Annotated in this window: 50 protein-coding genes (1 of these 50 running past the window's edge); 35 read left to right on the top strand and 15 right to left on the bottom strand. The window is 42.4% G+C overall.

Annotated elements, in window-relative coordinates; genetic code table 11:
• Positions 1-761, bottom strand: the 5' portion of a protein-coding gene (locus AB4160_RS11545; protein WP_241903457.1) for a sodium:alanine symporter family protein. The gene continues 556 nt to the left of window position 1, outside the view; 761 of the gene's 1317 nt are visible here — the first part of the coding sequence; the start codon lies at positions 759-761; the stop codon falls past the left edge of the window.
• Between the two features lie 180 nt (positions 762-941).
• Between AB4160_RS11545 and mioC the strand changes: the two genes are divergently transcribed.
• The 23 genes from mioC to deoD all read left to right on the top strand — a co-directional run bounded on the left by mioC (position 942) and on the right by deoD (position 25958).
• Positions 942-1382 carry an FMN-binding protein MioC gene (mioC, locus tag AB4160_RS11540; protein ID WP_102520267.1) on the top strand — a complete coding sequence of 147 codons (441 nt, stop codon included), beginning with the start codon at positions 942-944 and terminating at the stop codon, positions 1380-1382.
• A gap of 490 nt (positions 1383-1872) precedes the next feature.
• Complete coding sequence (gene mnmG / locus AB4160_RS11535; RefSeq protein WP_372004698.1) at positions 1873-3762, top strand: tRNA uridine-5-carboxymethylaminomethyl(34) synthesis enzyme MnmG; 1890 nt, start codon at positions 1873-1875, stop codon at positions 3760-3762.
• Positions 3763-3883: 121 nt separating this feature from the next.
• Positions 3884-4507, top strand: a complete 624-nt coding sequence (rsmG, locus tag AB4160_RS11530; RefSeq protein ID WP_102436392.1) for a 16S rRNA (guanine(527)-N(7))-methyltransferase RsmG — start codon at positions 3884-3886, stop codon at positions 4505-4507.
• A 56-nt stretch (positions 4508-4563) separates the two neighbouring features.
• The gene (locus AB4160_RS11525; protein WP_076541796.1) at positions 4564-5346 is read left to right on the top strand and encodes a ParA family protein; all 783 of its coding nucleotides are present in this window, start codon (positions 4564-4566) and stop codon (positions 5344-5346) included.
• Between the two features lie 22 nt (positions 5347-5368).
• Positions 5369-6268 (top strand): ParB/RepB/Spo0J family partition protein, encoded by a 900-nt coding sequence (locus AB4160_RS11520; RefSeq protein ID WP_102520266.1) that lies wholly within the window; start codon positions 5369-5371, stop codon positions 6266-6268.
• Positions 6269-6494: 226 nt separating this feature from the next.
• Positions 6495-6878, top strand: coding sequence for an ATP synthase subunit I (locus AB4160_RS11515; protein WP_076541800.1), 384 nt, complete (start codon positions 6495-6497; stop codon positions 6876-6878).
• Positions 6879-6890: 12 nt separating this feature from the next.
• Positions 6891-7712, top strand: coding sequence for a F0F1 ATP synthase subunit A (atpB, locus tag AB4160_RS11510; RefSeq protein WP_076541877.1), 822 nt, complete (start codon positions 6891-6893; stop codon positions 7710-7712).
• A 32-nt stretch (positions 7713-7744) separates the two neighbouring features.
• Complete coding sequence (atpE, locus tag AB4160_RS11505) at positions 7745-8008, top strand: F0F1 ATP synthase subunit C (protein WP_076541802.1); 264 nt, start codon at positions 7745-7747, stop codon at positions 8006-8008.
• A gap of 28 nt (positions 8009-8036) precedes the next feature.
• Positions 8037-8507 carry a F0F1 ATP synthase subunit B gene (gene atpF / locus AB4160_RS11500; protein ID WP_076541804.1) on the top strand — a complete coding sequence of 157 codons (471 nt, stop codon included), beginning with the start codon at positions 8037-8039 and terminating at the stop codon, positions 8505-8507.
• Between the two features lie 16 nt (positions 8508-8523).
• On the top strand, positions 8524-9057 hold the full coding sequence (gene atpH, locus AB4160_RS11495) for a F0F1 ATP synthase subunit delta (RefSeq protein ID WP_102436386.1): 534 nt from the start codon (positions 8524-8526) through the stop codon (positions 9055-9057).
• 14 nt (positions 9058-9071) lie between these two features.
• A complete protein-coding gene (gene atpA / locus AB4160_RS11490) occupies positions 9072-10613 on the top strand; it encodes a F0F1 ATP synthase subunit alpha (RefSeq protein ID WP_102436384.1) in 1542 nt (513 codons plus the stop codon).
• A 49-nt stretch (positions 10614-10662) separates the two neighbouring features.
• The gene (gene atpG, locus AB4160_RS11485) at positions 10663-11523 is read left to right on the top strand and encodes a F0F1 ATP synthase subunit gamma (RefSeq protein WP_102436382.1); all 861 of its coding nucleotides are present in this window, start codon (positions 10663-10665) and stop codon (positions 11521-11523) included.
• A gap of 34 nt (positions 11524-11557) precedes the next feature.
• On the top strand, positions 11558-12949 hold the full coding sequence (gene atpD / locus AB4160_RS11480; RefSeq protein WP_102436380.1) for a F0F1 ATP synthase subunit beta: 1392 nt from the start codon (positions 11558-11560) through the stop codon (positions 12947-12949).
• 33 nt (positions 12950-12982) lie between these two features.
• Complete coding sequence (locus tag AB4160_RS11475) at positions 12983-13411, top strand: F0F1 ATP synthase subunit epsilon (protein ID WP_076541813.1); 429 nt, start codon at positions 12983-12985, stop codon at positions 13409-13411.
• A gap of 211 nt (positions 13412-13622) precedes the next feature.
• Positions 13623-14987, top strand: coding sequence for a bifunctional UDP-N-acetylglucosamine diphosphorylase/glucosamine-1-phosphate N-acetyltransferase GlmU (gene glmU, locus AB4160_RS11470; protein ID WP_303461160.1), 1365 nt, complete (start codon positions 13623-13625; stop codon positions 14985-14987).
• A 164-nt stretch (positions 14988-15151) separates the two neighbouring features.
• Entirely contained in the window at positions 15152-17272 is a 2121-nt protein-coding gene (locus tag AB4160_RS11465; RefSeq protein ID WP_372000589.1) for a TonB-dependent siderophore receptor, read from the top strand.
• 211 nt (positions 17273-17483) lie between these two features.
• Positions 17484-18254, top strand: coding sequence for a DeoR/GlpR family DNA-binding transcription regulator (locus AB4160_RS11460; RefSeq protein WP_102436374.1), 771 nt, complete (start codon positions 17484-17486; stop codon positions 18252-18254).
• Between the two features lie 39 nt (positions 18255-18293).
• Positions 18294-20123: a glutamine--fructose-6-phosphate transaminase (isomerizing) gene (gene glmS, locus AB4160_RS11455; RefSeq protein ID WP_372004694.1), complete on the top strand. Its 1830-nt coding sequence runs from the start codon at positions 18294-18296 to the stop codon at positions 20121-20123.
• Between the two features lie 174 nt (positions 20124-20297).
• Entirely contained in the window at positions 20298-21155 is an 858-nt protein-coding gene (locus AB4160_RS11450) for a metalloregulator ArsR/SmtB family transcription factor (protein WP_102520263.1), read from the top strand.
• A 65-nt stretch (positions 21156-21220) separates the two neighbouring features.
• Positions 21221-22243, top strand: a complete 1023-nt coding sequence (locus AB4160_RS11445) for an ArsJ-associated glyceraldehyde-3-phosphate dehydrogenase (protein WP_372004692.1) — start codon at positions 21221-21223, stop codon at positions 22241-22243.
• A gap of 17 nt (positions 22244-22260) precedes the next feature.
• Positions 22261-23490 (top strand): organoarsenical effux MFS transporter ArsJ, encoded by a 1230-nt coding sequence (arsJ, locus tag AB4160_RS11440; RefSeq protein ID WP_372004690.1) that lies wholly within the window; start codon positions 22261-22263, stop codon positions 23488-23490.
• A 474-nt stretch (positions 23491-23964) separates the two neighbouring features.
• Positions 23965-25191 (top strand): NupC/NupG family nucleoside CNT transporter, encoded by a 1227-nt coding sequence (locus AB4160_RS11435; RefSeq protein WP_372004687.1) that lies wholly within the window; start codon positions 23965-23967, stop codon positions 25189-25191.
• Between the two features lie 56 nt (positions 25192-25247).
• Complete coding sequence (deoD, locus tag AB4160_RS11430; protein ID WP_102436360.1) at positions 25248-25958, top strand: purine-nucleoside phosphorylase; 711 nt, start codon at positions 25248-25250, stop codon at positions 25956-25958.
• A gap of 174 nt (positions 25959-26132) precedes the next feature.
• Here the strand turns inward: deoD and AB4160_RS11425 are convergent, their stop codons facing one another.
• The gene (locus AB4160_RS11425) at positions 26133-26384 is read right to left on the bottom strand and encodes a hypothetical protein (protein WP_102475883.1); all 252 of its coding nucleotides are present in this window, start codon (positions 26382-26384) and stop codon (positions 26133-26135) included.
• Positions 26385-26929: 545 nt separating this feature from the next.
• Here AB4160_RS11425 and AB4160_RS11420 point away from each other — a divergent pair.
• Positions 26930-28708, top strand: a complete 1779-nt coding sequence (locus AB4160_RS11420) for a sodium:solute symporter family transporter (protein WP_102436358.1) — start codon at positions 26930-26932, stop codon at positions 28706-28708.
• 299 nt (positions 28709-29007) lie between these two features.
• The gene (locus AB4160_RS11415; protein ID WP_372004685.1) at positions 29008-29442 is read left to right on the top strand and encodes a hypothetical protein; all 435 of its coding nucleotides are present in this window, start codon (positions 29008-29010) and stop codon (positions 29440-29442) included.
• Positions 29443-29612: 170 nt separating this feature from the next.
• On the opposite strand, the gene AB4160_RS11410 is transcribed toward AB4160_RS11415, so the two are convergent.
• From AB4160_RS11410 to AB4160_RS11400, 3 genes are all read right to left on the bottom strand, one after another.
• Positions 29613-30683 carry a polysaccharide lyase family 7 protein gene (locus AB4160_RS11410; RefSeq protein WP_102530672.1) on the bottom strand — a complete coding sequence of 357 codons (1071 nt, stop codon included), beginning with the start codon at positions 30681-30683 and terminating at the stop codon, positions 29613-29615.
• Positions 30684-30757: 74 nt separating this feature from the next.
• Positions 30758-32008 carry an alginate lyase family protein gene (locus AB4160_RS11405; RefSeq protein ID WP_102475882.1) on the bottom strand — a complete coding sequence of 417 codons (1251 nt, stop codon included), beginning with the start codon at positions 32006-32008 and terminating at the stop codon, positions 30758-30760.
• Positions 32009-32353: 345 nt separating this feature from the next.
• Positions 32354-33295 (bottom strand): polysaccharide lyase family 7 protein, encoded by a 942-nt coding sequence (locus tag AB4160_RS11400; protein WP_102475851.1) that lies wholly within the window; start codon positions 33293-33295, stop codon positions 32354-32356.
• Positions 33296-33578: 283 nt separating this feature from the next.
• On the opposite strand from AB4160_RS11400, the gene AB4160_RS11395 reads away from it, so the two are divergent.
• The 6 genes from AB4160_RS11395 to AB4160_RS11370 all read left to right on the top strand — a co-directional run bounded on the left by AB4160_RS11395 (position 33579) and on the right by AB4160_RS11370 (position 41782).
• Complete coding sequence (locus tag AB4160_RS11395) at positions 33579-35138, top strand: polysaccharide lyase 6 family protein (protein WP_102436350.1); 1560 nt, start codon at positions 33579-33581, stop codon at positions 35136-35138.
• A 50-nt stretch (positions 35139-35188) separates the two neighbouring features.
• Positions 35189-36808, top strand: a complete 1620-nt coding sequence (locus tag AB4160_RS11390) for a chondroitinase-B domain-containing protein (RefSeq protein WP_102475848.1) — start codon at positions 35189-35191, stop codon at positions 36806-36808.
• Positions 36809-36858: 50 nt separating this feature from the next.
• Positions 36859-37683 (top strand): hypothetical protein, encoded by an 825-nt coding sequence (locus AB4160_RS11385; RefSeq protein WP_102475847.1) that lies wholly within the window; start codon positions 36859-36861, stop codon positions 37681-37683.
• Between the two features lie 601 nt (positions 37684-38284).
• A complete protein-coding gene (locus AB4160_RS11380; protein ID WP_076541842.1) occupies positions 38285-39001 on the top strand; it encodes a FadR/GntR family transcriptional regulator in 717 nt (238 codons plus the stop codon).
• A 204-nt stretch (positions 39002-39205) separates the two neighbouring features.
• A complete protein-coding gene (locus AB4160_RS11375; RefSeq protein ID WP_372004683.1) occupies positions 39206-41071 on the top strand; it encodes a DUF294 nucleotidyltransferase-like domain-containing protein in 1866 nt (621 codons plus the stop codon).
• On the top strand, positions 41072-41782 hold the full coding sequence (locus AB4160_RS11370) for a 3'-5' exonuclease (protein ID WP_102437249.1): 711 nt from the start codon (positions 41072-41074) through the stop codon (positions 41780-41782).
• A gap of 256 nt (positions 41783-42038) precedes the next feature.
• Here AB4160_RS11370 and AB4160_RS11365 read toward each other — a convergent pair whose 3' ends face one another.
• From AB4160_RS11365 to AB4160_RS11355, 3 genes are all read right to left on the bottom strand, one after another.
• On the bottom strand, positions 42039-42662 hold the full coding sequence (locus AB4160_RS11365; protein WP_102437247.1) for a bifunctional 4-hydroxy-2-oxoglutarate aldolase/2-dehydro-3-deoxy-phosphogluconate aldolase: 624 nt from the start codon (positions 42660-42662) through the stop codon (positions 42039-42041).
• A gap of 78 nt (positions 42663-42740) precedes the next feature.
• The gene (locus AB4160_RS11360) at positions 42741-43682 is read right to left on the bottom strand and encodes a sugar kinase (protein ID WP_102437245.1); all 942 of its coding nucleotides are present in this window, start codon (positions 43680-43682) and stop codon (positions 42741-42743) included.
• 18 nt (positions 43683-43700) lie between these two features.
• Positions 43701-44033, bottom strand: coding sequence for a cupin domain-containing protein (locus tag AB4160_RS11355; protein WP_102437243.1), 333 nt, complete (start codon positions 44031-44033; stop codon positions 43701-43703).
• A 436-nt stretch (positions 44034-44469) separates the two neighbouring features.
• On the opposite strand from AB4160_RS11355, the gene AB4160_RS11350 reads away from it, so the two are divergent.
• Positions 44470-46605: a heparinase II/III family protein gene (locus tag AB4160_RS11350; protein WP_102439905.1), complete on the top strand. Its 2136-nt coding sequence runs from the start codon at positions 44470-44472 to the stop codon at positions 46603-46605.
• A 4-nt stretch (positions 46606-46609) separates the two neighbouring features.
• The gene (locus AB4160_RS11345; protein ID WP_102475843.1) at positions 46610-48760 is read left to right on the top strand and encodes a heparinase II/III family protein; all 2151 of its coding nucleotides are present in this window, start codon (positions 46610-46612) and stop codon (positions 48758-48760) included.
• A 135-nt stretch (positions 48761-48895) separates the two neighbouring features.
• On the opposite strand, the gene pstB is transcribed toward AB4160_RS11345, so the two are convergent.
• The 4 genes from pstB to AB4160_RS11325 all read right to left on the bottom strand — a co-directional run bounded on the left by pstB (position 48896) and on the right by AB4160_RS11325 (position 52316).
• Entirely contained in the window at positions 48896-49645 is a 750-nt protein-coding gene (pstB, locus tag AB4160_RS11340; RefSeq protein ID WP_372004681.1) for a phosphate ABC transporter ATP-binding protein PstB, read from the bottom strand.
• A 12-nt stretch (positions 49646-49657) separates the two neighbouring features.
• Positions 49658-50521, bottom strand: coding sequence for a phosphate ABC transporter permease PstA (gene pstA, locus AB4160_RS11335; RefSeq protein ID WP_372004679.1), 864 nt, complete (start codon positions 50519-50521; stop codon positions 49658-49660).
• Complete coding sequence (pstC, locus tag AB4160_RS11330; RefSeq protein WP_076541861.1) at positions 50521-51432, bottom strand: phosphate ABC transporter permease subunit PstC; 912 nt, start codon at positions 51430-51432, stop codon at positions 50521-50523. Before pstC ends, pstA begins: the two co-directional genes overlap by 1 nt.
• Positions 51433-51506: 74 nt before the next feature.
• Positions 51507-52316, bottom strand: a complete 810-nt coding sequence (locus AB4160_RS11325) for a phosphate ABC transporter substrate-binding protein (protein WP_102475840.1) — start codon at positions 52314-52316, stop codon at positions 51507-51509.
• Between the two features lie 641 nt (positions 52317-52957).
• Here AB4160_RS11325 and AB4160_RS11320 point away from each other — a divergent pair.
• Positions 52958-54163 (top strand): potassium/proton antiporter, encoded by a 1206-nt coding sequence (locus tag AB4160_RS11320; RefSeq protein WP_102475839.1) that lies wholly within the window; start codon positions 52958-52960, stop codon positions 54161-54163.
• A gap of 50 nt (positions 54164-54213) precedes the next feature.
• Here the strand turns inward: AB4160_RS11320 and AB4160_RS11315 are convergent, their stop codons facing one another.
• The 3 genes from AB4160_RS11315 to AB4160_RS11305 all read right to left on the bottom strand — a co-directional run bounded on the left by AB4160_RS11315 (position 54214) and on the right by AB4160_RS11305 (position 55961).
• Complete coding sequence (locus tag AB4160_RS11315; protein WP_102439900.1) at positions 54214-54423, bottom strand: DUF2061 domain-containing protein; 210 nt, start codon at positions 54421-54423, stop codon at positions 54214-54216.
• Positions 54424-54623: 200 nt separating this feature from the next.
• Positions 54624-55526: a 1,4-dihydroxy-2-naphthoyl-CoA synthase gene (locus AB4160_RS11310; RefSeq protein WP_102520252.1), complete on the bottom strand. Its 903-nt coding sequence runs from the start codon at positions 55524-55526 to the stop codon at positions 54624-54626.
• An 87-nt stretch (positions 55527-55613) separates the two neighbouring features.
• Positions 55614-55961 (bottom strand): hypothetical protein, encoded by a 348-nt coding sequence (locus AB4160_RS11305; protein WP_102475837.1) that lies wholly within the window; start codon positions 55959-55961, stop codon positions 55614-55616.
• 168 nt (positions 55962-56129) lie between these two features.
• Here AB4160_RS11305 and ccoG point away from each other — a divergent pair, with 168 nt between their 5' ends.
• Positions 56130-57557: a cytochrome c oxidase accessory protein CcoG gene (gene ccoG, locus AB4160_RS11300; protein WP_303502580.1), complete on the top strand. Its 1428-nt coding sequence runs from the start codon at positions 56130-56132 to the stop codon at positions 57555-57557.
• Positions 57558-57671 lie beyond the last annotated feature (114 nt).

Raw genomic sequence — 57671 nt, 5'->3', positions numbered from 1 at the left:
AACATGGTGCCCAATATGCCACCACCAACCGAATTAAGTGAAAATGCTTCAGTGATAATAAGCTTAAAATAACTCGGTATATCAGCAATATTGGCAGCAATAACATAAAAAGCGCAGCCCATATAAATGACGATCATTAACGGCACGACTTTAGTGGCCACCGAAGCAATGCGTTTAATCCCGCCTAATATCACGCTGGCAACGATCAGCATAACCACAATCCCTAAGCTTAAATCCACCCAAAAGGTGGATTGATCACTGGGAAAATAGCCAGGTTTAACAATTAACCACTCACGAATAATCTGTACTAATTGATTGGCATTAAACAACGGAAAATTACCAACAAGGCCAACAACACAAAAAAATACCGCTAAAAAGTGCCATTTTTTGCTTAAACCTTGAGTGATTATGTACATGGGCCCCCCCTGCACATCACCATTTTCATCCTTGCCGCGATACATAATAGCTAAGGTACAGGTGAAAAATTTAGTCGCCATTCCCACAATAGCGCTAATCCACATCCAAAAGATGGCCCCCGGTCCACCCACCATAATAGCCACTGCAACACTACCAATATTACCCATACCAACGGTGCCGGCCATGGCACTGGATAACGCCCCTGCGTGGCTAATATGCCCCACAGCGCCTTTATCAGGATATTTACCACGGACAATATTTATAGCGTGGCCAATGTAGCGAAAAGGAATAAAACGTGAATAAATCAGGAAGAAAAGCCCACCACCTACCAGTAAAACCAGCATGTGAGGCCCCCATGCTAAATCAGCCATTTGAGCCGTAATTGAAACCAGAGACATAATAAAAGTTAATTTTTTGTAAATTGTAATTATTGAAAATACGGATAAAAACCACTTTGTGCAATGCTAAATAGGCGTAAACTAACCCTATAAGTAGTGTTTAACAGTAATCATCTAGGATAAAACATGGCAAAAATAGATATTTTAGTGGGCTCAACTCAAGGCGGAACCGAATATGTGGCCGACGATATGGCGGCTCAGCTTAACGAAATAGGCCACCAAACCTGCATTCATTTAGCCGCAAACTTGGATGATCTTGACCCTAAATCACTGTGGATCATTGTCAGTTCAACTCATGGCGCAGGCGATCTTCCAGACAATTTAGCACCCTTTTATCAGCAATTATTGACCTCAAATAGCGATCTAAGCGAGTTAAAATTTGCTTTGTGCGCAATTGGCGACTCAAGTTACGACACTTTTTGTCTTGGGCCTGAAAAAATAATTTCAAGACTCGATCAGCTCGGTGCAAAACCGTTTGTGAATAAGATCCAAATTGATGTTCAAAAGGATCCTGTCCCAGAAGATCCGGCACTAGCTTGGCTTTCAGAGTGGCAATCCTCCATTTAGATCCCCAAAAAGCCAGAGAGCTTGGTTAACATCTTTATTTATACCCACAATAACAACCTATCTTATCCACAAAAAGCAAAATACGATCATAACTTTGTGGATAAGCTATTATTTTTACCGATCATAACGCTGTACAGATCTTAAGGTGATCTACTCGAAGATCACCCCTGTGGATAACTAGCCGATCTATCCCCAAGTTATATTGAGTTTGATCCTTCATTGATCACAGGATCGTTTTGTCGTTAACCTATGAAAATAAACAAATAAATGAGTTACCCACAGAAAAGTGCGATCCTAATAGTAATAGTAATAAAAAGATCTATTTAAAGATCTTAAGATCTATTAAGCGAAGCCCGTTAGATCGAAACTAGAAAATTGATCATTCCCGAAAAGCAAACCAAGTGCTAAAATACTCGGCTCAAGCAAGCCCTAGATTTGAAATCTAGTTAAATTTTGCAATATCGAATTTACTTTTATCCAAGGTCACAAAATGCATTTTCATGAACGGTTTGATGTAATTGTTGTTGGTGGTGGTCATGCCGGAACTGAAGCTGCCCTAGCAGCCGCAAGAATGGGGTCAAAAACATTATTGTTAACACATAACATTGATACTTTAGGTCAAATGTCTTGTAACCCTGCCATCGGTGGTATTGGAAAAGGTCATTTAGTTAAAGAAATTGATGCTCTTGGTGGTGCAATGGCTACTGCAACAGATTTTGCAGGTATCCAATTTCGAACATTAAATTCCAGTAAGGGCCCAGCAGTCAGAGCGACTCGAGCTCAAGCTGACAGAGCGCTTTACCGTCAAAAAATCCAACAGATTTTACAACACCAGCCTAATTTACGCATTTTCCAACAAGCGGTAGATGACTTAGTTGTTGAAAATAATACAGTAATTGGTGTAGTCACTCAGATGGGACTCGCTTTTGAAGCGCCAAGCGTAGTGTTAACTACAGGCACATTCCTTAGTGGTAAAATCCATATTGGTTTAGAAAACTACAGTGGTGGCCGAGCAGGTGATCCGCCAGCGATTGCCTTAGCAAATCGACTAAAAGAATTGCCAATTCGTGTTGGCCGCTTAAAAACCGGTACCCCACCACGAATTGACGCTTATAGCATTGATTTTTCCAAGATGGCTGAGCAAAAAGGTGATTCACCTTTGCCAGTTATGTCGTTTATTGGTGATGTTAGTCAACACCCTGAGCAAGTATCTTGTTATATCACTCATACCAATGAAAAAACTCACGATATTATTCGTGGAGGTATGGATCGTAGCCCAATGTATTCAGGGGTGATCGAAGGTATTGGACCACGTTATTGTCCATCGATCGAAGATAAAATAAATCGCTTTGCAGATAAATCATCGCATCAGATCTTTATTGAGCCTGAAGGCTTAACCACCAATGAGATCTATCCAAATGGGATCTCAACCAGTTTGCCATTTGATGTGCAATTGAATTTGGTGCGATCGATTCAAGGCATGGAAAATGCTGAAATCATTCGTCCTGGTTACGCTATTGAATATGATTATTTTGATCCAAGAGATTTAAAAAATTCACTTGAAACTAAAAATATCAATGGTTTGTTCTTTGCTGGACAAATTAACGGTACTACCGGTTATGAAGAAGCCGGTGCTCAAGGATTGCTAGCTGGTATGAATGCGTCATTGCAAGTTCAAGGCAAAGAGGCTTGGTGCCCACGCCGTGATCAAGCTTACCTAGGGGTGTTAGTTGATGACTTATCAACCTTAGGTACCAAAGAGCCATACCGTATGTTCACCAGTCGTGCTGAATATCGTTTGCTACTACGTGAAGACAATGCTGATTTGCGCTTGACAGAAAAAGGTCGTGAATTAGGTTTAGTTGATGATCATCGCTGGGCATTATTCAGTGAAAAAATGGAATCGATTGAAACTGAGTTGCAACGTTTACGTAGTAATTGGGTTCATAATAATTCACCTTTGCTTGATGTATTAAACCCAGAGCTTAATACCCCAATTTCTCGTGAAGCATCATTTGAAGATCTACTTCGTCGTCCAGAAATGGATTATAAGAAATTAATGAGTTTAGAAGGTTTTGGACCGGGGATTGAAGATCCACGTGCTGCAGAGCAAGTTCAAATTCAAGTGAAGTATTCTGGTTATATTCAAAGACAGCAAGGTGAAATTGATAAAGCGATTCGTAATGAAACCACAATCTTGCCGCTTGATCTTGATTATCAAGAAGTTCCAGGCCTTTCAAATGAAGTGATCGCTAAGATGAATGAGCATAAACCTGAAACCATTGGTCAAGCATCAAGAATTTCAGGAATGACGCCGGCAGCGATCTCAATCTTGCTGGTTCATCTTAAAAAGCGTGGTTTATTGCGTAAAAGCGCATAAATCCCAGCAAAAAGTTGTCTTTTGACCAATAAGGGAAGCTTTGAGGCTTCCCTTAGTCATTTTCGCCATTCATAATACCCGATGATTTTATTATTCCCATTGCTTTTCGAGGTCACCCAGCGTGCTAGCAACTCAACTTAAAACCTATTTAGCTGAAACAAATATTTCAGCCACAGATACACAGCAAAAACAACTGGTTGATTTTGTTGCCATGCTGAATAAGTGGAATAAAGCCTATAACTTGACCTCGGTTAGAGATCCTGAACAGATGTTAATCCGACATGTGATGGACAGTTTGGTGGTTTCTCCTTATCTTAAGGGGCAACGCTTTATTGATGTCGGAACTGGACCTGGTTTACCAGGGATCCCATTAGCCATTTTAAATCCGGATAAAGAGTTTGTATTACTCGATAGTTTAGGCAAACGGATCCGTTTTCAAAAACAGGTTCAATTTGAATTAAAAATAAATAACATCACTTCAATTGAAAGTCGTGTAGAAGCGTATGAGCCTGAGCAAAAATTTGATGGCGTCATCAGTCGCGCTTTTGCATCAATCGAAGATATGCTCAGCTGGTGCCATCACCTTCCTGCTGCAGATGGTATTTTTTACGCCCTAAAAGGTCAGCTTAGTGATACGGAGTTAGCGACAATTCCTCAGGGTTTTGAAATAGCAGAAACGATAGTGCTTAATGTGCCAAAGTTAGATGAACAAAGACATCTATTAAAGCTGGTTAATAAAAAATAACCATAGCTAATAATTTATATTATCGGACATCGTAAATCAGTCATTAGGGTGAACTTGTGGGTAAAGTAATTGCCGTTGCCAATCAAAAAGGTGGCGTAGGAAAAACAACAACTTGTGTAAATTTAGCAGCATCACTTGCAGCCACAAAGCGCAAAGTGTTGTTAATTGATCTTGATCCACAAGGTAATGCCACTATGGGCAGTGGCGTCGATAAATACGACGTTGAAAACACCGCTTATGAATTATTAGTCGAAGAAAAGCCCTTCGATGACATAGTGATCAAAAATACCTCAGGTAAATACGATCTGATCGCAGCCAATGGTGATGTTACTGCTGCCGAAATTAAATTAATGGAGTTTTTTGCCCGAGAAATTCGTTTAAAAAATGCCATTGCAGCTGTTAAAGATGATTACGATTACATTTTTATTGATTGCCCGCCTTCATTAAATATGTTGACCGTCAATGCTATGTCAGCTGCTGACTCGGTACTGGTACCAATGCAATGTGAGTATTATGCATTGGAAGGCTTGACCGCCTTAATTGATACCATCACTAAACTGGGGGCTATGGTTAATCCTAGCCTTAGCATCGAAGGGATTTTACGCACCATGTACGATCCGCGAAATCGTTTATCCAATGACGTGTCTGATCAATTAAAACAACATTTTGGTGAAAAAGTGTATCGCACCGTGATCCCCCGTAATATCCGTTTAGCTGAAGCGCCAAGTTTTGGGGCGCCAGCAATGTATTACGATAAATCCAGTGCAGGGGCGAAAGCTTATTTAGCACTGGCTGGTGAAATCATTCGCCGTGCTGAGCAACAAACAGAATCTAAGTAAGTATTAAGTGTAAGGGAATAAAATGACGTTAAAAAAACGCGGTTTAGGAAAAGGCTTAGATGCATTATTGAGTAACAGTAGTGCTGCGAGTCGCAAAGCTGAACTTACACAACCTAAAGCTGAAATCAGTGAGCCACAAGTGGTTACTGAAGACGGTTTACTGATGCTTGATCTCGACTTACTGCAATCAGGTAAATATCAACCTCGTAAAGATATGTCACCTGAAGCACTTGATGAACTGGCTGAGTCGATTCGCTCACAAGGGGTTATTCAACCGATTGTTGTGCGTAAGGTTGATGATACCAAGTATGAGATTATTGCCGGTGAACGCCGCTGGAGAGCCGCTCAAATTGCTCAATTAAACAAAGTACCTTGTATCGTTAAACAGGTTGCTGATGAAGCTGCCGTTGCCATCGCTTTGATTGAGAACATTCAACGTGAAGACTTAAATGCCATGGAAGAAGCCATTGCATTACAACGTTTACTCGAAGAGTTTGAACTGACTCATCAACAAACGGCTGATGCCGTCGGAAAGTCTAGAGCAAGTGTGTCTAATTTATTACGCTTAAACAGTTTAAATGAGCCTGTAAAACGTTTACTGGAATATGGTGATATTGATATGGGTCATGCCAGAGCCTTGCTTGCCATTGAAGGTGAGGAGCAAACTAGCTTAGCTAGATTGGTCGCATCTAAAGAAATGACAGTTCGTGAAACTGAACGATTAGTCAATAAAGCGCTAAATCCGGCTAAAGAGCCTGAAAAAGTAACTCAAGACCATGATGTAAGCCGCTTAGAGCAACAGTTAATTGAACGATTAGGCGCAAAAGTTGCCATTAATCATGGCAGTAAAGGCAAAGGTAAGATTGTAATAAACTACCAAGATCTTGCTGAATTAGATGGTATTCTCAGTAAAATTCACTAAATTCCTCAACAAAATCATTTCAAAGGTAACTTAGTAACAAGGCGTTATTTTAACTTTTAGAATATTTAACGTTAAATCTCGCCTTATATCACTGATTAACCTCTTATCAAAGTTGCAAACAAGGTGTGAAAAGGTATACTTTGCATGCTTTTTTTTCACAACGGATTTATTAATAAACACGTTAATAAATTAGTTGGAAATTAAGCGTTAATGCGGAGATAAAAAATTGAGTAAGGTTTTAGCGCGTCGTGGCCGTTGGTCAGCCTATCGGATAGTGTTGCTACAGGCGGCGATAGCTGGGGGAACTTCAATTTTCTTTTTCGCTCTGTGGGGAGCTCAGTACGGATTTTCTGCTTTAGCAGGAGGTCTCATTGCTGTACTCCCTAATTTTGTATTCGCAACCCTAGCTTTCTCTCATGCGGGAGCTAGAGCATCAAGAAAAGTCGTTTGGTCGTTTTTCTTGGGGGAAGCGGTAAAGTTGCTGCTAACCATAGTGTTATTTGCCTGTGCATTTGGCCTGTTAAATACGTCATTTATGCCGTTATTCATCAGCTATCTGTTGGCATTATTAATACCTTGGACGGCCCCTTTATACTTCAAGCAAAATTAAGTGAGATTAATCATGGCGACAACTGGTGAAGCATTAAATGCTTCCGAGTATATCCAGCATCACCTGACTAATGCGAAAATGTGTTCTGCCGATGGCGGAATCGCTTTTAACTATGCATGTCAAGATGCCGGGTTTTGGACTTGGCACATTGACTCACTTTTGTTTTCAGTAGGTCTTGGGGTTCTATTTTTGTGGGCTTTCTACAAAGTAGGACGAAAAGCAACAACTGGCGTTCCAGGCAAATTTCAATGTTTTGTTGAAATGTGCGTGGAAGGTGTTGATAAAATCGTTAAAGACTCATTCCATGGGCGTAACGCGGTTATCGCACCATTAGGTCTGACTATTTTTGTCTGGGTTTTCCTGATGAATTTAATGGACTTAATTCCGGTTGACTTTGTACCTGAAGCCGCAAACAGATTATTAGGTGTTCCTTACCTTAAAATTGTACCAACAACTGACTTAAACGTAACTCTTGGCTTAGCTTTGAGCGTGTTTGCGTTGATTGTTTTTTACAGTATTAAAGTTAAAGGATTTGGTGGTTTCACAAAAGAAATGACCTTACAACCTTTCAATCATTGGGCACTAATTCCAGTAAACTTAGTATTGGAAACAGTAACCTTGGTTGCGAAGCCGATTTCATTATCGCTTCGTCTGTTTGGTAACCTGTATGCAGGTGAGTTGATCTTTATTCTGATAGCACTGATGCCTTGGTGGGCTCAGTTTGCACTATCAGTGCCTTGGGCTATTTTCCATATTTTGGTTATTGTGCTGCAGGCGTTTATCTTCATGATGCTTACGATTGTATATCTAAGCATGGCACATGAAGAACATTAATTTAATAAAATTAGTTATTTATCGGAGATAAAATGGAAACTGTAATTAGCTTTACAGCAATAGCTGTTGCAATCATGATTGGCTTAGCAGCGCTAGGTACTGGTATTGGTTTTGCTATCTTAGGCGGCAAGTTCTTAGAAGCTTCTGCTCGTCAACCAGAACTAGCTCCAGCATTACAAACTAAAATGTTCATCGTAGCTGGTCTACTTGATGCGATCTCAATGATTGCAGTTGGTGTTGCATTATTCTTCGTATTCGCTAACCCATTCGTAGGTCAGTTACAGGCTGTTGGTTAATCGTCCCTCTTAGTAAGGAGTTGTCGTTATGAGTATTAACGCTACCCTGCTAGGCCAAGCGATTTCTTTTGCTCTCTTCGTGTGGTTTTGCATGAAGTTTGTATGGCCACCATTGATGAACGCTATCGAAGAACGCCAGAAGAAAATTGCCGATGGACTAGCTGATGCAGGACGTGCTGCAAAAGATCTAGAGTTGGCTCAAGCGAAAGCAAATGAGCAACTAAAAGAAGCGAAGGCGACTGCTAACGAAATTATTGAGCAAGCTAATAAGCGCAAAGCTCAAATAGTTGAAGAAGCAAAAATGGAAGCTGATACAGAGCGTGCGAAAATCATTGCTCAAGGTCAAGCTGAAATTGAAAACGAACGTAATCGCGTTAAAGATGACTTGCGTAAGCAAGTTGCTACTCTTGCCATCACTGGTGCAGAGAAGATTCTTCAACGTTCGATTGACCCAGAAGCTCACAGTGACATAGTTAATAAACTTGTTGCTGAAATTTAATTAAGGAAGCGGAGTTATGGCTGAAATAAGCACCATTGCTCGTCCTTATGCAAAGGCAGCTTTTGATTTCGCTGTTGAGCACAAAGCAATTGAAGCTTGGGCAGAAATGCTTAACTTCGCGGCATTGGTAAGTGAAAACGAATCAATTAAGCCGTTGCTAGGTGGCTCATTAGCGAGTGCCAAGCTTGCATCATTATTCATAGAAATATGTGGTGATCAAGTGAACGCGCAAGGTCAAAACCTTTTGAAGGTTATGGCCGAAAACGGTCGTTTAGAGATACTACCTACAGTATCGCTACTTTTTGCTGAATATCGCAATGAGTGGGCAAAAGAAGTTGAAGCCGATGTTGTTTCAGCGACTGAGCTAAGCTCTGAGCAACAAACGCAAATTAGTGTTTCTCTTGAGAAACGTCTCGCACGCAAAGTAAAGCTGAATTGTAGCGTAGATGCATCACTGATTGGTGGTGTAATTATTAAATCAGGCGACTTAGTCATTGACGGCTCTGTTAGCGGTAATTTATCGCGCTTGTCTGATAAGCTACAATCGTAATTGGGAGTTTGAGCATGCAACTGAATTCCACTGAAATCAGCGATCTGATTAAGCAGCGGATCGAGCAGTTCGACGTCGTTAGTGAAGCTCGCAACGAAGGTACAATCGTTGCAGTAAGTGACGGCATCATTCGCATTCATGGCCTAGCCGATGTAATGCAAGGTGAAATGATCGAACTGCCTGGTGGCCGTTTTGCAATCGCGTTGAACTTAGAACGTGATTCTGTCGGTGCCGTAGTAATGGGTCCTTATGCTAATTTAGCAGAAGGCGCAAAAGTTAAGACCACTGGTCGTATTCTTGAAGTACCAGTAGGTCGTGGTTTATTAGGCCGCGTTGTTAACACTCTTGGTGAGCCAATTGACGGAAAAGGACCTATCGACAACGATGGTTTCTCTCCTGTTGAAGTAATTGCTCCTGGTGTTATTGAACGTCAGTCAGTAGATCAACCTATCCAAACTGGTTATAAAGCCGTTGATTCAATGATCCCAATCGGTCGTGGACAACGTGAATTGATCATTGGTGACCGTCAGACTGGTAAAACAGCGATGGCTATTGATGCAATTATCAACCAGAAAGATTCAGGCATTAAATGTGTATACGTAGCAGTAGGGCAAAAAGCTTCTACAATCGCTAACGTGGTACGTAAGCTTGAAGAGCACGGTGCATTAGCTAACACTATCGTTGTAGTTGCAACAGCTTCTGAAGCTGCAGCATTACAATACTTAGCACCTTACTCAGGTTGTTCTATGGGTGAATACTTCCGTGACCGCGGTGAAGATTCTTTAATCGTATATGATGATCTATCTAAGCAAGCAGTTGCTTACCGTCAGATCTCGCTACTATTGAAGCGTCCACCAGGACGTGAAGCATACCCAGGTGATGTATTCTATCTACATTCTCGTTTATTAGAGCGTGCTTCACGTGTAAACGAGCACTATGTAGAAAAGTTCACTAACGGTGAAGTAAAAGGTCAAACCGGTTCTTTAACTGCGTTACCTATTATTGAAACCCAAGCTGGTGACGTATCTGCATTCGTACCGACCAACGTAATTTCTATTACAGATGGTCAGATCTTCCTTGAGACTGACTTGTTTAACTCAGGACTACGTCCTGCTGTTAACCCAGGTATTTCTGTTTCTCGTGTTGGTGGTGCGGCTCAGACTAAGATCATCAAGAAACTGTCTGGTGGTATTCGTACCGCGTTAGCACAGTATCGAGAGCTTGCTGCGTTCTCACAATTTGCATCTGACTTAGATGATGCAACTCGTGCTCAACTTGAGCATGGTGAGCGTGTTACCGAACTTATGAAGCAAAAGCAATATGCTCCAATGAGCGTTGCTGATCAAGCTATCTCAATCTTCTCAGCTGAAAAAGGCTACTTGAAGACTGTAGAATTAAGTAAAATCGGTAGCTTTGAAGCCGCTCTGCTTTCATATATGAACAGCGAACATGCTGAGCTTATTAAAACTATCAATGCAACTGGCAACTACAATGCAGACATTGAAAGTGAATTAAAAGCGGGCATGGACAAGTTCATTGAAACCCAAACCTGGTAATGAATAGAGGTGTCGTAAGACACCTCCGGTCCAGAATTGGAGAGTAAAGATGGCCAACGCTAAAGAGATTAAAACCAAGATCGCGAGTGTTAAAAACACTCAGAAGATCACTTCTGCTATGGAAATGGTTGCAGCCAGCAAAATGCGTAAAGCGCAGGAACGCATGGCTTCAAGTCGTCCATATGCAGAGCATATGCGTCAGGTGATCGGTCACGTTGCGCAAGGTACTCTTGAATATAAACATCCATATTTGGAAGTGAGAGATGCCAAGCGGGTTGGTTACATTGTTGTGTCAACCGACCGTGGCCTTTGTGGTGGTTTGAACGTTAACCTTTTCAAAAAGGTTGTGTCAGACGTGAAGAGCTGGAAAGACCAAGGGGCAGATGTTGAATTTTGTCCTATTGGTGCACGAAGTGTGCAGTTCTTCAAAAGCTTTGGTGGAGAAATCTCTGCCCATGCATCTGGTTTAGGCGATGCGCCTAAATTAGCCGATTTAATCGGTACCGTACGTGTGATGCTACAAGCTTACAACGAAGGTAAATTGGATCGTTTGTTTATTGTGTTCAACAAATTCGTTAACACAATGACTCAAACTCCTGTGATCGAGCAGCTGCTACCTTTGCCTAAGTCAGAAGAAGAAGTAGCTAAGTATCCTTGGGATTATATTTACGAGCCAGATCCAAAAGAAATTTTGGAAGTATTACTGACTCGTTATGTGGAGTCTCAAGTTTATCAAGGTGTTGTTGAGAATATTGCCTCTGAGCAAGCTGCCAGAATGGTAGCGATGAAGGCGGCAACAGACAACGCTGGCGAACTGATCAATGATCTGCAATTAGTCTACAACAAGGCACGACAAGCTGCGATTACGCAAGAATTGTCGGAAATTGTTGCAGGTGCTGCAGCGGTTTAGGTTAGGTAACGAAAACAAGTTTAGAGGATTAATCATGAGCACAGGTACTGTTGTCCAAGTAATTGGCGCGGTTGTGGACGTAGAGTTTCCACAAGATGCTGTACCTCAGGTATATGACGCTCTGAAGATCACAGGTGAAGGCGACTGTAATGGTTTGGTGCTGGAAGTTCAGCAACAACTAGGTGGTGGTGTTGTTCGTGCCATCGCTATGGGTTCTTCTGATGGTCTGCGTCGTGGTCTAGAGGTAGCAAACTCAGGTTCACCAATTTCTGTTCCGGTAGGGGTTGCAACCCTTGGCCGTATCATGAATGTATTGGGCGAGCCTATTGATGAATGTGGCGAAATTGGTGAAGAAGAGCGTTATGAAATTCACCGTGAAGCTCCTTCATATGAAGATCAATCAAGCTCAACTGAACTTTTAGAGACTGGTATCAAGGTTATTGACCTTGTATGTCCATTCGCTAAGGGTGGTAAAGTTGGTTTATTTGGTGGTGCTGGTGTTGGTAAAACCGTCAACATGATGGAATTAATCAACAACATCGCAAAAGCACACTCAGGTCTTTCTGTATTCGCTGGTGTTGGTGAGCGTACTCGTGAGGGTAACGACTTCTACTACGAAATGAAAGATTCTGGCGTACTCGACAAAGTAGCCATGGTTTATGGCCAAATGAACGAGCCTCCAGGTAACCGTTTACGTGTTGCATTGTCTGGTTTGACAATGGCTGAGAAATTCCGTGACGAAGGTCGTGACGTACTGTTATTTGTTGATAACATCTACCGTTATACCTTAGCCGGTACTGAAGTATCTGCACTGTTAGGTCGTATGCCTTCTGCAGTAGGTTACCAACCAACACTAGCTGAAGAAATGGGTGTTCTACAAGAACGTATTACTTCAACTAAGTCTGGTTCTATTACCTCTGTACAAGCGGTATATGTACCTGCGGATGACTTAACCGATCCGTCACCAGCAACAACCTTCGCTCACTTAGATGCGACTGTTGTACTGTCTCGTAACATTGCATCGCTAGGTATTTACCCTGCGGTTGACCCATTGGATTCGACTTCACGTCAATTAGATCCATTAGTAGTTGGTCAAGAGCATTATGATGTTGCGAACGGCGTTCAAACTGTACTTCAGCGCTACAAAGAGCTGAAAGATATTATTGCGATCCTAGGTATGGATGAATTATCTGATGAAGATAAAACAACTGTATTCCGTGCTCGTAAGATTGAAAAATATCTTTCACAGCCTTTCTTCGTTGCTGAAGTATTTACAGGTTCTCCAGGTAAATACGTTTCTCTTAAAGACACCATCCGTGGCTTTAAGGGTATCTTGAATGGTGAGTTCGATCACATTCCTGAGCAAGCGTTCTACATGGTTGGTTCAATCGACGAAGCTGTCGAGAAAGCTAACAAAGCAAAATAACTGAGCATTAGCTTAGTATTTTAGGAGAACTTGATGGCAGCCATGACAGTCCAACTTGATATAGTAAGTGCTGAAAACAGCATGTTCAGCGGTGAAGTAAGCTTCTTAGAAGTGAGCGGCACCGAGGGTGAGTTAGGCATTATGCCTAACCATGCTCCATTACTTACTAGAATCAAACCTGGCATGGCGCGCATGATCAAGCAAGATGGTAGTGAAGAAGTGATGTATCTTTCAGGTGGAATCCTGGAAGTACAACCTGCTTCAATCTCTGTTCTTGCTGACGTCGCTTTGCGTGCCGATGATATTGATGAGCAAGCTGCATTAGAAGCTAAGCAAAAGGCTGAAGCGAATATCGCTAATGCTGGTGCTGACTTTGATTATGAAGCTGCAACAATTGAATTAGCTAAATCATTAGCTCAACTTCGTGTTGTTGAAACCATCAAAAAGAACATTGCCAGATAAAGGTTATTGTTTTGAAAAGGCGACCCTAGGGTCGCCTTTTTTGTATCTAGAATTTGAATCAATTGCATCATAATAGTCGTGCTTATACGCCAATTTTTGACTAATAGTGTAATAATTTCCATGCTGATTTCCTGTCCCCCATAATCTAGGTTAAAATCAGCGTCAATAAACTGCATTAGCCAAAATTGAATACTTGTATAAAGGAATCCCGATGTCATTAAATGTTGTAATTTTAGCTGCTGGTAAAGGAACACGGATGCGTTCAGACTTGCCAAAGGTACTGCACCCTATTGCCCACAAAAGCATGGTGCAACATGTTATTGATACTGCAAACTCATTAGGCTCAAACGCTATTCAATTGGTTTATGGCTATGGCGCAGGCAAGCTGCAAGCTTCTTTAGGTGAGCAAGCGGTTAATTGGGTATTGCAAGCTGAGCAATTAGGTACAGGCCACGCCGTCGCGCAAGCCAATCCAAACATTAACGATGATGACACTGTGCTGATTTTATATGGGGATGTGCCGTTAATTCAGCAGTCTACCTTAGAAAGCCTACTTGCTGCTCGCCCTGAAAATGGTTTAGCAATATTAACAGTTAATTTAGCTAACCCAAGCGGTTATGGCCGTATCGTGCGCGAAGGTGGCAAGGTTGTTGGTATTATTGAGCAAAAAGATGCTAATGCTGAGCAACTACTTATCAATGAAGTGAATACCGGCATTATGGCGGTACCTGGTAAGCAATTAAAAGCGTGGCTAGGGCGTCTTTCAAACAGTAATGCCCAAGGTGAGTATTACCTAACCGATATTATTGCTATGGCCCACGAAGATGGAGTGGCAATTGATACCGCGCAGCCACAATCAGCAGTGGAAGTTGAAGGCGCTAATAACCGCGTTCAGTTAGCGCAATTAGAACGTGCTTATCAAGCCCGTGAAGCTGAAGCGTTAATGCTGGCTGGCGCAAATTTACGTGATCCTAGCCGTATCGATATCCGCGGTGATGTGACCGTGGGTATGGACGTGATGATTGATGTTAATGTCATCTTTAATGGCAAAGTGACTTTAGGTAACAATGTCACTATTGGCGCAGGCGCGATATTAACTGACTGCGTTATCGCTGATAATGCTGAAATTAAGCCTTACTCAATCGTTGAAGGGGCAAAGCTTGGAGTTGCAGCCAGTGCTGGACCATTTGCTCGTTTACGTACAGGCGCTGAGCTAAAAGATAATGCCCATATTGGCAACTTTGTTGAAATGAAAAAGGCAGTGTTAGGTGAAGGCTCTAAAGCTGGCCATTTGGCTTATTTAGGCGATGCCAATATTGGCGCAGGGGTTAACATTGGTGCAGGTACTATTACCTGTAACTATGATGGTGCGAATAAATTCTTAACCACCATAGAAGATGGCGTATTTGTGGGGAGTGATACTCAATTAATTGCCCCAGTGACCATAGGTAAAAATGCCACTTTGGGTGCTGGTTCAACAATTGCTAAAGATGTCGCTGAAGGCGAGTTAGTTATTACTCGTGTTAAACAGCGCCATATCAGTGGTTGGGCAAGACCAGTTAAAAAAGCCAAATAGACTAAAAAACGATTGAATATCAAACGACAAGCATAGTTGCTTGTCGTTTTTTTTTACATAAAAAACACAAAGGTAAAGGTAATGTAAATAAACTTTAATAATAATCATTCTCATTTATAGTTGCGCCACATAAATACACAATTGCGAAACTTTAGAGGGTGAAGATGTTAACAAAGCTATCTTGTTTGTCACTTGCGGTAACGAGTGCAATTTTATCAATGTCTGTTATAGCAGAAGAGCAGAGCCATACCAATCAAGCCAGCTCTCCAGGTATCGAGCATATTGAAGTCACAGGTAGACAATTCAATGACTATAAAGTCGGTACGGCATCTGGCGCAATGCGCGGTGATATTAGCATTTTAGATACCCCTCAATCAGTTACCGTCATTCCTGATTTTATTACCGACGAGCAATTAGCCACGAATTTATCAGAAGTGCTAGTTAATGACTCCAGTGTGACTGGCGGCAGTGAAAAGTGGAATCGTCAGGTATTTAACCTTCGCGGTTTTGAGCTATCTTCAGGCTCAGGTTTCTTGATTAATGGTCAGCAGCAGTGGTCTCACTATGTACAGCCAATCGAAACATTACAGCAAGTTGAAGTGTTAAAAGGGCCTTCAAGCATGTTGTACGGTCAGTCAGGTCCCGGTGGACTGATTAATATGGTTACCAAAAAATCGACTTATGATTCAATGATCGATATCGGTTTTGACATTGATGAGCATGGTTCTACTCGTTTGCAACTTGATGCGGGTGGCAGTTTGAATGAAGCGCAAACGCTGCGCTATCGCACCGTGCTGGTGAAACAAGATACCCAGTATTGGCGAGAGTACCGCGATGACTCTAATCAAGAACGAGATCGTTGGTTAGGCTATTTAAATGTAGAGTTTGATGTCACTGATGATTTGTTGTTGTCGGTTAAATATGACCATACCCAAGACAAAACCGGAATCGATCGTGGTGGTTGGTTAGATGCTGATGGAGAACTTATTGGTGGACGTGACACGATTTGGGATATGCCTTGGGCATTTACCGATAACACCATTAGTAATTTAGGTGCTGAATTAACTTATCATTTAACTGATGATTGGAAAATTAAAGCTGGTTATAACGACCAACAATTTAACCGTCAGCGTTTAGATTCATCGCCAAGCCTATGTGCTGCATGTGGTGATGATCCGCTAACAGATGGCTACTATATCAGTCCATTTGATCGTTATGATGATTGGCAGCATAAGACTGGCTTTGTTGATTTAACGGGTAATTTTCAAACTGGTAATTTAGGTCATCAATTGTTAATTGGCGCCAATATGCTTGATTATTATTACGGTCAGCTCAAAGAATCTGGCGACAAATATCAAGTTGTGATGCCAGGGCTGCCCATGCCTAACCCTCAACTTGATTATCGTAATGATGACACTAAATCTGAAAGTGAATACAAGCATTACGGCTTTTATATTCAAGATTTAATAACAATCAATGACTCATGGAAAGCGCTGGCTGGTATGCGTTATGACGAGCAAAAGAAAGAAGGTGCTGGTAACAATAGCTATGCAGTGTCACCTAAGTTTGGGCTTATTTACTCGCCAGTAGAAAGCGCAAGCATTTACCTTAATTATTCAAAAAGCTTCACACCACAAGGTATGGTTAACGATATTAATGATCTTAATGACCAAATGAACCTTGATCCTGAATACGGCGAACAGTATGAACTTGGTGCCAAGTGGGAGCTATTTGACGGCAGTTTATTGCTGACTGGCGCTGTATTTGATATCACAGTGAATAATGTCACAGTAAAAGAGCAGATTGAAAACTCTGAGCAAACCATTACCACTCAATCAGGTGAGCAGCGCCATCGAGGTTTTGAAATAGGTTCACAAGGCCAGATAAGCGATAAATGGTTTATGACCGGTTCAATGATGTATTTAGATGCAGAGTATATCCGCCCAGATCAAGATAGCTTGAATGGCAAAACCCCAGTAGATGCGCCTGAATTATCGGCGAATATCTGGACTCGTTACGAAATGACCCAAGACTTAGCCTTTAATTTCGGGGCAATATATGTTGGCGAACGTTTTGCTAATACCAGTAATGCCATTGTAAAAGACGACTATGTTCGTTTTGACTTAGGTGCTGCCTATTCAATGCCGGTAATGGGAAGCGATATTAGCGTACGCATGAATATCAAAAACCTATTTGATACCGACTATCTTGATGGTGGTTCAGAAACTGATGTCACCGTTGGAGAGGGACGGAACTTTAGCTTAGCATTTGAAGCAAAATTCTAAGTATTAATAAGGCATTAAGTAAATTACTGCCACAATTGTTACAGTGACACTGCTAGCTTACTTTAACTTTTGATTATCAATATCAAGCCCCTATATCAATGATAGGGGCTTTTTGTTGGGCTAAATTTGAAATAGCTAACTTTCAAAGGCTAGTAAAAAAGTTTCGTTTAGTTATAATATGTCTTTCGAACCGAAACTTAAGCTACTGAACATGAATAAAAGAAACACACAGCAGCGACGCCATAGCATTATTAGCCTGTTGAATAGCCAAGGTGAAGTCAGTGTTGATGAGTTATCCTTACGGTTCGAAACTTCTGAAGTCACCATTCGTAAAGACTTAGCCACTTTAGAAAAAACCGGACTGTTATTACGCCGCTACGGTGGCGCAGTTGCTATACCTGATGAAGTCACTCAGGCATTTAGCAGTAAAATAGCCCCTAATAAATTATCAATCGCAAAAGCTGCGGCTGAATTAATTAACGATCACAACCGCATTATCATTGATAGCGGCAGTACTACCTCAGGGTTAATTCAACAGCTCAATCATAAGCGTGGCTTGTTAGTAATGACGAACTCACTGCAACTGGCAAACGCCATTCATGAGTTAGAAAATGAGCCGACATTATTGATGACCGGTGGCACTTGGGATCCGCATTCTGAGTCGTTTCAAGGTCAAATTGCTGAACAAGTACTACGCTCATATAACTTTGATCAGCTGTTTATCGGCGCAGATGGCATTGATTTAGCCCGTGGTACCACCACTTTTAACGAATTAACTGGCTTAAGCAAAGTGATGGCAGAGGTCTCAAGAGACGTCATAGTGATGCTTGAGTCGGACAAGTTTGGCCGCAGGATCCCCAACCTCGAATTACCTTGGAGCAATATCAGTGTATTAGTCACTGATGACAAGCTACCAGCAGAGACTGTGGCCACAATTACAGAATATGGTGTGAGAGTCATTTTGGCTCCTCACAAAGAATAGTTTTTCATTTTTACTAAATTAAATAATTGGACATAAATTATGTGTGGAATAGTTGGCGCAGTAGCGCAAAGAGATGTGGCTGAAATTCTAGTAGAAGGCCTTAAGCGCCTTGAATACCGTGGTTATGACTCAGCAGGTGTTGCCATCATCAATAATGATGAACTTGGCCGTACTCGCCGTGTAGGTAAAGTACAAGAGTTATCAGATGCGTTAGCCGCAGCGCCACTGGCAGGCGGCACTGGTATTGCTCACACCCGCTGGGCAACCCATGGTGAGCCAAGTGAGCGTAATGCTCATCCACATGTGTCTGAAGGCGATATTGCCGTAGTGCATAACGGTATTATTGAAAACCATAATAAACTGCGCGAAATGCTAAAAGGTTTGGGTTACAGCTTTGCATCAGATACTGACACCGAAGTGATTTGTCACCTTGTTCATCACGAGTTGAAAACACATGACACCCTAGTTGCCGCTGTGCAAACTGCTGTTAAACAACTAGAAGGTGCTTACGGAACTGTAGTTGTCGATCGCCGTGATAACTCTCGCATGGTTGTTGCCCGTAGTGGTAGCCCGTTAGTCGTGGGTTACGGTTTAGGTGAAAACTTTATCGCATCAGATCAGCTGGCTTTATTACCTGTTACCCGTTCATTTACCTTTTTAGAAGAAGGTGATGTAGCCGAAGTGACTCGCCGTGAAGTGAATATTTTTGATGTTGATGGCAATGCAGTAGAGCGTGAAGTGAAAGAGTCAGAAGTCACCCACGATGCCGGTGATAAAGGTGAATACCGTCACTACATGCTTAAAGAAATCTACGAGCAGCCAACTGCCATCGCCCATACTTTAGAAGGCCGTATTGCTGGTGGTAAAGTATTAGATACTGCTTTTGGTGACAACGCAGCTGAGTTCTTAAAAGACATCAAACACGTACAAATCATTGCCTGTGGTACCAGTTACCATGCGGGTATGGCGGCGCGTTACTGGTTAGAAGACTGGGCAGGCGTATCCTGTAATGTTGAAATTGCCTCTGAGTTCCGTTATCGCAAATCGCACTTATTCCCTAACAGCTTGTTGGTGACGATTTCACAATCAGGTGAAACAGCTGATACTTTAGCGGCAATGCGTCTAGCAAAAGAAATGGGCTATAAAGCCACCTTAACCATCTGTAATGCACCTGGTTCATCATTAGTGCGTGAATCTGATATGGCTTATATGATGAAAGCCGGCGTTGAAATTGGTGTGGCTTCAACTAAAGCCTTTACCGTGCAATTGGCTGGTTTATTAATGCTAACCACAGCAATTGGTCGTCACAATGGCATGAGTGAAGAAATGCAAGCCGCTATCACCCAAAGCCTACAATCTATGCCTGCGAAAGTTGAGCAAGCCCTTGGTTTAGATGATGCCATTGCTGAGCTAGCCGAAGACTTTGCCGACAAGCACCATGCACTATTTTTAGGCCGAGGTGATCAATACCCAATCGCAATGGAAGGCGCACTAAAGCTGAAAGAAATTTCATACATTCATGCAGAAGCCTATGCCTCTGGTGAACTAAAGCACGGCCCATTAGCACTTATTGATGCTGACATGCCGGTTATTGTTGTCGCACCTAACAACGAACTGCTTGAGAAGCTTAAATCAAACGTAGAAGAAGTTCGTGCTCGTGGCGGCTTAATGTATGTGTTTGCCGATAAAGATGCCGAGTTTGAGTCTGATGACACCATGAAGGTAATCCCAGTACCACACTGTGATGAGTTTATGGCGCCGCTGATTTATACCATTCCACTACAGTTATTGTCATACCATGTGGCACTAATTAAAGGTACAGACGTGGATCAACCACGTAACCTAGCCAAATCGGTAACGGTTGAATAAATCGAGAGTTAATTACTAGCATTTTAAAAGCCTCAACATGCAGATGTTGGGGCTTTTTTGTTTATGGGAGTTTGAATATTAGCTGAAACTTATCATTCTAAGCTCAAAATAAAACTAGAATATATGGTATTTCGTATATACAATCTTTTATATAAGTTTTGAATGGGTATAAATATGAGTATTAACAAACAACGAGTGTTATTTCTGTGTACGGGCAATTCAGCCCGCTCGCAAATGGCTGAAGTGTTGTTAAAACATCGCGCGGGTGATCGCTTTGAGGTTTATAGCGCTGGTACTCAGCCTGAAGCAGTGGACCCTCGCGCTGTTGATGCCCTGAATCGTTTTGGCATTGATGCCGCTGATACAGCTCAGCTTGTTGCAAACTCTATCAATGACTTTAAAGCGCAGCAGTTTGATTACGTCATTACCCTGTGTAATCGGGCTACTGCGGAGTGCCGCAGTTATGAAGCTGCCGGTAAACAACTGGCTTGGGATTTTCCCGATCCTAAAGCGCGTTCAGGTTGTCAGCCTTTTTCCGCGACCCTGAATGAAATCAATGATCGCTTGTCGATGTTTCTTTTAGTGGAAGCAGAGCCTATTAGCTCTACATCTATTAACTCTAAATCTATTAGTTCTGAAACTGCCACCAGCACTGAGCCAGTAAAGCAGCTCGAACCTAGCGCTTTTTATAAATGCTTAACTGATGACATTCGCTTAAAAACCTTAATGTTGACCCACTATCATGGTGAGTTATGTGTCTGTGAGTTGATGCAGGCATTGGAAGAAGATAGTCAGCCCAAGGTATCGCGTAATCTGGCGGTGCTTAAAAAAGCCAACATTATCAGCGATAGAAAACACGGGCAGTGGGTATTTTATCGGATTAATGCCGAGCTACCTTTGTGGGCCAAATCTGTGATAGCGCAAACCACAGAAAATAATATTTCCCTAATAGCCGCGCCGCTGCAAAGGCTAGCACAGATGCAAGGTCGGCCAAGCAAGGCAAACTTTAGCAAGGCGAACTTTTGTAACTAGCGCTAAGCAAAGAATTACAGAACAAATTTAATAATTAACCTTAAGAAACAGCAGAGGATTTTCTAATGACTATTAAAATCGGTATTAATGGCTTTGGCCGTATGGGGCGTTTAACAATGCGCGCCGCATTTGATTGGGATGAGGTTGAAATTGTGCATATCAACGATCCTGCAGGCGATGCCGCAACATTAGCCCACTTAATGACATTTGATTCAGTCCATGGCCGTTGGCATCATGAAGCAAGCCATACTGAAGTGAATGGCACTCAAGCCATGGTCATTAATGGCAAAACCATCCCATGTACTCAAAATGTGGCAACCCAAGATACTGACTGGTCACAGTGTGATGTAGTGGTTGAGGCGTCGGGTAAAATTAAAACCAAAGCATTGCTGCAAGCTTATTTAGATCAAGGCGTAAAACGTGTCGTTGTTACTGCGCCGGTTAAAGAAGATGGCGTGCTGAATATCGTGATGGGTGTTAACGAAGGCTTATATGATAAAGCGCTTCACCCTATTGTGACCGCAGCCTCTTGTACCACTAACTGTTTAGCCCCTGTGGTAAAAGTTATTCATGAAAAAATTGGTATTAAGCATGGCTCGATGACCACTATTCATGACATTACTAACACCCAAACCATTATTGATGCACCGCATCAAGATTTACGTCGCGCCCGTGCGTGTGGCACTAGCTTAATTCCTACCACCACAGGTTCAGCAACGGCAATTACCCATATTTTCCCTGAGCTAAAAGGCAAGCTAAATGGCCATGCGATTCGAGTGCCACTCACCAACGCCTCTTTAACCGATTGCGTGTTTGAAGTTGAGCGTAAAACCGATATTGCTGAGATCAACCAAGTACTAAAACAGGCTGCAGAAAACGAGCTTAAAGATATTTTAGGTTATGAGGAGCGTCCGCTGGTTTCAATCGATTATAAAACCGACCCGCGCTCAAGCATTATTGATGCCTTATCCACTATGGTGGTCAATGACACTCAAGTAAAACTGTATGTGTGGTACGACAATGAGTGGGGCTATGCAAATCGCACTGCGGAATTGGTACGCATGGTTGGTTTGGCTGACAAAAACTAGATATAGGTTATGAGTTAATGGGGCTTTTATCATTAAGCAATTTATCACCACAGATTAAGCAGTACTTGGTGATAACCGGTAATTATTGGGCGTTTACCTTAACCGATGGTGCACTGCGGATGCTGGTGGTGCTGTATTTTCACCACTTAGGTTATAGCCCGCTCAATATTGCCATGCTGTTTTTGTTTTATGAAATCTTTGGGGTGGTCACTAACTTAGTGGGCGGTTGGCTTGGGGCGCGTTTGGGGCTGAATAAAACCATGAATATTGGTTTGGGGCTGCAAATTATCGCCTTAGCCATGTTAGCGGTGCCGGCTGACATGCTTAGTATTGGCTATGTTATGTTGGCGCAGGCACTGTCAGGTATTGCTAAAGATTTAAATAAAATGAGTGCTAAAAGCGCCATTAAACTCTTGGTGCCAGCAGGGGCTGAGGGCAAGTTATATCAGTGGGTCGCTATTCTTACCGGTTCTAAAAATGCCTTAAAAGGGGTGGGTTTCTTCTTAGGCGGCTTATTACTGACATTACTTGAGTTCAGAGGGGCGATTATCTTAATGGCGTCACTGTTGGCGCTGGTATGGCTATTTAGCTTAGTTACGCTTAAGCAGGATCTAGGTAAAGCCAAGAGTAAGCCTAAGTTTAAAGAGGTGTTTTCAAAAAGTCGTTCAATCAACATATTGTCTGCAGCGCGAATGTTTTTATTCGGCGCTCGTGATGTGTGGTTTGTGGTGGCCTTGCCAGTGTTTTTGGCGGTGACCTTTAATTGGGATCACTGGTGGGTGGGCGGCTTTATGGCAAGTTGGGTTATTGGTTACGGCATTGTGCAATCCTTCGCACCTTACATTACTGGTAAAAAGCATGGCCAAGTGCCTAGCGGCCGTGCAGCGGTATTGTGGGCCAGCTATTTATGCGTCATTCCTGCGGCTATCGCACTGGCGTTACAGATGGACTTTTATGTGCAAAGCAGCATTATCATTGGCTTACTGATATTTGGCGCTGTGTTTGCGGTGAACTCATCACTGCATAGCTATTTAATCGTGAGCTATGCAGACAGTGATGAAGTGTCCCTTGATGTGGGCTTTTACTATATGGCTAATGCCATGGGGCGATTAATCGGTACGGTATTATCTGGGCTAGTGTTTCAGTTTTATGGTCTAGAAGCCTGCTTGTGGATCTCTGCGGCCTTTGTTGCTATTGCAGCAGGGCTATCGACCAAGTTACCTGTGACCAAACTGAATACGAACTGATTTATCGTTACAGTTACCGCAGTGCTATTTAATGGTCATTCTAAATAAAAAGCCCGTTTAACGGGCTTTTTCATCTTCATCTATCTTATTTGAATCATTGTTCTTGTTTGAGTACTTCGAAAGTGAAGCATTTTGGGGCTAATTTTTAACGTTTTTTAGTGTTGTAAAATTACTTAATTGTAATAATTTGATCGGATAAAGTGACATTTTATTCTGTTTGAAATCACGCCGCTATTGATTCAGTTGGTCACCCTTGTGAGGATGATGTTGGTGATGTTTTTAAGTTGTAATTTGATTGCTGCCTGTCTGCTCCTTGTGAAAGCGCTATTTAGGCTTTGTGTTGTTATTTATAAGGCGTTGTCAGGCTTTTAATCGTCTAATAAAAATAATCATCCCGACTGGTATCTATTGCTTGAGTCCGTGCCATTGCTCGCTAAACTGCTCGTATCGTAGAGTTTAGTGAGTTAAAAATGTATGGATGTTTTCATCAGTTTACTAGGCATGTGTGCCTTGATTGGTTTAGCTGTTTTACTGTCAGAACGAAGAAAGGCTATTAACCTAAGAACGGTTATCGGTGCGTTAGCATTCCAAGTCGCCTTTGGTGCATTTGTAATGTACGTGCCAATGGGTCAAACCATATTGGATAGCGCTTCTAATGGCGTGATGCACGTTATTAGCTACGGCAATGAAGGCTTAAGCTTCGTGTTTGGTGACTTAGCCAAATTCAGTGTTGGATTCATCTTCTTAATTAACGTGTTATTTATTGTGGTATTTATTAGCTCGCTCATCGCCGTGCTGTATTACCTTGGCATCATGCAGCTGTTTATTGGCATTATTGGCGGCGCATTATCAAAAATACTTGGCACTAGCCGCGCTGAGTCCTTATCGGCAACCGCCAATATTTTTGTGGGACCGATTGAAGCCCCTTCAATGGTGCGTCCTTTTGTAAAACACATGACCCGCTCAGAGCTATTTGCAGTGATGACTGGCGGTTTAGCCTCTGTTGCTGGTGGCACCATGATTGGTTATATCCAAATGGGTGTTGATATTAAGTACGTGCTGACCGCTGCCTTTATGACTGCACCAGCAGGACTGTTGTTTGCCAAAATTATGTGGCCAGAAACTGAAACGCCTCGCAATGACATTGGTAAGGTCATGGATGAGCAAGAAGACAAACCGAGCAATGTACTTGATGCTGCCGCCAATGGCGCAGCGATGGGCATACAGCAGGTGATGATGGTTGCTGCGCTACTGATTGCATTTGTGGGATTGATTGCAATGGTTAACGGTCTTATCGGTGGCGTAGGTAGTTGGTTTGGTATTGCAGATCTAACGCTACAAGCCATCTTAGGTTACTTATTAGCGCCACTTGCATGGTTAATGGGTGTGCCTTGGTCTGAAGCGACCCAAGCGGCTTCATTTATCGGCCAAAAAATGGTGATTAATGAGTTTGTTGCCTATCTCGACTTCTTAAAAGTGGCTTCAGAGCTGTCGCCAAAAACCCAAATTATTATCAGTTTTGCCCTTTGTGGCTTCGCTAACATTGGCTCACTCGCCATGGTGATTGGCGGTTTAGCGGCATTGTGCCCTGAGCGTCGTCAGGACCTTAGTGAAATTGGCATGAAAGCCTTAATTGCCGCTGCGCTAGCAAACTTAATGAGCGGTACCATTGCCGGTTTATTATTTAGCTTAGCCGGCTAATAACCTTATTTTTTACGCCTGCTTATCAGTAGCAGGCTTTTTTATTGGAGTAACACATGACCCCACATATTAATGCCCCAGAAGGTGCTTTTGCTAAGACAGTTTTAATGCCTGGCGACCCTCTACGTGCTAAATATATTGCTGAAAACTTCCTTGATAACCCTAAGCTAGTGACTGATGTTCGTAACATGCTGGGTTATACCGGTGAGTTTCAAGGTAAGCCGATTTCAGTGATGGGTTCTGGTATGGGCATTCCGTCAATCTCTATCTATGCTAAAGAGTTGATCACCGAATACGGCGTTGAGAACATTATCCGTATCGGTTCTTGTGGCGCTGTGAGCGATAAAATTAAATTGATGGATGTGGTTATGGCAATGGGTGCAAGCACAGACTCAGCGGTTAACCGTTCGCGCTTTGCTAATACCGATTTTGCTATGATTGCTGACTTTAACATGTTGCGTTTAGCGGCTGATGCAGCTGAAAAACAAGGTGCAAGTTACCATGTCGGTAACCTATATTCTTCTGACTTATTTTATAGTGCAGATGAAGAACGTTACGACCTAATGGAAAAGTACGGCATCTTAGGCGTTGAAATGGAAGCGGCTGGGCTTTACGGCGTCGCTGCGGAATACGGCGCTAATGCATTAGCAATGATGACAGTGACCGATCATTTAAGACAAGGTTTACACTTGAGCGCTGAAGAGCGTCAACAGACCTTGAATGACATGATCAAGCTGACATTAGAAGCGGTAAGCCATTTAGACTAATGATGATAAGTGCTTACCTGGATGTAAACGCTAGGTGAGACTGCTTGTTAGTATGAAACCGTTATGCCACCCAATACCTTATGGTAATGGGCGGCATTTTTTATGGGCTTTATCAGCAGCGGGTCGATTAGCTTGTTAAGCGATGACTTGAATAACGCAGCGACTTAATAGACTTTATTTCATGGTTACCTTGCCGCCAATCATCTTAAAGGCAGGGGTACCACGAACCAAGGTGTCTCTGGCAAAAGTGCTTTCACATTGCGGACATATACATGGGCTGGTGGTGTAATCATTTACAATGCGCTCTTTAAAGCATTTTACTAATGCGCCTTTACCCCCTTTGCGGTACTTAAAAAGTTGGGTTTTACATTTGCCACAGAAGATATCGACAGTGCGACTAGGGCCTTTAGGGTTGGGTTTTGCCATTAAAGTCTCATTCAGTAAGGTTAGCGACATCTTTTAAGCTGCTAATTGAGAAAGTGTGCAACGCACTTAGGTGCTATTTTAATGCTTGTTGCTGTCACTTACTATGAGTGCAGTGCTGTCAAACTTTTTGAATATTAATTAAGTGTATTTTACACACATAACAGCTTTTTGAGGTGGTTTGAAAGTGACTTTGTTTAATCTTCGTGAGTGAAATCTCTCTCTAAATAGTTAATAAATACTACAATTGGGTGGTTGTGGTGAAAGAGTAACTACTCTTAACTGTCATAATGTAATAATTATTTGTGTTTTTTCTTTAAGATAAAATGTGTGAACTCACTCACTTAAACTTGATATGCTCCTGTTTTTTATCGTTTTATTTTCTTTTTGGTTTTTGTTGAAAATGAATCTAAATCATAAAATGCGACTGCAAATAAAATAGCCGAATAACTATTATGTGTTTGATCACACATTTGCTATATTGTAGTACAATTAAATGGGGCTTTTAGATTATAGTCAACTCAAGCGTATTAGATTAAGGTTGAACAATGGAACTTAACACGATTGTTGTCGGAATATATTTCTTATTCCTGATTGGTATTGGTTGGATGTTTAGAACGTTCACTAACAATACAAGTGATTACTTCCGTGGCGGCGGAAACATGCTGTGGTGGATGGTTGGTGCATCGGCGTTTATGACGCAGTTTAGTGCTTGGACCTTTACCGGTGCTGCAGGTAAAGCGTACACCGACGGTTTTGCCGTCGCAATATTGTTCTTAGCCAATGCCTTTGGCTACCTGATGAACTACCTCTACTTCGCTCCTAAATTCCGCCAACTTCGCGTTGTTACCGTAATTGAAGCCATTAGAATGCGCTTCGGTAAAGTTAACGAGCAAGTGTTTACTTGGACTGGCATGCCAAACAGCGTTATTACCGCGGGTATTTGGTTAAATGGTTTGGCTATTATTGCCTCTGGCATCTTTGGCTTTGACATGACCACCACCATTATCCTAACGGGTCTTGTGGTATTAGTGATGTCAGTGACTGGTGGTTCTTGGGCGGTTATCGCCTCAGACTTCTTGCAAATGCTGGTGATTATGGCCGTAACCGTTACTTGTGCGGTAGTGGCAATTATTCAAGGTGGTGGCGTAAATAACATCATTGAAAACTTCCCAACTGAGTCATTCATTGTTGGTAACGACATGAACTACTTGAGCATCTTTGCTATGTGGGGTGTGTTTATCTTCTTAAAGCAGTTCAGTATTACCAATAACATGCTGAACTCATACCGTTACCTTGCTGCAAAAGACTCTAAAAATGCCCGTAAAGCAGCATTGTTAGCGTGTATTTTAATGACCATGGGCCCATTAATTTGGTTCATGCCAAGCTGGTTTATAGCTGGTGAAGGGGTTAACTTGGCACTGGCTTACCCAGATGCAGCTGGCAAAGCCTCTGATTTTGCTTACCTTTACTTTGTAGAAACTTACATGCCTGCAGGTATGGTTGGGTTATTGATTGCGGCCATGTTTGCAGCAACCATGTCTTCTATGGATTCTGGTCTGAATAAGAACTCAGGTATTTTTGTTAAAAACTTCTATGAGCCGATTGTTCGCCCAACAGCGAACGAGAAAGAGCTAGTGGTGGTTTCTAAGCTAACCTCTACTTTCTTTGGTGTTGCGATTATCTTGGTGGCATTGTTTATCAACTCGCTCAAAGGGTTAAGCTTATTCGATACCATGATGTACGTGGGCGCCTTGATTGGTTTCCCGATGACTATCCCTGCTTTCTGTGGCTTCTTTATTAAGAAAACGCCGGACTGGGCTGGTTGGGGTACCTTAGTTGTCGGTGGTTTTGTTTCATTCTTTGTGGGCTTTATTATTACCCCAGAAATGATAGAAACTGCGTTTAACTTAGACAATCAGTTAACCTCTCGTGAGTGGTCAGAGCTTGTGGTTGCCATTGGTTTAGTGGGTCACTTAGTGTTTACTGCTGGCTTCTTCGTGGCATCAACATTGTTCTACAAGCCATTAACTGCAGAGCGTCAAAAAGATGTAGATAAATTCTTCGAGAACCTTGATACACCGTTGATTTCAGAAGGTGAAGAGCAGCAGAAATTAGATAACAAGCAACGTAAAATGCTCGGTTCACTGATTTCGGTGGCAGGTATTGGGATCATGTCGATGTTCTTCATTCCTAACGAAATGACCGGACGCTTTATCTTTATCTTGTGTGGCGGCATTGTACTTACCGTGGGTCTAGTGTTGATTAAAGCGGTAGACGACAAGATTGAAGATGCAGCCCTTGAGGCAGAAGCAAGCAATAGCTAAGCTTTAAATATGGTTAGATTGAACCGTTAACTCAGTTCCCTACAAAATGTTGACCATGAAAACCACCTAGTTATCTAGGTGGTTTTTTTTTGGCTATTTGCCAATGGGAAATTGAGTATTTCAAACTTGGTTTGCTGATTTAAAAAGATTAACGTTGTAATTAGAAGTGAGTGTTGGCCATTAAGCCTACTCGTTATTTCGATTTCGATTTTGATTTGCTAGAGTACTTATTAATCAATAGCTTTGCTGAATGTACAGTCATTGGCTGGCTATAAACGTTATGTTCTAAAGGGATTTAGATGCAAAGAAATAATTTACTTATTGTTGCTGCGTACTTAAGCTTTTTCGCTGCGTTATTACACATCGGCTGTATTTTCGGCGGGCCGGATTGGTACCGTTTTTTCGGTGCTGGAGAGGGGATGGCGCAGATGGCTGCAGCTGGTGACTCATACCCAACGATAGTCACGCTTATCATCGCTGCTATTCTAGCGGGCTGGGGCTTTTACGCCCTATCTGGCGCTGGGGTTATCTTGAAGCTTCCTCTATTAAAAACCTGCTTAGTCTTAATCTCCGCAGTGTATTTAGTGCGCGGTATTGCAGGGTTAATTGTACCGTTTTTCACATCCGATCCCCTGGTGCACCAAAACTCGCTAACATTTTGGGTTGTCAGTTCTGTCATTTGTTGTATTTTCGGTGCTTATTACCTGCTGGGCACAATAAGGTTATGGCGATAGGTTTTTAGTTATCAAACTTCGTTTGCAGTTTAAAAAATCAAGATCTCAAGCTCGAAATTAACGATAAATGCTAGCTAATGAGTGTTATTTTTAGCCAAAAAAAGCCAGCTTGTCGCTGGCTTTTTTTGGCTTGTAGCTGGCTTAGTTACTGACTTAAATGACCCACAACACTACTGTTTCAAGTTCAGCTTATAAAAACTCACTTGGGTGTAATCTCCTGCGGCGACGCCGTTGTTAGTGCATCCCGTGCCCCAAACTGGGTGCGCAGTACCTTGATTACATTGGTTATAAGCACCGGCTTTAAAGTACATGTTGTCGCTGCCATAACCTTGGTCAATGGGGTGACCTGGGTAAGGCTGACTTAAATCGGTTTTAAATACCTTGGTTTGGGCGGCATCGGTACCGGGATTTTTGACAAAGGTTAGCGTCATCAAGCTGCCAACAACATTGACGTCATAGCTAAATAGCTCCCCTAGCTTGATGCCATCAATAGGATCGTCACTTTGCTTGGTTAACGTATCGCTGCCCCAAATTGGAATAGGGATATCGTAGCGTTGGTCTATATCTGCTGGGTAAACTTCATAGTTCCAAAACAGTGAACCATATTCATGGTTTGGCATTTTGCGGTAGTAAATTTTAAGTGGTTCAACTTTACTTGATCCATGAATTTGGCCAACCACCACTGAGTGGGATGGGAATTTACTGTCATCGCCACTAACACTAACCCAATCAACCGCAACGGTGGCACTTAACTGGCCGCCGATAGCGCCATAAGCTTGCTTGTTAGGGTGAGTATCAATGACAAAGTTATTGCTTGGGTGCTTGGGGTTGACCTTGGTCCCTTCACCATTGAGCATGATCCGCAGTTCAGAGCGGGCATTGGCGCTGTTTTTAGTAGTGGGTGCTGTGTTAGGTGATGCCATTACCATGGCGCCAGTTTCAGGGTGGCTGTAAAACCAAAAGTGGTTAGTGTACGGGCGCACGCTATCGTTAAGTTCATCCACTTCAATTTCCATTACTTGACCTTGGCGCGCAGGGCGATGATCAGGAATAGGCAGATTGATTTTCATTTGCGATAAATCAAAATTTTGCGCAGGTGCCAGCGTCGGGCTTAATGCTTGGCTGAGTTTGGCTTTGTAGGCTTGCTGCTGAGTGGCTAAGTCTGTGGCGGCATAGGCGCTTGAACAAAGCCCTATTGTCATCGCTGTAGCAATGGTAGTTTTTATTAAACGGTGTGGCATCTTGCCTCCTGTTTGACACTATAAATAACACACCCAGTAGCGTTTGCGACTGGGTGTTAGGATTTTATTAATGATTATTGCTTGTGATAAAGCAGCTCAATGTCACGCTGCTCCCACACTTCGGCTAAGTTCTTTTTAACGCTGAACTGGCTAAAGTCGGTGTCTTTGGCAAGCTTTATCCACTCAGGTTTATTCAGTGACTCACCGGCTTTTAAGTAGATGCTAGTCATGCGCTCAACGCGGCGACGGTCATCTTTTTGTGAGTAAGGCCATTTCACTGCGGGATCATGGTAGTTGGCCATTAACTGGATACCTTGAGCCATCGAGCCGCCTTTGTCGTTTTCATAGTTCCACAAATCAACCCCGACTTTTTCACCGAGTTCAGCAATGCCCACTAATGGCACAATACTGAAATAGTGGTAATGGTAGGCACGAGTACGCTCAATCTCATGTGGTTGTGAGCCGTCAGCTTCAAACTGGGTATCAACCCGCATTTTTCCTTTTTGCACCATCTGTTTAGTCAGGTGATCATTACCAATAAAGTAAGCGATGCTGGCCACTTGGAAGTCATACCAAGTGCCATGGTTATTAGCCGCTGCCGCCTCACCTTTAGGGCCGCCAGACAGATCATCAACAATTAGCCAATCTAAGTACTCGCTGTACCACTGCTTAATTTGCTGCTCATCTTGTTCAGTCCAATGCTTTGATTGCGACAAAATAGCAATGGCATCTAGCATTCTGTCGGCAAGGGTGCGGGTATCAATAATACCGCCTCGACGTCCTTCTGCTCTGCCGGGAACCCCTTGACCGTAGTTGACGTTAGGGTTCATTTTAGTGGCTTCATTCAAGAACCATGTACGCACAAATTCGATGCCTTTTTTGGCATAGGCTTCATCTTGGCTAAAGTAATACGCTAAGGCGACCGCGCGGGTTGAGCGGGTAAAGTTACCAATGCGTCTAGAGTCAGTTTCTGTGGTTTTTGAGGCTGGGTTGGTTTTGCCATCGTGGCGGATCCACGGCAAACCATCAGCTTTGGTTTCATCTGGCCACCAATAAGGGCTGATACTCATGTAATCATGTTTGTCGCCACTTGGTGGAGTCATGCCTTTTTCAGCCACACTAAAAGGCGCTTGTTTCATGGCGATGTCGGCTTCTTCAAGCAAGCGTTCATAAGCTTGCTTCATTGAGGCGCTAGCATCTTTGCTTTGAAGGATGGTGCGATTTTGCTGCAAAACATCTTCATTTAAGAACACAAAATCGGCGGCTTGTACTTGGTGACTGAGTGCTAATGCACTTATAAGTAGTGCAATTGGGCGTAGGGTCATTTGGGTCACAATATCATCCTTCATAGAATTTGTTATAAAGATTAAATAATACAAATAGGGTAGTTGTCTAGCGGTTTCGATGCTGTGATCCAGATCTTATTGTATTGTGTTAATGGCAAACTATTGCGCCATTTGCTACTAACTTAGGTTTATTTGGTTTTTAATTAATGGTTTGAGTGTAATCTTATATGGCGTCAGCCACTGCTTATATAAGGTTTATAGTAAATAGTGCTGCTAACCCTTATTGTAAATTTGTCATACATTAATGCGGCGTTTGGGCTGAATGGAATTAACGCTTATAAGTTAATGGCAGCCTTATATTACGGCTGCCATTTACGTTTAACGCTACTGGTGCTGGATTGTGATCTTGTCAAATGACACTTCAAAAATCTGATTTTGGTAGTCTTCGTCAGGTTGGATTTGCGGATAAATTCCAGCTTTGAAGTAGTAAGTCTCCTCTAACCAAGCTTCTGTTAAGCTGTAATACTTACCGTCTTTTGCCAGTACAGGCTCGCCCCAAGCTAGGGTTCTTGCTGTGGTGGTATTATTGATCTCAGTGGTGATTGTTAATCCTTGCTGGTTGGCCACAATGTCATAGTGCCACTGAGTACCGGCATCCACTGTGCCTAGTTCAACACTGAACGACTGGCAGCTATCACAGCTGTCGTTATTAGGGGCAAAGCTATCGTTCAAAATGGCGCGGATTGGTTTGTTTGGTCCATCCCATTGCAGTTTAACCAGTGCTTGTTTTATTTGATAAGCGTGGATTTGGCCGACAATCACTTTAGGATCTTGGCCATTTATCTGTGGGTATTGCTCTATGCGCAGGCTGCTTGATAGTTGATGTTGTTGATTTATAGCCCAGTTTTGATTGCTGCTACTGCAAGGGTCTTGGGTTTGATAGTGATATAGCTCTCTTAATTCTGAACGTACATAAGATGAATTGATGGTAGTCGCGCCACTATCACCTAAGTTGACCTGAAAATACATGCGCTCATCACTGTCATCAACCCAGAAGTAGGGTTCGTTGGTGTCGTTTGATAGTCGAGTTTTACCGCTACAATCAGCTGGAATTAGCTCTGCGGCAGAGTCGCCACCCGTGCCGTAGTAATCATCTTTACTCACAGGTAGGGTGAGTTTCCATTGATCTATGTTCCAACTGCAACTTTCACATTCTTCGGGCGGAACCGTTTCTTCAGGCGGAACCGTTTCTGAACTGCCACCTCCGCAAGCAATTAGCATAAAAATAACACTGGTTAAAAGCGGCACTGATGTCTTTTTAGTCATTTTTTATCCAAATCCCCTCTAATTAATAAATAATACAATAGATCCAGTGCTTTTTGATTGCTATTATCCGAACCATAAATGTGACCCGCGTCAAAAAACAAGATTAACGTTTTTTGACTTAAATGGTCAAGCTTTTTAAGTTGCTGTTTTTTATGGTTTATATCGTTTAATTTTAATTGTTGCACTTTTGATAATAAAAAAGTTTAAAAAAGTTTGCGCAATATCACAGATATGATGCGACAAAAATAAAACAATAACATAATACAAATAAGGGGACGGTTTAATGAAGATTAGCTTAATTGCAGGTTTAGTTACGTTAAGTTTACTGGGCGGATGTGCCACCGAAAACTATTCAAAAGTTGATGAGGGTACACAGACTAATAAGGTCGCAATAGACAATATTGTTGCTCACGAAAAAGCAGTGATTACTTCAGGCTCAATCAAGGCCATTGATAGCGCAGCGTTAAAAAGCAAGCTGGCTTCACTTGCTGATGGGGAAGAGTTAATTCTTGAACCGGGCAAATATGCTGATTTAGGTCGTCTCGATATCACCGCGAGTAACGTTGTTATTAAAGCAAAAGTACCAGGGCAAACTTGGTTTACCGGCTTAGTGCAGCTAAACCTTGTGGGTAACAATATTACCCTCGATGGTGTGGTCTTTACCGAAGGTGGCCCTGCTGAGCGTATGGGCGGCATCACTTTCCGCGGTAATAACAATACTCTACAAAACTCGATGTTTTACTTCTTCAATGATAAATACGCTTATCAGCCAGATTCTAAGCGTGATGAATATCCAAAGTATTTATGGTTATCGCTTTACGGCAAAAACAATCAATTATTGAACAACACCTTCGAAGGTAAGCATAAACGCGGCACCTTGATAGGTATTCAGAAAGCTAAAGGTGATGAAACTGCAGATAACCATGTCATTAAAGGTAATTTGTTTTATGACCAAAAGCATAACCAGTATGAAGAGTTCGATATTAGCGATGCGATCCGTTACAACTCAAATAGCTGGGAAGCCATTCGTGTCGGCGATTCAAAAAGCTCAATCTATCCATCAAAAACCACCATTGAAGGTAACCTATTTTACGAGTGTGATGGTGAAACAGAGTTAGTGTCATTTAAGTCAGCTGGCAACGTGCTACGTGGTAACACCATTATTAACAGCGCTTCAATGGTGTCATTGCGTCACGGTATCAATAATGTGGTTGAAGACAATGTCATCCTTGGTAATGGCAAACGTTACTCAGGTGGTATTCGCTTATATGACGAAGGCCATATTATTCGTAACAACTACATTGAGCGAGTCATGGGTACCGGCAATGTCCGTGGTGGCATCGCCATTAATACCGGCATTACCGATGTGCAACAAGGTGAGCGATTAAGCCAAGACGTCAAAGGTAAAGGCTTAAACAAACAAGCGACGCCAAACAAGGTGTTAATCGAAAACAACACTGTGATTAACTCGCGTCAAAACGTCTTATATTCAGACAAAAAACACCGCGTAAGCCTCTATGACAATCAAAAAGTATCGACGGTATTTGCTGGTGTCGATATGACCTTTAATAACAACTTATCTTACGCCGCAGTGAAAAAGTCTTTAGCCCTAAAAGGTAATGATGAAGTAGCTAAGCTGGTTAACCCTACCTATAACAACGAAGTCTATTTTGGTCCTATTCAAGCCGTGAATCTACCAGCAGAAGGTATTAGCACTGCTGAGCCAAAGCTTATTGTTGCACCGAATGGTTTGCTTGAAGCGGCAGATTTAGATGTGGGCGCGAAGGGCTTAAAAGTACTGACCATGGCAGATGTTGGTGCCAGTTACACAATCCAAAAGTAATGCAAAAAAGAATTCGATTAAAATAATAAACTTAGAAAAAAGGAAGTTGTATGAAACTTAATAAATTATCGTTATTTATTAGTGCTGTTTTCGCTGTAACAACGCTATCTGCCTGTGATTTTTATGATAAGCCGATAACTGAAGATCCAACAGACCCTACTGATCCAACAGATCCAACCGACCCAATTGAACCGGTAGGCGATTTAGTCCCTGATTTGGTATTTAGTGATGCTGATTTGAGCACTCTTAAAGCGGCTATTGACGGCGCGACTGACGTTAATGAAGATGGTCAAATCGTTATCTTATTAGATAATACTGCCAGCTTTAGCGGTTTAAGCAATTTAGTCTTAGACAGTGAAACCCCATTAGTATTATTAGGTGGTGAACCGACTTATGATGGCCTAGAAGGCTCTGAATATGGCGCGGCGGCACAAATTACAGGTGGCGAAGGTTGTGTGGTTATCTCTGCTGATAACATTCAGTTACGTAACATTACTTTTAAAGACGTTACTCCAATCTGTAAAGACAGTTCAACCACCACCCTAATCAACGTAGGTACTTCATCATCAATGGGTGAGGCTTATGAAACCGTTGAGAGTAAGCCTGCTGGCGTGGTGTTATCACAACTGACCATTGATGGTGAAAACCTTGCATCAAATGGCCAGGATGATCCATTAGATTGGATTATGGTGCGCGGTGAAGGCACTCAAATCATCTATAACGCCTTTACTAACAAACCGACAGAAGAAGGCTCTTTCATTACTGTTCAAGGTACGAGTTCATCACATAAAGATGTGGTTATTAGTCACAACCATTTCAGCAACTTAGCCCTTGATAACCCTTTTAGCGGCACCAATGACGTGTTTGCGATTCGTTTAGGCACTTCAAGCTCATCTAAAACAGACTATGTGACCAATACACTCATCAGCGACAATCTATTTACTGACGTAAATGCATCACGCCGGATGATCTATGTGCGTTTAAGTAGTAACACTATTGAAAATAACACTTTTATTAGCAGCAATGGCTTTGTGTCATTAGAAGGTGGTGAAAACAACACTGTAGCTAGCAATATTATGATCAACGATGGCTCAGGTGAAGATGATGGTAAGTACGAAGCGGGTATTCGTATTATCTCTAAAGGCCACACAGTGACTAATAACTATGTCTACAACAATAGCCGTTCTAAAACCGGTAATGAAGTGGGCGCTATTTCAGTACTAGATGAAGAAATCGATGCTGGCGTAACGCTCAAAGCCCCATCAACAGTTGCTAACAACACGATTGTGAGTGCCAAACAAGGTTTCATCTTTGGTAAATCTGGTGCATGTACCGATGACTCAGTGGTTAATCTTACCGACAACCTAGTGGCAAACGGTGTTGACGGTGTTGATTCTAGTGACAAGGGTGTACGTGATGACTGCTTACTTGGTGAAGGTTCTACTTGGTCTGGCAACATGTTTGCGGTAACCACGTTATCAAGCAATAGTAACTACGAAGAAGTGACAGGAGAGCGTGAAAACTTAGGTAATGGCACTGCTGAATTAACAGAATCTGCTGAAGATTCAAAATTATTCCTTGCAACTCCAGAAGGTAATGTTGCTGGTAAAGGCGCAACAGGCTTAGTGATCCTTACTGAAGCAGAGGTTGGCCCAGAGTCAGCTGAATAAGCTCGCGTTATTAACTGGATTTGATTAAAAAAATAATTAGGAATATCAGAATGAAAAAGTATTTAGCAATTGCTGTTTTAGGTGCCTTAAGCTTTAACGCTGCAGCAGAAGATGATGATGATCTACGCCCTGGTAAAAGTACCATTGCCATTAAATGGGAACATAAACTGCTTGATGGTCGTACCGACCGCCCTAAAGTCGAGTTTGGCCATCGTATGCGCAACGGCTTTAAGTTTGGTGTTGAACAAGCGTGGCAATATGATCGCAGCAAGTCTGAAAAAGAAGTGGGTTTTGCCCCTGAGCAGTACGAGTTGACATTCAAAACAGATTATCAAACGCGTTGGGGCGATAATAACGAGCACCAGGCGGGCCCAGTATTAGATTATCAAACCAAAGAAACTGCCAACAGTATCCGATTTGGTGGTTACTATGGTTATAAAATTAATAGCGATTGGCAGGTAAAAGTGCGTGCACGTTATAGTCAGCACCTTGACCGTATCTCACTAAAAGATGATCCGGCCGATAGCTACTACCGCGATGACAAAAACAAAGAAATGCGTTACGACATGTGGCTGACGTACCGTTGGGATAACTTCCGCTTTGTTTATAACTTGATCCACTATAGCAAAATCTCATCATACAAGAACGACAGTGGTGTAGAGCAGCATGTATACAGTAATGGTGATCGCAGTTTATTTGAGCACGAGTTTACCGCGAACTACCGTTTCCCACATGCGAAAAAGCACACAGTATACGGTAAATTTAAGCTGAAAACTGAGATGCTTAAAGACAGCCATATGGTAGAAAACAGTGGTTACGATTGGTACGGTAAGCGTGATAACGCTATCGAGCTTGGTTATAAATACAGCTTCTAATGTTTAGCTGTTAATTTAATGAATAAATAACTATTGGGATTTTATCTAATTCCTTGGTTTTTAGTGATTAATTAACAAGAAGTCTGACTTGAAATGCTGCTTTGTCCTTGGTGACAGGCAGCATTTTTTTTACCCTTAACACTGAAATAAAGATTATTTTTGATTTTTGTGAGCTTGTCAGTATTAACTATGAACAAGGATTAAGTATTAATCTTCAATTAAGGTTATTATAATTACATTAATATTATTACTGGTCTAAAACTGGTGAATGTTAAACGATGCCAAATACTAGTTAAAAGAGTATCAGTCGGCGTTTTAGTTCATTGTAAGAGACATAGTTTAACAAACTTTATTGGCTGACAAGTGTAATAGATTTCACTGTTATTACTTGCTAATCATCTAATATATAAAGTAAAAATATTTTATACTGCTGACTTTAATATTTGCGTCAAGGCCTAACTTAGCTAAAATGTTGTGGTTATCAATTGCCATTGTTAAACCTCTGCTTATCAGCAAGGCTCCTTTGCTTTGTATCTTTGTGATACAAGTTATTATGTCTTTTGTATTAATTAATGTGTAAATCATAGGTGGGTATTACTACATGAGCACAAAATTTACACCAATTGGTGGCGAAAAACGCAGCTTACATGTGCAAGTGGCATGTGAAATGGCTCGTAGTATTATTTCTGGTGATTTGCCACAGGGTGAGATTATCCCTGGGGAAATGGACCTTTGTACTCAGTTTGGTGTCAGCCGTACCGCATTGCGAGAAGCGATTAAGCTATTGACCTCTAAAGGTTTGTTGGAGTCTAAGCCCAAAGTCGGTACCCGAGTGCGAATGCAAGAGTATTGGAATTATCTTGATTCTCAATTACTTGACTGGCTCATTGACATGGAAAAAACCGAGCATCTCTATCAAGAGTTTTTATCGCTGCGTAAAGCGATAGAGCCTGAAGCCTGTGCTTGCGCCGCCCGCAATGCCACGGTTGAGCAGCGGATGCAGTTATCCGCACTATTTCAAGAAATGGATCGAATTTCTAAAGGGTTTGACCATGAAGGTTGGGTCGATGCCGATTTAGAGTTTCATCGGTTAATCTTTATTTCGACTGGTAACAGCTTCTTTTTACCGTTTGCCAATGTGTTGACCACCATGTTTAAGAGTTTCTTCCACCATGCCTCAAAGCGTGGCACTACCTGTATTGAAGAGCATCGTTTAATTTACGAAGCGATTATGGCGGGTAATGCAGAAAAGGCTCGTCAAGCCAGTGAAGAGTTGCTAAATCAAAGTGACCAAGAATTAGAAGCGATTCAGCAGTAAGCTTTAATCGCTAAAAAAGGCCAACTTGTTACTGACAGGTTGGCCTTTTTTTGTGAGCTGTTCTATAAGTTAAAAAGTAGCAGTTTTTCGCAGAAGATTGCTGTCTGGTTAACGTTTTATTCCTCAAAATGCGTTAATATTAAATCATACAAATGCCAAGGTTTTTGACCTTGGTATCTACCCGTCGCTGATTGAGAGAAGATAATGGATGAATCGCTAATTCCTAATATTGTTGATTTTATTGGGCAAATTGACCCGTTTGATCAACTGTCAGGGGACGTTTTAAAAGATGTTGCCAGCTGCATTAGTATTACCTACCTTGGCCGTGGTGAGCAGATCCAATTCAGCGACGGTTCGAATGAAAAATATTTATATATTATTCGTACCGGCTCCATGGAGCAGCGTAAGCCTGACGGGGTGTTGCGTTCAAAAATGGGCCCTGAAGACTTATTCGGGTTTACCTTTTTAGAGCCCCTAAAGAATATCCTCGATGGTTATACCGCGACCGCCATCGAAAACACCTTGCTGTATTTAATTCCTCATTCAAAACTGCTTAAACTGACCGCCCAACATCAACAGTTTAGTGAAAGTATCTCCTCAGCGGCGCAACTGCGCTTACGTTCGGCCTTAAATGTGGTGTGGTCCAATAAAGAGAAAGGCCTATTTTTAAAGAAAGTTTCTGAAGTGGCCAGTGGTCATGCTGCAGTGGTTGATATTGATATGAGCATTCAAGATGTCGCCAAAGAAATGCGTGATACCTGCCGCACCTCAACCGCAGTTATCAAAAAAGACGCTAACATTGTTGGCCTTATTACCGACCGAGATATGACCAAGCGAGTCATTGCAGATGGCCTTGATATTAGTTTGCCTATTCATACGGTAATGACTACGCCTGCTATTACCATTGGCCCTGATGATTTAATTTTAAAAGCGGCATCTTTAATGATGCAGTCGGGTATTCGCAGCTTACCTGTGGTACGTGGCAATGAAGTTTTGGGGTTACTAACCTCGTCGCACTTGGTGCAAAAACATCGGATGCAGGCGATTTTCTTAATTGAGAAAATCAAATACACCGAGACTACAGCAGGGTTGGCAGAGTTAACTTCAGAGCGGCAAGCGATTTTTGAGGCCCTAGTTGATGGCAAGGTAAGCGCCGAAATTATCGGCCAAGTGATGTCGATGATCATGGATGCCTATAATCGCCGCTTAATTCAAATGGCCGAAGAGCAATTTGGCGCACCACCTTGTGATTACAATTGGGTGGTTGCAGGCTCCCACGCCCGCAATGAAATTCATATGCTGTCAGATCAAGATAGCGCCATTATTATGGATGACAGTGCGACAGAAGAAGATAAAGTTTACTTTATTAAGCTTAGTGAATTCGTTAATCAAGGCTTGGATGGTTGCGGCTATCCCACCTGTACCGGTCATTACATGGCATCGAACCCTAAATGGTGTCAGACCTTATCTGTATGGAAACAGTTTTACCGCAAGTGGGTCAGCAATCCCCAATATGGCATGCTGATGAATGTCAGCGTATTTTTAGAGGTGCGAAGCTTACATGGCAATGCTAATTTTTCCGCTGAACTGCAGCAGCACTTACATCAATTAATTGCCCAAGATCATCAGTTTTTGCATTCGCTGGTTACTGATGCCGTTCGAGTGCAGCCACCTTTAGGGATTTTTAATAAATTGGTGGTAGAAAAAAGCGGTAATAACACTAAGGTGCTTAATATTAAAAAGTATGCCTTGAATTTAATTGTCGATTTAGCACGTATTTATGGGTTAGCTGTGGGGTGTTCAGAGTCAGGGACTCGACATCGTTTTGAGTATGCCGTGAATCAAAATCTACTCCATGAAGATGACTTTAAAGATATTATTGAGGCCTTCTATTTTGTGACTCAAGTGCGTTATAACCATCAACTATCGGCATTGCGTCAGGGGCAAAAACCCAATAATCACATGGAGCCGAGCTCGATCAGCTCATTTGAGCGTAAACATTTAAAAGATGCTTTTAGAATTATCAGTAACCTTCAGGATGCGGCCAAGCTTCGCTTTAGTGGTAATTAAATGATAAAAAAATGGCTAAACCACTTTCACCCACTAACGCGACTCAATAAAGCCAGGCAGGATTATATTGCTGCGCATCCGCAATTACCGGATTTTTTATTGGCGTTATTAACCCAGCCGTTGCCAGAGCTTGGAGCTAAGGTCACTGAACTCACCTATTTATCGCTAGACATTGAAACCAGTGGTTTGGATGCTAAGCAAGATCATATTTTGAGTGTTGGTTACGTTACTATGCGTGGCAAGCGAATTGACTTAGCCAGTGTCGGCCATACCTATATTAAAGGTGTGGTGAGGCCAGAAACCGCGGTGATAAACCACATTATGCCGCAGATGGTTAATCGGGCGCAGAAGTTGGATATTGTGATGGAGCATCTGTTTCGGCAGATGCAGGGTAAGTTACTGTTAGTGCATGGTAAGCAAGTTGAGCAGCAGTTTATTGATCATTATTTGATGAAAAAATATCAGCTACCACCCATGCCACTGTTGTGGCTTGATACCTTAGCGATTGAAAAGTCGATGACCTTGAACAAAGCTAGTCAACAAGATGGTGATTATCGACTGATATCGATACGACAGCGTTACGGTTTACCTGAATACCATGGTCATAGTGCCTCGGTTGATGCAGTGGCTACCGCAGAGCTTTATTTGGCCTTATGCACGAAATTATTTGGCAATCAAACAGGAGAGATTAAGCAGGTCTATCGCCCTTAACGTTGTGGTTTAATCGTGGTTTAGTTAGCTGCAGGCATAAAGCGAAAAATCCCCAATATCCATATTGGGGAAAGAATACCACCGGAGTGGGAGTATGATTTTTTTATTATTATTTGAGCATGGGGATTAGGTTTTCGCTAGTTTCTGCACTAGCTTTTATATCGGATTTAAAATGATGATTTGGTCTTTCTGTTAATCTTTTAATAAGCGCTGCAACTTGCTCATTTGCAGCAACTCATTATATTCACCACAGGTATTAGTTTAGTGCAGCTACCGCTTCACGAACTAAACGGCCAATTTCATCCCATTGCTGATTATCAACTAAATTCGCTGGCACCATCCAAGTTCCACCACAGGCAACCACAGCATCAACAGCTAAGTAGTCATTGATGTTTTTTGGTGAAACGCCACCAGTAGGCATGATTGTTACTGGGTAAACAGCGGTTAATGCTTTTAGCATTGATATGCCGCCAGAAGGCTCTGCTGGGAAAAACTTAACTGTGTCTAAACCCATTTCCATTGCTTGCTCAACTAATGATGGGTTGTTTACACCAGGGATAATCGGCATACCGCGTTGCTGACAGTATTTAACCGTGCTTGGGTTAAAACCTGGGCTAACAATGAAATCCACGCCTGCATCAATAGCCGCATCTACCGTTGCTGAATTTAATACCGTGCCCGCACCAATTAACATATCAGGGTAAGCTGCGCGCATATTCTTAATGGCTTGAGCCGCTGCTGGAGTACGGAAGGTAATTTCCGCACAAGGCATACCATTTTCAACTAAAACTTGGCTGAGTTTCACCGCATCATCGGCATTTTTTATGGCAATGACCGGGATAACTTTTAGCTGTTTTAGTCTTTCGTTTAGCGTGCTCATATTGTTTCCTTTTGAATAATAACTAGCGGTAATTCGCCCAAATGGATTACCTAAAACTGTTGCAGAAAATACTTAGCGCTATGAATCAAAGGCCATTGGTATTGCTGGCATTACGCTGATATCAATGATGGCACCTTTGTGCTGGATCACTTCACTTGCTAATGCATGACCGGTAAGCGCTGACTGTTGTTGGCTTGCGCCCAGTAAACGTTGTGACAAATACCCAGCAGCAAATGAATCGCCCGCTGAGGTGGTATCAACCACAGTTTCTACTAAGGTGGCTGGCACACTAACTTGGCCGTCTTTGGTGACGATGAGGCACTCTTCTGCACCGCGCTTAATGACTACTTCGCTCATGCCTGCACTGAGGCTGCGATCGATACAGGTTGCCAGTTGCGTGTCACCAAACAAGGCTTGTTCGTCTTCAAACGTGAGTAAGCCAATATCGGTTAGGGCCAACATTTTAAGATAGCTTTCTTGGGCCTGTTGATGTGACTGCCACAATCTGGGACGGAAGTTATTATCAAAAATAATCTTGCCGCCATTGTCTTTACACTTTTGCAGGACGTCGAACAGTATTGCTCGGCTTTTAGGGGTTAAAATCGCCAAGCTAATACCTGATAAGTACAACACATCGTATTGACTGATCGTTGTTAGCAGTGTTGCTGAAGCGTGTTCTAACCAGAATTTTGCCGCGGCATCATTACGCCAGTAATGGAAGCTTCGCTCACCTTCGTCATCGACTTCGATAGCGTATAAACCTGGCAGCTTTTCAGACATAATTTGAACGTGCTGGGTATCTATGCCTTCTTGTTGCCAGCTTTTAAGCATGTTTTGGCTGAAGGGGTCTTGACCTAAGGCACTGAAGTAGCTGATGGTCATATTTTTATCTTGAGTTAATCGAGATAAATACACCGCAGTATTCAGGGTGTCACCACCGAAGCTTTGGACAAGTTCGCCATCACGTTGTTGCAGTTCAATCATGCATTCGCCAATGATACCGACCTTTAACATAGACATATCAGCTCCTATTTGGTTTTATAGAAAATCTTGACGAGCAGGATTGAACATATCAATTAAAATGCTGTCTTGCTCTAACGCGACGGCACCATGCATCACCATTTTAGGCGCAATATAAGCATCGCCAGCTTTAAGCACTTTTTTAACACCATCGATTTCAGCTTCAAAGCTGCCTGCAGCCACATAACCAATTTGATCGTGAATGTCGTGAGTATGCGGGTGGCCGATGGCACCTTTATCAAATTTTACAAATACAGCCATTAAATCAGGAGTATAACCAATTATTTTGCGGCTCAAACCATCACCTAGGTCTTCCCAAGCGGTTTTGTCGTCTTCATAAAATGCGTTCATTACAATCTCCTTTTATTGTCGATAGCAGCAAGTAAGCTATATTCATCAGGCCTTAGTGCTTGATTGAACTTTGTGGTATCGACTATTTATCTTGGCTAAAGTTGCCGCTCAATTTGTACGTTAATCGAACGCCACCTTGTTTAGTATGATCTAAGTGTACTAGTAAAATACTTTTATTTGTAATACAAATCTACCGTAACTGTGATCGGCTTCGTATTTGTTTTATATTATTTTACAGGTCATACATCTATCTGATTGATTTATCGGGTTAAAAATAAATTATGTAATTTATTCATTATTTTAATAAGCACAGTTGATAGTGAAAACTAAAACTAATAGTCAGTGATCCAAGTCTATTATTAGTTTATATATGCTGAAATTTTTGTTTATTTGTATTATTTTAGATTCAGATGAGCACTTTTAGTTTGAGGTTAATATGTCGCAAGCCATTAAAGCGGTACTTTTTGAACAGTCGGAAATCACATCAATCGCCAATGAATTAGGTAAAGATAGCCTAATGGGTAAAAGCTTAACCAAGTTAATTGAAGATACTGACGCGTTTATGGCGTTAGGGGTTGAAGTCCCTGGCCATAGTGAAGCGGGTGGTTATGCACATAATCGTCACAAACAAAACTATCAATATATTAACCAAGCAGGACGTTTGTTTCTGGTAACAGGTGAAGACAAGTACGCTCAGTATACAGCTGACCTGTTACTTGCTTATGCAGATAAGTATTTGAAGCTTGATTATCATGAGCAATTGAACACTAACCCACCGGGTCGTTTGTTTCATCAAATCCTCAATGAACATGTCTTCCTGCTTTATTCTAGCTTAGGTTATAGCTGTATTCGCCATTGGTTATCTGCTGAGCAGCAGCAAACCATTATCGATGGTTTATTCCAGCCAATGTTAGATATGTTTACTGATAAGTATGCATTCGATTTTGACCGCATCCATAACCACGGCATCTGGGCTGTAGCAGCTGTTGCCATGTGTGGTTTAGCCATCGATAAGCCTGAATATGTTGAAATGTCTATTCACGGTCTTAAAGGTGATGACATTGAAGGCGGTTATTTAGCGCAAATCAGTAAGTTGTTTGCTCCTTCTGGTTACTACATGGAAGGTCCTTACTATCATCGTTATGCCATTCGTCCACTATGTTTGTTTGCTGAGGCGATTCACCGTCACCGTCCTGAGCTAGATATCTTTAACTTTAACGGTCAAGTCATTGGTAAAACCGTTAAAGCAATGCTGGCAACAGCTTATCCAAATGGGGTATTCCCTGCATTAAATGATGCTTCACTGACCATGGATATTTGCGATGCGGGTGTGATTGTGGCGCTGAGCTTATACGCGAAACACTATGGTATTGATGATGACATCTTAGGCATGGCGCAGATTCAAGATACAGTGTGGGTTAATGCTTGTGGCCAAGCACTTTCAAGCGCTTTTGATAACAATGAAGCTGCTTTAAACCCTTGCTGGGCCAGTGTTGAGCTAAACGAAGGCCCAAATGGTGATCGTGGCGCGCAGGCATTTTTACGTATGCAAAGTAATAAAGGCGATGTGAGCCAGTTAGTGATGAACTACGGTCAACACGGCATGGGCCATGGTCACTTTGATACCTTAGGAGTGAGCTTCTTTAACAATGGCCAAGAAGTATTACGTGAATACGGCTTTGGTCGCTGGGTTAACGTGGAGCCAAAATTTGGTGGTCGTTACTTAGATGAAAACAAATCTTATGCTCGCCAAACTATTGCCCATAATGCGGTAGCGGTAGATCAAAAGTGTCAAAACAACTTTGACGTTAAATTAGCTGATAGCCGCCACGGTGAACCACACTTCTTTAGCGGTGATGATAAAGAAATTCAAGGTGTGAGTGCATTTTGTCGTGACTTCTATGAAGGGGTTGATCAGCAACGTAGCTTGCTCATGATAAACGACGAGCGTTTAGCACAACCCATCTTGGTTGATTTATACCGTTTAACCAGTGAGGTGGCGCATCAATATGACTACGCACTGCATTACGATGGTCAAATCGTGCGGACAAACTTTGATTATCAAACTCACGCCGAGTTATCGACGCTAGGTGATGATTTTGGTTATCAACATCTTTGGAATGTTGGTCAAGGTAAAGCAAAAGACACCACTTTAGTGAGCTGGTTACAAGGTAGCAGCTATTACACTTGGCTTACGGCATCAAGCGAAGAAGACGAAGTTATCTTTACTCGCAGCGGTGCCAATGACCCATCATTTAACTTACGCAGCGAGCCAGGCTTAGTATTACGTCGCAATGCAAAAGACACGCTATTTGCCAACGTACTTGAGACTCATGGTTACTTTAATGAAGCCATTGAAGCCAGTACTGAAGCCCGCGGCCAAATTACCGAGGTTAAGGTTATTGGCACCAATGAGCAGGGATCGGTCATCGAAATTATCGCTAAAGATTACTCAATCATTGTGATGGTCAGTAACCAAGTTGGCGTGACTGACGAGAGCAAAACTAGCGTGACATTTAACAATCAAGATTTCCAATGGCAGGGTTACTTTGCTGTTGAAGTAAGAGGTTAATACCATGAGTTACCAACCATTATTAATGAGCTTTGAAGAAGCTGCCGAGTTACGTACTCATCTAAATACAGACAGCTTAATGGGCCGCTCTATTGCTACTGAAGTGGCAGCCCTTGAAGCTTATTTACCTGTCGGCATTGAAATTCCTGGCCACGGTGAAGCGGGCGGTTATGAGCATAACCGCCATAAGCAAAACTATATTCACCTGGATTTAGCAGGGCGTTTATTCTTGATCACTCAAGATAAGCGCTACCTTGATTACGCTAAAACCATGTTGGTTGAGTACGCTAAGGTGTATACCAGCTTTGAGCTGAACACTAGCCGTGACTCAAACCCACCGGGGCGTATTTTCCATCAGACACTGAATGAAAACATGTGGATGCTGTATGCATCTTGTGCTTATTCGTGTATTCGTCATGAGTTAACCACTGACGAACAACAGTTAATCGAAAACGACTTATTCCGTCCTATGATTGACTTGTTTGTTGATACTTATGCCCACGATTTTGACATCGTCCATAACCATGGCCTTTGGGCTGTGGCGGGTGTGGGTATTTGTGGTTACGCCATTAACGACCAAGCCAGTGTTGATAAAGCACTTTATGGCTTAGCGGGTGACAGCGTATCAGGTGGCTTTATTGCTCAGCTTACGCAACTGTTCTCGCCAGATGGTTACTATATGGAAGGTCCGTATTATCACCGTTTCTCGCTTAGACCGATTTACTTATTTGCTGAGACTATTCAACGTCGTCAGCCTGAAATCGATATCTATAACTTAAAAGATCAAGTGATTAAAACCACCACTTACGCCGTGATGTCTACCGCGTTCCCTAATGGTGTGTTGCCAGCCCTTAATGATTCATCTAAAACCATGGACATTAAAGATGAAGGCGTTTTAATTGCCACTAGCGTGTGCTTTAAGCGTTACTCCCAAGATGACAACCTTAAATCAATGGCAGTGCATCAAGACAAGGTTTGGGTACATGGATCAGGTGCCGCATTATCTGACGGTGTAGCGAACTCTGAAAAACTCGCCGGTTTTAACTGGGGTAGTTTACAGCTAACCGATGGCCCACAAGGCGAGCGCGGCGGTATTTCAATTTTACGTCATCGTGATGTTAAAGCTGACGATAGCATGGCGCTACTATGGTACGGCCAACACGGCAGTGACCATAAATTGCATTCAGCATTAGATCACGGTCATTTTGATGGTTTACACCTCAGCCTGTTTAATCACGGTCAAGAAGTGACTCACGACTATGGCTTTGGCCGTTGGGTTAACGTTGAGCCAAAATTTGGCGGTCGTTACATCCCAGAAAACAAAAGCTACTGTAAGCAAACTGTTGCTCACAATACAGTTGTGGTTGATGAAACCAGTCAAAACCAAGGTGACACCGCCACTGCTGAAGCACGTTGGGGTGAACCGCACTTCTTTGTGGCAGGTGATAACAACATGCAAGCCATGAGTGCATTTGTACGTGGCTACTACCCAGGGGTTGATCAACAACGCACAGTAGTGATGTTCGAAGTTGCCGGCATTGCTAAGCCAATCGTATTGGATTTATTCCGCTTAACCAGTGACGAGCAGCATACCTATGATTATGTAATGCATCACAGCGGTCAAATTATCCGTACTGATTTTGAGTACCAAACGGCGTCTAAGCTTAAGCCTGTCGGTGAAAAATCAGGTTATCAGCACTTGTGGAACATTGCTTCAGGCAAGGTTGATCAACAAGGCAGCTTGGTAAGCTGGTTAATGGGCAGCAGCTACTATTCAATGGTGAGCAGCGCAACCCAAGACAGTGAAGTCATTTTTGCCCGTACTGGCGCCAATGATCCTGATTTTAACTTACGCAGCGAGCCGGTAATGCTGTTACGTCAGCAAGGCAAGACGCATTTATTTGCTAACGTCTATGAAACCCATGGCTATTTCAATGAAGCGATTGAAGCGAGCACTGATGCTCGCGGTCAAGTGAGCAAGGTTGAAGTACTCACTCACACAGCTGATGCATCAGCTGTGAAACTGACGCTGGTGTCAGGCCAAGAGGTTAATGTGTTTGTATCAAACAAAGCTGATGTCAATGCAGACAGCCACACAAGCCTTGAAATTGCTGGTAAAACAGTAAGCTGGAAAGGTGAAGTGCATATTGGTTAATGGCCAATAAGGCTGCCTAATAAGCAGTCTTATTTATTACCAATCAAAAAAGCCCGAGCTAACCATGTTAGTCTCGGGCTTTTTGTCTTTAGCGGGCAGTATAAGCAGGCTTGGATAAACTATTTAGTAGACAGCTTAACCAAATTCACCGCTAACATAACCTTGAGTGCGGCTATCTACTGGGTGTTGGAATAAGGTGGCGGTATCCGCGTGTTCAACTAACTCGCCCATCCAGAAGAAGGCGGTTTTATCTGAAATCCGTTTTGCCTGATTCATTGAGTGAGTCACAATTACGATGGTGAACTTTTTACGTAGCTCGTCCATTAACTCTTCAATTTTATGGGTAGCTATCGGATCAAGCGCACTGGTTGGCTCGTCCATCAAAATCACTTCAGGTTGCATAGCAATAGCACGTGCAATACACAAACGTTGCTGCTGACCGCCTGATAAACCAAGTGCTGGACTATGAAGGCGTTCTTTCACTTCATCCCATAATGCTGCACCACGCAGAGACTCCTCTACGGTTTTATCAACCACTGACTTGTCTTTTTCGCCTTGCGCTTTTAGGCCAAAGGCAACATTGTCATAAATACTCATTGGGAATGGGTTGGGTTTTTGAAATACCATGCCCACGCGCATCCGCAGTTGTTTTACATCAATGTCTGAATATATGTTTTCGCCTTCAAATAACACATCACCATCAATTTTTACCCCTGCCACTAAGTCGTTCATGCGGTTTAAGGTGCGCAATAAGGTTGATTTACCACAACCTGACGGGCCAATTAACGCCGTGACCTGTTTAGCAGGAATAGGCAATGAAATATTCTTCAGCGCTTGGTTTTCGCCGTAGAAAAGGTTGAGATTATTGACTTCAAGCTTGTTCATTTTTAAATTGCCTTAATGTGAATGTTTATCAAATCGAGCTGCGATAATTTTGGTGGCTAGATTGAGTACTAGCACTAATACAATCAAGATGGTGGCTGTGGCATAGGCCTGATCCCACTCATGTTGAGTAAATAATTCTTGGGTGAGTTTATATAAATGCACGGTTAAGGTGCGGCCAGAATCTAATACTGATTCTGGAATTTGTGTCACCATGCCCGCGGTTAAAAATACCGGTGCCGACTCACCAATCACCCGGCCTGTACTCAAAATAATTGAGGTCACAATACCCGGTAATGCGTTAGGTAAAATGAGGCGCCAAATGGTATAAATCTTTGAACTGCCCAGTGCATAACCCCCTTCACGGTAGCTCATAGGTACCGCCATTAGCGCTTCTTCAGTGGTGCGGATTATCACAGGTAAAATCAGCATTGATAGTGTCAGCGCGCCAGCAAGGATAGAGAACCCAAGGCCGAGTACTGTCACAAAGAATGTCATACCAAACAGGCCGTAAACAATCGATGGTATACCGGCTAATGATTCAATACAAAAACGGATCACTTCAACCAATTTACTGCCAGGTTTGGCGTATTCGGTTAAGTAAATAGCGGTCATAATCCCCAGTGGCGCTGCGATACCCAGTGACAATCCAACCATATAAACGGTTGATACAATCATCGCCCAAATACCTGATGCTTCGCCAATACGAGTGTAGCTACTGGTAATAAACTCCCAACTGACATGGCTTAAGCCGTTAGATAAAATGTGCCATACGACCCAAAGTAAAAATACGATGGTGAGCGCTGCAGATGCCCAAACGCCAGCCAGTGCAGCCTTGTCTTTAAACTCTCGGGATTGCTTGTTTGATACTTGAGTCATTATGCATGTCCTCTTTTACGGTTTAGATAAAGTAGTCCAGCATTTAAACAAACGATAAAGGCCAGTAATACAATGCCTGTAGCGTACAAGGCACTTGAGTGGATACCGGTTGCATAAGACATTTCCATTGCGATGTTAGCCGTTAATGAACGTGCAGGTTCAAGTAGCGAGCCTGGCATAGCAGGGGCATTACCCATCACCATGATAATGGCCATGGTTTCACCAATGGCGCGGGCGACACCTAAAGCCACACCGGTATAAATTCCGCTTTTAGCTGCAGGAATTAGCACATTAAAAATACTGTAAATGTGCGATGCCCCTAAGGCTAAAGCACCTTCTTTGTAAGTCGGGGTGAGTGCTCTTAACGATGTTTCTGAAATCGTAATAACGGTTGGCAAAATCATAATCGCCAACACGATAATCCCCGCTAATAGAGTGTTACCTGCAGGAATATTAAAAATGCTTTCAATAGCTGGCACGATAACAATCAAACCGAAAAAGCCATAAACCACCGACGGAATACCCGCTAATAGCTCAACAGCAGGTCTAACAATGTTGGCGAGCCACTTTGGGGCAATTTCCGCTAAGAAGACTGCGGTTAATATTGCGACTGGTACGCCAATCATTACCGCGCCCATGGTTGAAGCAAGCGAGGCGACAATCATGGCGGCGATACCGTAAAGCGCAGGTGGTAGCCATTCTTTACCAAAAATGAGGTTTAACACTCCCGCTTCTTTAAATGCGGGTAATCCTTCATAGAAAACGAACCAGCCAATAGTGATGACCGATACCACGCCGACCATGGCGCTGAGAAAAAATAACCCGTGAAAGAGTAGTTCTACCCAATCAATTTTCTTGGCAGGAGACAGTGACACCTTTGTCGTCATGTCTATTTTGCTAGCCGTTTCCATGTTACAACCTCTATATAAACAAAAAGCAGCATAAGAAGGTCTAGGCCTTCTTATGCCATGCATTCAATCAGTAATTACTGAACGCGGATGTAGCCTTCTTCTGCAACGATACCTTGACCGTCTGCAGACATAATGAATTCAATAAATGATTTTGCTGTTGCTGGTGCGTCTTCATTTATTAACGCAATGAAAGGGCGGGCAATTTGATAGTCGCCAGCGGCAATGTTGCTATCGGTTGCTGCAACACCATTGACTGATAATGCGTTGAGTGAATCATCAACACTACCTAGTGAAATATAACCAATAGCGTATGGGTTGTTAGCAACGATGGTTTTAATCATGCCGTTACCGTTACCGACTTGAGCTGAAGGAGTAATAGCAGTTACTGTGTGGCCATTAACTTTACGTTGTAGCTGCATGATTTCTTCAAATGCGCCACGAGTACCGGAACCATTTTCGCGAGTAACAACAACGATTGGACGTGCTTCGCCGCCAACTTCGCTCCAGTTTTTGATTTCGCCACGGTAGATTTTAGAAATTTGTTCTTGAGTCAGGTCTTTAACTGGGTTTGCTTTATTTACTGCAGCAGCAATACCATCACGAGCAATAACAATTTCTTTTGTTTTTGGCGTTAATTCATTTGGTTTGATATTACGAGATGACATACCAATCATACTGGTGCCATCTTTAGCGGCGCGAATGCCTGCTGATGAGCCGGTGCCCTGTACTTCAACATTTTTGTTTGTCGTATTTTGATAATTCTCTGCCAGCACTTCCATAACGTGGGCAACAGAGGTTGAACCAGACACTGTAACTGTACCAGCTTGAACAAGAGGTGCTGCCATTAAACCAACAGCTGTTAGTAAACCAATCACTTTTTTCATCACAAGTTCCACTTAATATAGGTAGTTCGTTTAATCCATTTGGATATCAACATTAGGGCGCTTCTCTTTTAAGGTTCGATTTGAAGCGAGTGCATTAAGACAGATCAATATGACAGTTAAGTTACAGTCAAAAGCGAGCAAATTAATTTGGATTAATTGTGGTTAGGTTGTCGTTTTGTTGGTGTTAATTGGTTGTTATCAATAACGGGTGGTCGAGTGAGGCATTTTGGAAGTTGGCTTTTAATTTCTTAAATTTGCAGGCTTTATGTGGATATAGTTGTAGTGGGTGCTTGAGTGCGTTCGGGGCTTGTCAGTTAGTTGTTTTGCTGTGTTAAGTTAATTGTGAATTAAGTTTATTTTAACCTTGTGTCGATATTTGGGTTTTTCTTTATGCAGTGGTTATTAACATTTGGGCTAATATGAAAGTTTTATGACAATCAATTAAGGCGCTAAAATAATATACAATTAGTAAGCTTAACCGCCGTTTGAGTGGGGTTAAGTCATCGCAATGTACACTGCAACATCGTCTTTTTACCTTTTCATTGCCAAGTTTACGAGCAACTAAGATATGCACACCGCATGCAACGCCCACTATTACAGCAGAGATCATCGACATTATTCACACTATATAAGGTAAATGTATGACAACAGAAATGGTCATGATTGGCATCTCAGTACTCATTGTTATTGGCATTTTATTGCACCATCCATCTCGCACCTTAGGCATACCTTCGTTGCTGATATTTATGGGGGTCGGTTTATCCTTGGGTAATGGTGAGTTTAATTTCGTGTATGACAATCTCGACCAAACTGCATGGATAGGGGGGTTGGCACTTAATGTGATTGTATTTGTCGGTGGCTTAAATACCTCCACCGATAAAATTAAAGTGGCCTATAAAGAAGGCGGAGTATTAGCGTCATTTGGGGTGATATTTACCACACTCATCTTTGCGGCAATTCTTTATGGACTGCTGGATTTTAATCTAATCACCTGCTTGTTATTTGCCGCTATCGTATCTTCAACTGATGCGGCGGCAGTATTTTCAATTTTAGAGTCTAAAAAGCTTAAGTTAAAAGAGCAAACCGATACTGTGCTGGAGTTCGAGTCAGCCACCAATGACCCTGTGGCAATGCTAATGGTGATTGTATTAACCGATATGACACTGGCTTCTCATCAAGCGGTTGCTATTTCAACCTTATCACTGCACCTAGCGAGCCAGATTTTGGTTGCCATTGTGGTGGGCTTCTTAATTGGTAAATTAGCAGTATTACTGCTTAATCGAATTAGTTTGGCTGAATTCGGGCTTATTCCGGTATTTGTGTTAGCGAGCTTTATTATTGCTACTTATAGCGCCGAGATGCTTGGCGGTAATATTTTACTGGCGTCTTATATTGCTGGTGTGGTGATAGGTAATGGCATTAAGCGCGGCCAACTGGTTAATTTACACTTTTTTAATAGTTTATCTTGGTTGGCGCAGGCGTTGATGTTTATCGTGCTCGGACTGCAGATATTCCCGCAGACATTAATGAACGTCTTTTGGATTTCTATTATTCCGGGGCTATTACTTATCTTGGTCGCGAGACCGTTAGCGGTGCAGTTATGTTACTTGCCGTTTGTGAAGGCCAGCTGGAAAAAGCGTTTATTTATTTCAATGATAGGCCTAAAAGGGGCAACTCCGATTGTGTTTGCCTTAATACCTGCAGCGGCAGGCGTACCAGGTGCGATAGAAATCGTCCACATGGTATTCTTTTTTGTATTGATGTCTGTGTTTATTCAGGGCGGCGCTATTGCCCCCTTGGCCAATAAACTTGGGTTAGAGCAAAAAGAGCAGCATAAAGCAGAGTGATCGATCAGATCATTTGATACTGTAATTGGCTAAGCCATTATAAATGGGGGTTAAGCTGCGCTGAGTTGTTGCAAGGTATCTTCAGCTTTAGCTTGCTCAATGCGTTTCCAGACTTTCTCATGAAAATAGAATACTACGGTATTTACAGCAGGTTCTAATAGTGCGATAGCGCCGCCGATAACAATACTGCCTGTTAATAGATAAGTGACAGTAAAAGCGACACAGAAATGTAAGATGGCGAAAGTGATTGTTTTTTTCATGATAAATGACCTGTTTTATTAACCTGACGCAAATGATAATTGTTATCATCTAGGTTGTAAAGGTCAGTTTATCGATAGGCGTTATTTGATTTTTCAATTAAGCCGACCGAGAAATGGTCGGCTTAATTTGCTGCTATTACTATGAGTGGCTGACATCTTCTAAGTTAACGATAGTAAGCAACAGTAAGCAACAGCAAGTATTAGTAATGCCAAGGGAACTTAGAAAAGTCTTGGTCGCGCTTTTCTAAAAATGCATCACGGCCTTCTTGCGCTTCGTCTGTGCCATAAGCTAAACGAGTGGCTTCACCAGCAAATAATTGCTGCCCAACCAAACCATCATCTGGCAAGTTAAAGCCATATTTGAGCATACGCATCGCGGTTGGGGATTTACTGTTGATTTCTTTCGCCCAGCTTAATGCTTCAGTTTCAAGTTCAGCATGGGGGATAGAGCGGTTAACCATGCCCATATCAAACGCTTCATCAGCGGTATAATTAAAGCCAAGGAAGAAAATCTCACGAGCACGTTTTTGGCCGATCATTTTCGCTAAATAAGCACTACCATAGCCTGAGTCAAAACTGCCTACATCAGGATCCGTTTGCTTAAATACCGCATGTTCTTTAGAAGCTAAGGTGAGGTCGCACACAACATGTAAGCTATGGCCGCCGCCAACAGCCCAGCCAGGTACTACAGCAATAACCACTTTAGGCATAAAGCGGATAAGGCGTTGTACTTCTAATATGTGCAAGCGGCCCATGCGTGCCACATCAGGTTTACCTTCTTCTGCGCCTTCATATTTATAGCCATCTTTACCTCGGATACGCTGATCGCCACCGGCGCAAAAAGAGTGCTGACCTTTTGCTGATGGGCCGTTACCTGTAATTAATACACAGCCGACATCGGACCATTGGCGGGCATGATCTAACGCAGTGTAGAGTTCATCAACGGTTTTTGGGCGGAATGAATTAAGACAGTCGGGGCGGTTAATCGCGATACGCACCGTACCTTGATCTTTTGCGCGATGATAAGTGATGTCTTCAAAATCGAAGTCAGTTACAGTGTCCCAAAGTGTTGGGTCGAATATGTCGGAAACCTGCTGAGTCATTTTTTGCTAGCCTTTTTCAATAGATTATCCAAAGGCTAGGCTGAAATAATTCTCAGGTCAATTGACATAGGGCAGGAAAGCCAAAAATTATATTTTATCGCAGATAAATTGCAGGTTTTGTTTACTAATAGCAGGATGTGTCAGCCCAAAACCGCAATACTCATCTTTAAATGCACTCACAGACTCATTGTCAGTAAACACGCTTTTCAGTTCAGTGAGTTCTTTAGCTGTCAGTCTTTCAATCACCTCACTGGGAATGGTGGGGATGATATCTTCCTTTCTGGTGATCTTAGTGCCCGTCATTGATTTTAGTTTTTTTTCTGTATCGTTGAATACCGACTCAACTGCAGCAATAGGTTCATCTAATTTGTCGGTTTCGGTGGCAAAGTAGTAAATAACGCCGCCAATCAGTGCTATAAGGATCCAGCCTCTCATCTTTTAGTCCAATTAAAGTGAATAAGTTTAAACAATGCGAGTATAATACACTCAATTAACACTCTATAAACGAGTGCGTAGCAGTTACAGGCTATTTTTATCTAAATTAATAACGTTTTCTGTAACCTAAACAGAATTTGCCCCTTTTTTGAGTAGTAAGGCATCAAGATGACACAAGAATCTCAACCTAAAGATTATGCTAAGCAAACCCGGATCAAGATTCATCAACCCGACGCCAGTAAAGCGGATCGCTTTAATCCGAGTAACAGTATCTATGTCCGTGCTGTCACAGGACTGTGGACCACGGTAAGACGCCGTATTGGCTGGGCGACTTTATCTTTCTTTCTTATCCTGCCTTGGTTGCCTTGGGGTGATAGACAAGCCGTGTGGTTTAATTTGGGTGAACAGAAGTTCCACATCTTTAATCTCACTATTTGGCCGCAAGATTTAACCCTGTTGGCAGCACTCTTTACTATTGCCGCATTTGGACTGTTTTTTGTTACCACCTATCTCGGGCGAGTTTGGTGTGGCTACACTTGTCCGCAAACCGTGTGGACATTTATCTTTATCTGGTTAGAAGAGAAGTTTGAAGGTGCGCGAAATAAACGTATCAAGCTCGATCAGATGCCCTGGAGCTTTAATAAACTATGGCGTAAAACAGCCAAACACACTTCTTGGTTACTCATATCATTACTTACAGCGATGACCTTTGTGTCGTACTTTGTGCCAAGCCGTGAAGTCTATATTGATGTATTTACCCTTAATGCCGATATTGGCATTTATTTCTGGGTAGTATTTTTTACCTTAGCAACCTACGGTAATGCTGGCTGGATGCGTGAGATCATGTGTATTCATATGTGCCCTTATGCGCGCTTCCAAGCAGCCATGTTTGATAAGAACACTTATATAGTCGGTTATGACGCAAAACGTGGTGAAACCCGTGGCCCACGTTCACGCAAAGCAGACCCTAAAGAAATGGGCTTAGGTGATTGTATTGACTGTGACCTATGTGTCCAAGTTTGCCCTACCGGTATTGATATTCGTAATGGGCTGCAATATGAGTGTATTAACTGCGGCGCCTGTATTGATGCCTGCGATACCACAATGGAGCGAATGGGTTATGACAAGGGACTTATCAGCTACACCACCGAAAATAAATTAGAAAACGTTAAAGAAAGCATCATAAGACCGAAATTGGTGGGTTATGGTGTGGCGTTAACAGTCATGATCTTAGTGTTTATCTATGCCAGCGCCACAATTGCCCCTGTGCGAATGGATGTTATCCGAGACCGAAATGCTTTATATAGAATAACCAACGATGGCTTAGTGCAGAACACCTATACCTTAAAGCTACTTAATAAAACTGAGCAAGCACAGCAATATGCACTTTCGATGGATGGTATTGAAGGATATGAATGGAGCGGTCCACAAACCGTATCAGTGCAAGCGGGTGAAGTGCTCACCTTACCTATTAGTATTGCTGTCGATCCAGGGGTGTTAGAGCGAACCGTGACTAAAATTAACTTAATCGTAGCCGCGACCATTGATGATAAGGCCGTTGTCATCAAACAAGAATCAAGATTCTTTGGTGAGTAAAGCCTGATATAGCGCCTTAAAAGGGACGGTTAGTCCCTTTTTTGTGCGTTTCGTTTGAAATAGCAACGAACAAGCCATTTTCTATCGTTTTCTTCATAAAAGCCCTTGCGCTAA

Origin of the sequence: Shewanella sp. 10N.286.51.B8 (assembly GCF_041469325.1) — a bacterium.
In the GTDB taxonomy this organism is placed as follows: Bacteria; Pseudomonadota; Gammaproteobacteria; order Enterobacterales; family Shewanellaceae; genus Shewanella.
Note: the sequence above shows the minus strand (reverse complement) of the source record. Positions and strands in the feature narration are given on the sequence as shown.

Excerpts from the sequence above, each read along its gene's own strand:
- mioC (WP_102520267.1), top strand. The coding sequence starts at position 942 with ATGGCAAAAATAGATATTTTAGTGGGCTCAACTCAAGGCGGAACCGAA.
- mnmG (WP_372004698.1), top strand. The coding sequence starts at position 1,873 with ATGCATTTTCATGAACGGTTTGATGTAATTGTTGTTGGTGGTGGTCAT.
- AB4160_RS11520 (WP_102520266.1), top strand. The coding sequence starts at position 5,369 with ATGACGTTAAAAAAACGCGGTTTAGGAAAAGGCTTAGATGCATTATTG.
- atpB (WP_076541877.1), top strand. The coding sequence starts at position 6,891 with ATGGCGACAACTGGTGAAGCATTAAATGCTTCCGAGTATATCCAGCAT.
- atpE (WP_076541802.1), top strand. The coding sequence starts at position 7,745 with ATGGAAACTGTAATTAGCTTTACAGCAATAGCTGTTGCAATCATGATT.
- atpF (WP_076541804.1), top strand. The coding sequence starts at position 8,037 with ATGAGTATTAACGCTACCCTGCTAGGCCAAGCGATTTCTTTTGCTCTC.
- atpH (WP_102436386.1), top strand. The coding sequence starts at position 8,524 with ATGGCTGAAATAAGCACCATTGCTCGTCCTTATGCAAAGGCAGCTTTT.
- atpA (WP_102436384.1), top strand. The coding sequence starts at position 9,072 with ATGCAACTGAATTCCACTGAAATCAGCGATCTGATTAAGCAGCGGATC.
- atpG (WP_102436382.1), top strand. The coding sequence starts at position 10,663 with ATGGCCAACGCTAAAGAGATTAAAACCAAGATCGCGAGTGTTAAAAAC.
- atpD (WP_102436380.1), top strand. The coding sequence starts at position 11,558 with ATGAGCACAGGTACTGTTGTCCAAGTAATTGGCGCGGTTGTGGACGTA.
- AB4160_RS11475 (WP_076541813.1), top strand. The coding sequence starts at position 12,983 with ATGGCAGCCATGACAGTCCAACTTGATATAGTAAGTGCTGAAAACAGC.
- glmU (WP_303461160.1), top strand. The coding sequence starts at position 13,623 with ATGTCATTAAATGTTGTAATTTTAGCTGCTGGTAAAGGAACACGGATG.
- AB4160_RS11465 (WP_372000589.1), top strand. The coding sequence starts at position 15,152 with ATGTTAACAAAGCTATCTTGTTTGTCACTTGCGGTAACGAGTGCAATT.
- AB4160_RS11460 (WP_102436374.1), top strand. The coding sequence starts at position 17,484 with ATGAATAAAAGAAACACACAGCAGCGACGCCATAGCATTATTAGCCTG.
- glmS (WP_372004694.1), top strand. The coding sequence starts at position 18,294 with ATGTGTGGAATAGTTGGCGCAGTAGCGCAAAGAGATGTGGCTGAAATT.
- AB4160_RS11450 (WP_102520263.1), top strand. The coding sequence starts at position 20,298 with ATGAGTATTAACAAACAACGAGTGTTATTTCTGTGTACGGGCAATTCA.
- AB4160_RS11445 (WP_372004692.1), top strand. The coding sequence starts at position 21,221 with ATGACTATTAAAATCGGTATTAATGGCTTTGGCCGTATGGGGCGTTTA.
- arsJ (WP_372004690.1), top strand. The coding sequence starts at position 22,261 with ATGGGGCTTTTATCATTAAGCAATTTATCACCACAGATTAAGCAGTAC.
- AB4160_RS11435 (WP_372004687.1), top strand. The coding sequence starts at position 23,965 with ATGGATGTTTTCATCAGTTTACTAGGCATGTGTGCCTTGATTGGTTTA.
- deoD (WP_102436360.1), top strand. The coding sequence starts at position 25,248 with ATGACCCCACATATTAATGCCCCAGAAGGTGCTTTTGCTAAGACAGTT.
- AB4160_RS11425 (WP_102475883.1), bottom strand. The coding sequence starts at position 26,384 with ATGGCAAAACCCAACCCTAAAGGCCCTAGTCGCACTGTCGATATCTTC.
- AB4160_RS11420 (WP_102436358.1), top strand. The coding sequence starts at position 26,930 with ATGGAACTTAACACGATTGTTGTCGGAATATATTTCTTATTCCTGATT.
- AB4160_RS11415 (WP_372004685.1), top strand. The coding sequence starts at position 29,008 with ATGCAAAGAAATAATTTACTTATTGTTGCTGCGTACTTAAGCTTTTTC.
- AB4160_RS11410 (WP_102530672.1), bottom strand. The coding sequence starts at position 30,683 with ATGCCACACCGTTTAATAAAAACTACCATTGCTACAGCGATGACAATA.
- AB4160_RS11405 (WP_102475882.1), bottom strand. The coding sequence starts at position 32,008 with ATGACCCTACGCCCAATTGCACTACTTATAAGTGCATTAGCACTCAGT.
- AB4160_RS11400 (WP_102475851.1), bottom strand. The coding sequence starts at position 33,295 with ATGACTAAAAAGACATCAGTGCCGCTTTTAACCAGTGTTATTTTTATG.
- AB4160_RS11395 (WP_102436350.1), top strand. The coding sequence starts at position 33,579 with ATGAAGATTAGCTTAATTGCAGGTTTAGTTACGTTAAGTTTACTGGGC.
- AB4160_RS11390 (WP_102475848.1), top strand. The coding sequence starts at position 35,189 with ATGAAACTTAATAAATTATCGTTATTTATTAGTGCTGTTTTCGCTGTA.
- AB4160_RS11385 (WP_102475847.1), top strand. The coding sequence starts at position 36,859 with ATGAAAAAGTATTTAGCAATTGCTGTTTTAGGTGCCTTAAGCTTTAAC.
- AB4160_RS11380 (WP_076541842.1), top strand. The coding sequence starts at position 38,285 with ATGAGCACAAAATTTACACCAATTGGTGGCGAAAAACGCAGCTTACAT.
- AB4160_RS11375 (WP_372004683.1), top strand. The coding sequence starts at position 39,206 with ATGGATGAATCGCTAATTCCTAATATTGTTGATTTTATTGGGCAAATT.
- AB4160_RS11370 (WP_102437249.1), top strand. The coding sequence starts at position 41,072 with ATGATAAAAAAATGGCTAAACCACTTTCACCCACTAACGCGACTCAAT.
- AB4160_RS11365 (WP_102437247.1), bottom strand. The coding sequence starts at position 42,662 with ATGAGCACGCTAAACGAAAGACTAAAACAGCTAAAAGTTATCCCGGTC.
- AB4160_RS11360 (WP_102437245.1), bottom strand. The coding sequence starts at position 43,682 with ATGTCTATGTTAAAGGTCGGTATCATTGGCGAATGCATGATTGAACTG.
- AB4160_RS11355 (WP_102437243.1), bottom strand. The coding sequence starts at position 44,033 with ATGAACGCATTTTATGAAGACGACAAAACCGCTTGGGAAGACCTAGGT.
- AB4160_RS11350 (WP_102439905.1), top strand. The coding sequence starts at position 44,470 with ATGTCGCAAGCCATTAAAGCGGTACTTTTTGAACAGTCGGAAATCACA.
- AB4160_RS11345 (WP_102475843.1), top strand. The coding sequence starts at position 46,610 with ATGAGTTACCAACCATTATTAATGAGCTTTGAAGAAGCTGCCGAGTTA.
- pstB (WP_372004681.1), bottom strand. The coding sequence starts at position 49,645 with ATGAACAAGCTTGAAGTCAATAATCTCAACCTTTTCTACGGCGAAAAC.
- pstA (WP_372004679.1), bottom strand. The coding sequence starts at position 50,521 with ATGACTCAAGTATCAAACAAGCAATCCCGAGAGTTTAAAGACAAGGCT.
- pstC (WP_076541861.1), bottom strand. The coding sequence starts at position 51,432 with ATGGAAACGGCTAGCAAAATAGACATGACGACAAAGGTGTCACTGTCT.
- AB4160_RS11325 (WP_102475840.1), bottom strand. The coding sequence starts at position 52,316 with ATGAAAAAAGTGATTGGTTTACTAACAGCTGTTGGTTTAATGGCAGCA.
- AB4160_RS11320 (WP_102475839.1), top strand. The coding sequence starts at position 52,958 with ATGACAACAGAAATGGTCATGATTGGCATCTCAGTACTCATTGTTATT.
- AB4160_RS11315 (WP_102439900.1), bottom strand. The coding sequence starts at position 54,423 with ATGAAAAAAACAATCACTTTCGCCATCTTACATTTCTGTGTCGCTTTT.
- AB4160_RS11310 (WP_102520252.1), bottom strand. The coding sequence starts at position 55,526 with ATGACTCAGCAGGTTTCCGACATATTCGACCCAACACTTTGGGACACT.
- AB4160_RS11305 (WP_102475837.1), bottom strand. The coding sequence starts at position 55,961 with ATGAGAGGCTGGATCCTTATAGCACTGATTGGCGGCGTTATTTACTAC.
- ccoG (WP_303502580.1), top strand. The coding sequence starts at position 56,130 with ATGACACAAGAATCTCAACCTAAAGATTATGCTAAGCAAACCCGGATC.